At 65.9% G+C, this 56,215-nt stretch carries 51 protein-coding genes (2 of these 51 only partly in view); 27 read left to right on the top strand and 24 right to left on the bottom strand.

Annotated elements, in window-relative coordinates; translation table 11 throughout:
• The 5 genes from D0901_RS06620 to D0901_RS06600 form a co-directional block, all read right to left on the bottom strand.
• A protein-coding gene (locus D0901_RS06620) for an isoaspartyl peptidase/L-asparaginase family protein (RefSeq protein WP_129139512.1) crosses the window boundary here: on the bottom strand, positions 1–193 show its start. Its footprint begins 797 nt before the window's first position; only the first 193 of its 990 coding nucleotides appear in the window; its start codon is at positions 191–193; its stop codon lies beyond the left edge, outside the window.
• On the bottom strand, positions 190–984 hold the full coding sequence (locus D0901_RS06615; RefSeq protein ID WP_129139511.1) for an amino acid ABC transporter ATP-binding protein: 795 nt from the start codon (positions 982–984) through the stop codon (positions 190–192). Before D0901_RS06615 ends, D0901_RS06620 begins: the two co-directional genes overlap by 4 nt.
• Positions 981–2,096: an amino acid ABC transporter permease gene (locus D0901_RS06610; protein WP_129139510.1), complete on the bottom strand. Its 1,116-nt coding sequence runs from the start codon at positions 2,094–2,096 to the stop codon at positions 981–983. Before D0901_RS06610 ends, D0901_RS06615 begins: the two co-directional genes overlap by 4 nt.
• 9 nt (positions 2,097–2,105) lie before the next feature.
• Positions 2,106–3,263: an amino acid ABC transporter permease gene (locus D0901_RS06605; RefSeq protein ID WP_129139509.1), complete on the bottom strand. Its 1,158-nt coding sequence runs from the start codon at positions 3,261–3,263 to the stop codon at positions 2,106–2,108.
• Between the two features lie 121 nt (positions 3,264–3,384).
• The gene (locus D0901_RS06600; protein WP_129139508.1) at positions 3,385–4,419 is read right to left on the bottom strand and encodes an amino acid ABC transporter substrate-binding protein; all 1,035 of its coding nucleotides are present in this window, start codon (positions 4,417–4,419) and stop codon (positions 3,385–3,387) included.
• A gap of 290 nt (positions 4,420–4,709) precedes the next feature.
• Between D0901_RS06600 and D0901_RS06595 the strand changes: the two genes are divergently transcribed.
• The 4 genes from D0901_RS06595 to D0901_RS21040 all read left to right on the top strand — a co-directional run bounded on the left by D0901_RS06595 (position 4,710) and on the right by D0901_RS21040 (position 7,658).
• Positions 4,710–5,636 carry a LysR family transcriptional regulator gene (locus tag D0901_RS06595; protein ID WP_129139507.1) on the top strand — a complete coding sequence of 309 codons (927 nt, stop codon included), beginning with the start codon at positions 4,710–4,712 and terminating at the stop codon, positions 5,634–5,636.
• A 140-nt stretch (positions 5,637–5,776) separates the two neighbouring features.
• Positions 5,777–6,286: a CinA family protein gene (locus D0901_RS06590; RefSeq protein ID WP_129139506.1), complete on the top strand. Its 510-nt coding sequence runs from the start codon at positions 5,777–5,779 to the stop codon at positions 6,284–6,286.
• A 72-nt stretch (positions 6,287–6,358) separates the two neighbouring features.
• Complete coding sequence (gene nadE / locus D0901_RS06585) at positions 6,359–7,192, top strand: ammonia-dependent NAD(+) synthetase (protein ID WP_129139505.1); 834 nt, start codon at positions 6,359–6,361, stop codon at positions 7,190–7,192.
• 322 nt (positions 7,193–7,514) lie between these two features.
• Complete coding sequence (locus tag D0901_RS21040) at positions 7,515–7,658, top strand: hypothetical protein (protein WP_203234809.1); 144 nt, start codon at positions 7,515–7,517, stop codon at positions 7,656–7,658.
• A gap of 135 nt (positions 7,659–7,793) precedes the next feature.
• On the opposite strand, the gene D0901_RS06580 is transcribed toward D0901_RS21040, so the two are convergent.
• Together D0901_RS06580 and D0901_RS06575 are read right to left on the bottom strand one after the other, a co-directional pair.
• Complete coding sequence (locus tag D0901_RS06580; RefSeq protein ID WP_129139504.1) at positions 7,794–8,330, bottom strand: HPP family protein; 537 nt, start codon at positions 8,328–8,330, stop codon at positions 7,794–7,796.
• A 242-nt stretch (positions 8,331–8,572) separates the two neighbouring features.
• On the bottom strand, positions 8,573–9,460 hold the full coding sequence (locus tag D0901_RS06575) for a LysR family transcriptional regulator (RefSeq protein WP_129139503.1): 888 nt from the start codon (positions 9,458–9,460) through the stop codon (positions 8,573–8,575).
• Positions 9,461–9,560: 100 nt separating this feature from the next.
• Between D0901_RS06575 and D0901_RS06570 the strand changes: the two genes are divergently transcribed.
• The 6 genes from D0901_RS06570 to D0901_RS06545 all read left to right on the top strand — a co-directional run bounded on the left by D0901_RS06570 (position 9,561) and on the right by D0901_RS06545 (position 15,217).
• Positions 9,561–10,685 carry a muconate/chloromuconate family cycloisomerase gene (locus tag D0901_RS06570; protein WP_129139502.1) on the top strand — a complete coding sequence of 375 codons (1,125 nt, stop codon included), beginning with the start codon at positions 9,561–9,563 and terminating at the stop codon, positions 10,683–10,685.
• A gap of 27 nt (positions 10,686–10,712) precedes the next feature.
• Positions 10,713–11,003, top strand: coding sequence for a muconolactone Delta-isomerase (gene catC, locus D0901_RS06565; RefSeq protein WP_129139501.1), 291 nt, complete (start codon positions 10,713–10,715; stop codon positions 11,001–11,003).
• Positions 11,004–11,088: 85 nt separating this feature from the next.
• Positions 11,089–12,063 (top strand): catechol 1,2-dioxygenase, encoded by a 975-nt coding sequence (catA, locus tag D0901_RS06560; RefSeq protein WP_129139500.1) that lies wholly within the window; start codon positions 11,089–11,091, stop codon positions 12,061–12,063.
• Positions 12,064–12,137: 74 nt separating this feature from the next.
• Positions 12,138–13,034 (top strand): SphA family protein, encoded by an 897-nt coding sequence (locus tag D0901_RS06555; protein ID WP_129139499.1) that lies wholly within the window; start codon positions 12,138–12,140, stop codon positions 13,032–13,034.
• Positions 13,035–13,074: 40 nt separating this feature from the next.
• Positions 13,075–14,049, top strand: coding sequence for a PDR/VanB family oxidoreductase (locus tag D0901_RS06550; RefSeq protein WP_129139498.1), 975 nt, complete (start codon positions 13,075–13,077; stop codon positions 14,047–14,049).
• A gap of 73 nt (positions 14,050–14,122) precedes the next feature.
• Entirely contained in the window at positions 14,123–15,217 is a 1,095-nt protein-coding gene (locus D0901_RS06545; RefSeq protein WP_129139497.1) for an aromatic ring-hydroxylating oxygenase subunit alpha, read from the top strand.
• Between the two features lie 164 nt (positions 15,218–15,381).
• Here the strand turns inward: D0901_RS06545 and D0901_RS06540 are convergent, their stop codons facing one another.
• From D0901_RS06540 to D0901_RS06530, 3 genes are read right to left on the bottom strand one after another with little or no spacing between them, the layout of a single operon-like run.
• Positions 15,382–16,497 carry an ABC transporter permease gene (locus D0901_RS06540; protein ID WP_129139496.1) on the bottom strand — a complete coding sequence of 372 codons (1,116 nt, stop codon included), beginning with the start codon at positions 16,495–16,497 and terminating at the stop codon, positions 15,382–15,384.
• A gap of 1 nt (position 16,498) precedes the next feature.
• Positions 16,499–19,219 (bottom strand): ribosome-associated ATPase/putative transporter RbbA, encoded by a 2,721-nt coding sequence (gene rbbA / locus D0901_RS06535; RefSeq protein WP_129139495.1) that lies wholly within the window; start codon positions 19,217–19,219, stop codon positions 16,499–16,501.
• A complete protein-coding gene (locus D0901_RS06530) occupies positions 19,216–20,292 on the bottom strand; it encodes an HlyD family secretion protein (protein ID WP_129139494.1) in 1,077 nt (358 codons plus the stop codon). The genes rbbA and D0901_RS06530 overlap by 4 nt, the downstream gene beginning before the upstream one ends.
• 161 nt (positions 20,293–20,453) lie before the next feature.
• On the opposite strand from D0901_RS06530, the gene D0901_RS06525 reads away from it, so the two are divergent.
• Together D0901_RS06525 and D0901_RS06520 are read left to right on the top strand one after the other, a co-directional pair.
• Positions 20,454–20,981 (top strand): retropepsin-like aspartic protease family protein, encoded by a 528-nt coding sequence (locus D0901_RS06525; RefSeq protein ID WP_129139493.1) that lies wholly within the window; start codon positions 20,454–20,456, stop codon positions 20,979–20,981.
• 72 nt (positions 20,982–21,053) lie between these two features.
• Positions 21,054–21,602 (top strand): carboxypeptidase-like regulatory domain-containing protein, encoded by a 549-nt coding sequence (locus tag D0901_RS06520; protein WP_129139492.1) that lies wholly within the window; start codon positions 21,054–21,056, stop codon positions 21,600–21,602.
• A gap of 12 nt (positions 21,603–21,614) precedes the next feature.
• Here the strand turns inward: D0901_RS06520 and D0901_RS21035 are convergent, their stop codons facing one another.
• Together D0901_RS21035 and D0901_RS06515 are read right to left on the bottom strand one after the other, a co-directional pair.
• Positions 21,615–21,770, bottom strand: a complete 156-nt coding sequence (locus D0901_RS21035; RefSeq protein ID WP_203234808.1) for a hypothetical protein — start codon at positions 21,768–21,770, stop codon at positions 21,615–21,617.
• Between the two features lie 148 nt (positions 21,771–21,918).
• Complete coding sequence (locus tag D0901_RS06515; RefSeq protein ID WP_129139491.1) at positions 21,919–22,407, bottom strand: GNAT family N-acetyltransferase; 489 nt, start codon at positions 22,405–22,407, stop codon at positions 21,919–21,921.
• 212 nt (positions 22,408–22,619) lie between these two features.
• On the opposite strand from D0901_RS06515, the gene D0901_RS06510 reads away from it, so the two are divergent.
• From D0901_RS06510 to D0901_RS06500, 3 genes are all read left to right on the top strand, one after another.
• Positions 22,620–25,919, top strand: a complete 3,300-nt coding sequence (locus D0901_RS06510) for a CHASE domain-containing protein (protein ID WP_129139490.1) — start codon at positions 22,620–22,622, stop codon at positions 25,917–25,919.
• Complete coding sequence (locus D0901_RS06505) at positions 25,900–26,823, top strand: GGDEF domain-containing response regulator (protein WP_162500833.1); 924 nt, start codon at positions 25,900–25,902, stop codon at positions 26,821–26,823. The genes D0901_RS06510 and D0901_RS06505 overlap by 20 nt, the downstream gene beginning before the upstream one ends.
• Before the next feature lie 365 nt (positions 26,824–27,188).
• Positions 27,189–28,199: a helix-turn-helix domain-containing protein gene (locus tag D0901_RS06500; protein WP_129139488.1), complete on the top strand. Its 1,011-nt coding sequence runs from the start codon at positions 27,189–27,191 to the stop codon at positions 28,197–28,199.
• Between the two features lie 84 nt (positions 28,200–28,283).
• On the opposite strand, the gene glpK is transcribed toward D0901_RS06500, so the two are convergent.
• Positions 28,284–29,795 carry a glycerol kinase GlpK gene (glpK, locus tag D0901_RS06495; RefSeq protein WP_129139487.1) on the bottom strand — a complete coding sequence of 504 codons (1,512 nt, stop codon included), beginning with the start codon at positions 29,793–29,795 and terminating at the stop codon, positions 28,284–28,286.
• A gap of 81 nt (positions 29,796–29,876) precedes the next feature.
• Positions 29,877–30,713, bottom strand: a complete 837-nt coding sequence (locus tag D0901_RS06490; RefSeq protein WP_129139486.1) for an MIP/aquaporin family protein — start codon at positions 30,711–30,713, stop codon at positions 29,877–29,879.
• A gap of 498 nt (positions 30,714–31,211) precedes the next feature.
• On the opposite strand from D0901_RS06490, the gene D0901_RS06485 reads away from it, so the two are divergent.
• The 5 genes from D0901_RS06485 (at position 31,212) to D0901_RS06465 (ending at position 35,943) form a co-directional block, all read left to right on the top strand.
• Positions 31,212–32,156, top strand: a complete 945-nt coding sequence (locus D0901_RS06485) for a LysR family transcriptional regulator (RefSeq protein ID WP_129139485.1) — start codon at positions 31,212–31,214, stop codon at positions 32,154–32,156.
• Between the two features lie 110 nt (positions 32,157–32,266).
• Positions 32,267–33,301, top strand: a complete 1,035-nt coding sequence (locus D0901_RS06480; RefSeq protein WP_129139484.1) for a TRAP transporter substrate-binding protein — start codon at positions 32,267–32,269, stop codon at positions 33,299–33,301.
• Between the two features lie 68 nt (positions 33,302–33,369).
• A complete protein-coding gene (locus tag D0901_RS06475; RefSeq protein ID WP_129139483.1) occupies positions 33,370–33,879 on the top strand; it encodes a TRAP transporter small permease in 510 nt (169 codons plus the stop codon).
• The gene (locus D0901_RS06470; RefSeq protein WP_425256168.1) at positions 33,879–35,156 is read left to right on the top strand and encodes a TRAP transporter large permease; all 1,278 of its coding nucleotides are present in this window, start codon (positions 33,879–33,881) and stop codon (positions 35,154–35,156) included. Before D0901_RS06475 ends, D0901_RS06470 begins: the two co-directional genes overlap by 1 nt.
• 22 nt (positions 35,157–35,178) lie before the next feature.
• A complete protein-coding gene (locus D0901_RS06465; RefSeq protein WP_129139481.1) occupies positions 35,179–35,943 on the top strand; it encodes a M15 family metallopeptidase in 765 nt (254 codons plus the stop codon).
• Between the two features lie 9 nt (positions 35,944–35,952).
• On the opposite strand, the gene D0901_RS06460 is transcribed toward D0901_RS06465, so the two are convergent.
• From D0901_RS06460 to D0901_RS06440, 5 genes are all read right to left on the bottom strand, one after another.
• Positions 35,953–37,260 carry a TRAP transporter large permease gene (locus tag D0901_RS06460; protein ID WP_129139480.1) on the bottom strand — a complete coding sequence of 436 codons (1,308 nt, stop codon included), beginning with the start codon at positions 37,258–37,260 and terminating at the stop codon, positions 35,953–35,955.
• Positions 37,260–37,784, bottom strand: coding sequence for a TRAP transporter small permease (locus D0901_RS06455; protein WP_129139479.1), 525 nt, complete (start codon positions 37,782–37,784; stop codon positions 37,260–37,262). Before D0901_RS06455 ends, D0901_RS06460 begins: the two co-directional genes overlap by 1 nt.
• A gap of 60 nt (positions 37,785–37,844) precedes the next feature.
• On the bottom strand, positions 37,845–38,825 hold the full coding sequence (locus D0901_RS06450; RefSeq protein WP_129139478.1) for a TRAP transporter substrate-binding protein: 981 nt from the start codon (positions 38,823–38,825) through the stop codon (positions 37,845–37,847).
• A 65-nt stretch (positions 38,826–38,890) separates the two neighbouring features.
• The gene (locus D0901_RS06445; RefSeq protein WP_129139477.1) at positions 38,891–40,417 is read right to left on the bottom strand and encodes a class I adenylate-forming enzyme family protein; all 1,527 of its coding nucleotides are present in this window, start codon (positions 40,415–40,417) and stop codon (positions 38,891–38,893) included.
• A 57-nt stretch (positions 40,418–40,474) separates the two neighbouring features.
• Entirely contained in the window at positions 40,475–41,236 is a 762-nt protein-coding gene (locus D0901_RS06440) for an enoyl-CoA hydratase/isomerase family protein (RefSeq protein WP_129139476.1), read from the bottom strand.
• 142 nt (positions 41,237–41,378) lie between these two features.
• Between D0901_RS06440 and D0901_RS06435 the strand changes: the two genes are divergently transcribed.
• The 3 genes from D0901_RS06435 to D0901_RS06425 all read left to right on the top strand — a co-directional run bounded on the left by D0901_RS06435 (position 41,379) and on the right by D0901_RS06425 (position 44,822).
• The gene (locus D0901_RS06435; RefSeq protein ID WP_162500832.1) at positions 41,379–42,149 is read left to right on the top strand and encodes an IclR family transcriptional regulator; all 771 of its coding nucleotides are present in this window, start codon (positions 41,379–41,381) and stop codon (positions 42,147–42,149) included.
• 346 nt (positions 42,150–42,495) lie between these two features.
• Entirely contained in the window at positions 42,496–43,446 is a 951-nt protein-coding gene (gene lhpI, locus D0901_RS06430) for a bifunctional Delta(1)-pyrroline-2-carboxylate/Delta(1)-piperideine-2-carboxylate reductase (RefSeq protein WP_129139474.1), read from the top strand.
• A 92-nt stretch (positions 43,447–43,538) separates the two neighbouring features.
• On the top strand, positions 43,539–44,822 hold the full coding sequence (locus tag D0901_RS06425; RefSeq protein ID WP_129139473.1) for a D-amino acid dehydrogenase: 1,284 nt from the start codon (positions 43,539–43,541) through the stop codon (positions 44,820–44,822).
• Between the two features lie 47 nt (positions 44,823–44,869).
• On the opposite strand, the gene hglS is transcribed toward D0901_RS06425, so the two are convergent.
• The 3 genes from hglS to D0901_RS06410 all read right to left on the bottom strand — a co-directional run bounded on the left by hglS (position 44,870) and on the right by D0901_RS06410 (position 48,662).
• Positions 44,870–46,231: a 2-oxoadipate dioxygenase/decarboxylase HglS gene (gene hglS / locus D0901_RS06420; protein ID WP_129139472.1), complete on the bottom strand. Its 1,362-nt coding sequence runs from the start codon at positions 46,229–46,231 to the stop codon at positions 44,870–44,872.
• 72 nt (positions 46,232–46,303) lie between these two features.
• Complete coding sequence (locus D0901_RS06415) at positions 46,304–47,557, bottom strand: 2-aminoadipate transaminase (RefSeq protein WP_129139471.1); 1,254 nt, start codon at positions 47,555–47,557, stop codon at positions 46,304–46,306.
• Positions 47,558–47,723: 166 nt separating this feature from the next.
• Positions 47,724–48,662 carry a LysR family transcriptional regulator gene (locus tag D0901_RS06410; RefSeq protein ID WP_129139470.1) on the bottom strand — a complete coding sequence of 313 codons (939 nt, stop codon included), beginning with the start codon at positions 48,660–48,662 and terminating at the stop codon, positions 47,724–47,726.
• Positions 48,663–48,784: 122 nt separating this feature from the next.
• Here D0901_RS06410 and amaB point away from each other — a divergent pair, with 122 nt between their 5' ends.
• From amaB to amaA, 3 genes are all read left to right on the top strand, one after another.
• On the top strand, positions 48,785–50,278 hold the full coding sequence (amaB, locus tag D0901_RS06405; protein ID WP_129139469.1) for an L-piperidine-6-carboxylate dehydrogenase: 1,494 nt from the start codon (positions 48,785–48,787) through the stop codon (positions 50,276–50,278).
• Positions 50,279–50,375: 97 nt separating this feature from the next.
• Complete coding sequence (nhaC, locus tag D0901_RS06400; protein ID WP_129139468.1) at positions 50,376–51,842, top strand: Na+/H+ antiporter NhaC; 1,467 nt, start codon at positions 50,376–50,378, stop codon at positions 51,840–51,842.
• A 150-nt stretch (positions 51,843–51,992) separates the two neighbouring features.
• Complete coding sequence (gene amaA / locus D0901_RS06395; RefSeq protein WP_129139467.1) at positions 51,993–53,273, top strand: L-pipecolate oxidase; 1,281 nt, start codon at positions 51,993–51,995, stop codon at positions 53,271–53,273.
• 14 nt (positions 53,274–53,287) lie between these two features.
• Here the strand turns inward: amaA and D0901_RS06390 are convergent, their stop codons facing one another.
• The gene (locus D0901_RS06390) at positions 53,288–53,857 is read right to left on the bottom strand and encodes a hypothetical protein (RefSeq protein WP_129139466.1); all 570 of its coding nucleotides are present in this window, start codon (positions 53,855–53,857) and stop codon (positions 53,288–53,290) included.
• 209 nt (positions 53,858–54,066) lie between these two features.
• Here D0901_RS06390 and D0901_RS06385 point away from each other — a divergent pair, with 209 nt between their 5' ends.
• Complete coding sequence (locus D0901_RS06385; RefSeq protein ID WP_129139465.1) at positions 54,067–55,476, top strand: aminotransferase-like domain-containing protein; 1,410 nt, start codon at positions 54,067–54,069, stop codon at positions 55,474–55,476.
• A gap of 33 nt (positions 55,477–55,509) precedes the next feature.
• On the opposite strand, the gene gnd is transcribed toward D0901_RS06385, so the two are convergent.
• Positions 55,510–56,215 carry the 3' portion of a phosphogluconate dehydrogenase (NAD(+)-dependent, decarboxylating) gene (gnd, locus tag D0901_RS06380; protein WP_129139464.1) on the bottom strand. It continues 272 nt past the right edge of the window, so only the last 706 of its 978 coding nucleotides appear in the window; its start codon lies off the right edge, out of view — the gene reads right to left on this strand; it ends in the stop codon at positions 55,510–55,512.

Here is a 56,215-nt window from a genome sequence, read left to right as displayed (position 1 = left end):
AGTCTTCCAGCACCGCGACACTGGCTTCCACGGCGTCCAGACTGCTGCCGCCCGCTTCCAGTATTTGCTGGCCGGCGTCTAGGGCCCGTCGCAGTGTCTCGTGGATGTCGCTTTCGTCCTGCGTGGTCAACAGGCCGGGCGTCAGCACGCCGGCGCCGCCATGAATCGCCATGGCGATGGGGACATCATTCATGCGGTAGAGACTCCGTGATCGAGGATTTGCGTCAGAAACTGCCGGGTACGCGGCGAGCGCGGCGTATCGAAGAATTGTCGGGGTGGGGCTTCCTCGACGATCTCGCCACGGTCCATGAACACCACGCGGTCGGCCACGCGACGCGCAAAGCCCATTTCGTGGGTGACGCAGATCATGGTCATGCCCTCCTTGGCGAGGTCCACCATGACCTCGAGCACTTCGGCGATCATCTCGGGGTCGAGCGCCGAGGTGGGCTCGTCGAAGAGCATGACCTTGGGGCGCATGCACAGGGCGCGGGCGATGGCGATACGCTGCTGCTGGCCACCCGATAGCTGGCCCGGGTACTTGTTGGCGTGTTCGCGCATCTGCACCCGGTCGAGCAGCGCCAGGGCATGCTCGATGGCCTCGGACTGGGCAATGCCGAGGTTGGCGGTCTGGGGGAGCGTGCAGTTCTTGAGAACGCTCAGGTGCGGAAAGAGATTGAAGTGCTGAAAGCACATGCCCACGCTGCGCCGGATGCGCTGCAGGCGCTGGCGGTTGTCGTCAAGTGTCTCGCCCAGTACCTCGAGCGTGCCCTGCTGATGGACTTCGAGCTGGTTGATGCAGCGGATGAGCGTGGACTTGCCCGATCCCGAGGGGCCGCAGATGACGATGCGCTCGCCGCTTCGGACATCCAGCGAGATATCCTTGAGGGCGTGAAACTTGTCATACCACTTGTCGAGGTGCTGGATCCGCACGACGGGTGAATCCTGCGACGGCGTGGCAGAGGGAGAAGTCGATACAGGGCTCATGAGCGGCTCTTTTCCAGTTGTTTTTCCAGATGGCGCGCGTAGCGAGACAGGGCGAAGCAGATGGTGAAGAAGAACATCGCCAGGAACAGATAGACCTCGTGCTCGAGACCCAACCATTCGGGGGCGGAAGTGGTACTCATGGCAATGCCCACGATATCCAGTACCCCGACGACGACGACCAGCGTGGTCTCCTTGAACAGCCCGATGAACTGTGTCAGCAGTGGCGGGATGGTGTTGCGCAACACTTGAGGCAGGATGATCAGTCCCATGGTCTTCCAGTAGGAGAAGCCCAGCGCCTTGGCGGCTTCGTACTGACCCCGCGGTATGCCCTGCAGGCCGCCCCGAATGGTCTCGGCCATGTAGGCGGCGGTGAACATGATCAGCACGATCAGCACCCGCAGCAGGATGTCGATGGTGAAACCTTCGGGAAAGAACAGCTGGATCATCAGTGACGCCATGAACAGCAGCGTGATGACGGGTACCGAACGCACCAGCTCGATGTACAGCACGCTGAGCAGCTTGATGGCGGGTTTGCTCGAGCGGCGACCGAGCGCCAGGAGGATGCCGATCGGCAGGGCGAAGAGCATGCCGATGACGCCCAGGAAGACGGTGACCAGAATGCCCGCGAACTTCGTCGACGAGACCTCCGCCAGCCCCGCGCCTCCCTTGAGCAGCCACCACATCACGAACGGCAGGGCGACCAGGTAGCCCAGCACCCAGCGGCGGTCGATGCGCTTGAGGTAGAGCAGAGGAAAGATCGCCGCCGAGAGTGCGAAGGCGATATTGACGCGCCAGGTCTGCGTGTCCGGATAGAAACCGTAGACGAACAGCTCGATGCGTTGCGTCACGGGTAGCCAGCAGGCGCCGTCGCCGAGACAGTCGGCCTGGCTGTCGCCGCTGAAGGTCGCCGAGAGGATCAGCCAGTCCAGGGCGCGTGGTACAAACCATGCCAGCAGGGCCAGAGTGACGAGTGTCAGCAGGGACTGGAAGGGGGTCGGGAACAGGTGGCGCTTCACCCAGCGCCTGGTGCGCTGCACGCCACCCTGGCGAGGTGGCGATTGCGCCGGACGATGCGTCTGCTCGGGCGTGGAGACGGTCGAGGACGATGACATGGGAGCTCCTTAACCGTGCGTGCGCAGGCTGACGCGGTAGTTGTAGAGATTCATCAACAGCGAGGTGACCAGGCTGAAGACACAGTAGGTCGCCATGACCAGGGCGATGCACTCGATGGCCTGGCCCGTCTGGTTGAGCGTGGTACCACCCGTCGACGACACCAGCTCCATGTAGCCGACGACCACGCCCAGTGATGAATTCTTGATGATGTTGAGGTAGGTGCTGGTGACCTGAGGGATCATCGGATAGATCGCCTGGGGAACGATCAGCCGGAACATGGTGGGCATCTCGGAAAAGCCCAGGGCGTGGGCCGCCTCGTATTGTCCGCGCGGCACCGACTGGATGGAGCCGCGGACGATTTCGGCGATATAGCTGGCGCTGTAGACGGAAAGCGCCAGCCACAGTGCCATCAGCTCGGGGGTGAGGTTGACGCCGCCGCTGAAGCCGAAGCCGCGTGAAACGGGCACATCCCACTGCCAGTGGCTGCCGCTGATCAGGTAGACGATGACCGGCAAGACGACGGCGCCCGCGAGCATGGCGGGCCAGACGGGCGGCCCGAAGCCCTTCCAGGCAAGACCGGCCCGGTAACGCGCCATCAGCGCATAGCCGAGGGCGCCGCCAATGACGACACACAGCAGCCCCCAGCCGACCAGCGCGCCATCGCTGGCCCAGGCGAGCGTCAAGCCGCGGTTGCTGAGATACCCGACATCGAACAGCGAGATGGCCTGGCGTACGCCGGGCAGCGCCAGCATCAGTCCGTACCACCAGATCAGATGGACGATCAACGGGACATTGCGCAGGAATTCGACGGCGAGATAGCTGATCCGGCCCAGCAGCCAGTTCTCCGAGACCCGGCAGACACCGAGGAATACGCCGAGCAGGGTGGCCAGGGTGATGCTCAAGCCCGACACGAGCAGGGTATTGAGCAGGCCGACCAGATAAGCGCGAAAGTAGCTGTCATCCGGGGTGTAGTCGATCAGCCGAAAGCTGATCGCATAGCCGGCGCGTTCCTGCAGGAAGCCGAAGCCCGAGGCGATGCCCAGGGCATCGAGGTTGGCGCTGGCATTGACGATCAGAAGATAGAAGGCGCCGGCGACGAGGGCGAGGATGCCGCCTTGTTGCAATGCACTGAGAACGCGCGCACTTTGCAGGGGATTGTTCCACATGAGCGTTACTCGAGACGATGCCACGCGAACGCAGCGGTGCAGCGGACGATGCTGCGCGACGAGCGCCCGGCCAGGACGAGCCGGACGCTCGGGGTCTTCTAGTACCGGGGCAGCCGGCCGCTTAGCGAATGGGCGCCGGGTAGATCAGCCCGCCGTCGCTCCACAGGCGGTTGAGGCCACGATCGAATTTCAGCGGCGTCTCGGGGCCCACGTTGCGGGCGAATATTTCTGCGTAGTTGCCGACCTGCCTGATGGCCTGGTAGGCCCAGTCGTTGCTCAGTCCGAAGCGCTCGCCGATACGGCCATCGGTGCCCAGCAGGCGAGCGATGTTGGGGTTCCGGGTTTCCTCGCGCAGTGACTCGACGTTCTGCGAGGTGACTTCGAGTTCCTCGGCGTTCATCAAGGCGAAGGCGGTCCAGGTGACGATGTCTCGCCATTGGGCATCGCCCTGGGGTACGTAGGCGCCCAGTGGCTCCTTGGAGATCGTCTCGGGGAGCAGGGTATAGGCGTCGGGATCGGCGAACTGGGTCCGGCGCGAGGCAAGGCCGCTCATGTCGTTGGTAATGGCGTCGCAACGTCCCTTCTGGAAGGCGTTGTACAGTTCCGTGCTCTTCTCGATGACCACGGTGCGATAGCTGAGACCCCGTCGTCCGAAGTAGTCTTCCAGGTTTTGTTCGGAGGTGGTGCCGGGCGACAGGCAGAAGACGGCGCCATCGAGTTCTTCGATGGAATTGACGCCGAAGTCGGCATGCGTCATCACCCCCTGGCCGTCGTAGAACCAGGGCGTAGTGAAGTCTGCACCCAGATTGGCATCCCGCGAGGCTGTCCAGGTCGTGGCTCGTGACAGCACATCGATCTCGCCCGAGGCGAGCGCCGTGAAACGGTTCTTGGCCGTCGTCACCACGAATTCCACCTTCTCGGCATCGCCGAGCACGGCGGCGGCGATCCCGCGGCACAGGTCGACATCCATGCCGCTCCACCGACCCTCATCCGTCAGATAGGAAAAGCCGGCCTTGTCGCTGCTGACACCGCAGCGCAGGGCATCGCGTGCCTTGACGTCATCGAGCAGGCTGGCCTGGGCGGCACCGGCATAGGCCAGGCTCAGGCCCAACAGGCCCATGGCGGTAATCTGTCCCAGCATCTTGTTGTTCTGCATGTTATTTACCTTCCGTTCCGTGACGTTGATTCGAGTAGCCCGGGACCGACGCAGCCGTGAGAAAGAAGCTACGCCATGGCCTCTGACCAGGCCATCGACCCCTGCATCAGGTGTCTCTGGCGCCAGTCGGCGTCTGGTCAACACTACGCACACCCTACGGGTGGCTCTAGCATTGATTGATCGTGACCGCTGTACTGGCTATCGAATATTCGCATGACCTGATATTTTGTCAGTATTCTTTCCCCGTCCGCGCGGTGCTCGGGGCGCCGCGCCCGACTCAGCGAGGCGCCATGGATATCCTCTGGTACGCCGACTTCCTGGCGCTTGCCGAAACCGGCAAATTCACCGCCGCCGCACGGCTTCGTAATTGTTCGCAGTCGACACTGAGCCGGCGTATCCAGTTGCTGGAAGCCCATCTCGGCACGCAGTTGTTCGATCGCGCAGTGACCCCCATCCGTCTGACCGCCTCGGGGGATGCGTTGATACCCGCCGCCGCGGAACTGGTGCGCTTGTCGCATGAATGCGAGCAGAGCGTGAAAGTCGTCGATCGGCCACTGACCTTCGCGTCGCTGCATACGCTGGCATGCAATTTCTTCCCGCAGTGGATCTCGCGCTACTCCACGCCGGAAGCGCCCTTGTTCACGCGTATCGATACCGGCCACAAGAGCACCGAAAACTATTACATGTCGCTGATGTCGGGACGCAGCGATTTCATTCTCTTCTATCGGGACGATGAATCGCAGCGTTACTTCCAGCGCGAGGACTTCGAAGTGCTGTCACTGGGTCACGACGAACTCTATTGGGTAGGGACGCCGGCGCTGGCGCGATCGTGTCGAAGCGGCAAGGGGACGATTCCCTGGTTGACCTATTCGCGGACCGCCCAGCTGCACGAGCTGTCACGGGCCCAGGTCGAGCGTCATCCCGAGCCGTCTCGGCTAAAGCGGGTCTTCGAGGCGACCGTGTCCGAAGCCCTCAAGCCCATGGTGGCCATGGGGCAGGGCATTGCCTGCATGCCTCACAGCATGTCCGCCCCGCTGATCGACGATGGCAGACTGGTTCGTATCTACCCGCAGATGCCGGCGGATCATGTCGAGATCATCCTGGTGCGCTGGCTGGGTAATCGTAATGGCATGGCCGGGGCGTTCTGGCAGCGGCTCAAGAGCGACGGGGGCGTGCCTGACTCCCCCGGCCCCGACGAGGACGCTCCCTGGCGGTAAGACAGCCATGCCCGGTGCCCCTTACCGGCCCATCACAGGTTATGGGTCCACTGCCGATCCTGCGACTACGCTGTTCGGGAGTCCGCCGTGCCCGCTGTCGCACGGCTCATTGCCAAGCAAGGAAGCCAGGGAGGCAACCCATGGATTGGCTCGAAGAGGTCATTCAGTACCTGACCGATCAGAAATTGCAGGTCACCACCGCGGAATCCTGCACCGCGGGGCTGGTGGTGTCCGAACTCGCCAGTGTCCCGGGGAGCGGCCAGTCGATCGACTGCGGTCTGGCGGTGTATTCCCCCGAGGCCAAGAATCGCTATCTCAACGTGCCCTATGAGGCGATGTCGCGCGACGGCCTGACCAGCGAGGCCACCTCGAAGGCGATGGCCCTGGGGGCGCTCAACAACAGTGCCGCTAATCTGGCGCTGGCCAACACCGGCATCGCCGGCCCCAAGCCGGGGGACGACGGCACGCCGGTGGGCACCGTCTGCCTGGCGTGGGCATTTCGCCACGAAGGGCGAGTCTACGTCGTCAGCGAGACGCAGCGGCTTTCCGGCGAGCGTAACGAGGTCCGCCTGAGCGCGGCCCACGAGAGCCTGTCGCGTATCCCGGACCTGCATCGCCAGGTCTGTGACGGCGATATCGCGCCGCTTTGAGCCGGCAGTCGGGTGCGCCAACCCACCGGATGGTCTGGCGACCATCGCAACGTCAACGGCAAGGAGGCTTTGATGAGCAACGATCCTACCTCGCAGGACCAGCGCGCGATCGCCGCGGCGCTGGGTGTCGAAACCCGGCGTGATCCCGCCGAGCAGGTCGCGCGTCGGCTGCGCTTTCTGGAGCAGGAAATGCGGGAAAGTGGCCAGCATGCCCTGGTACTGGGGATCAGTGGGGGTATCGATTCCACCGTCGCCGGGCGCCTGTCGCAACTGGCCGTCGAGGCGGTGCGCGACGCTTTGCCCGATGCCCGGTTCTGGGCGCTGCGACTGCCCTACGGCACCCAGAAGGATGATGACGAGGCCGCCCAGGCGCTGGACTTCATCGCCCCCGACGAGGTCCTGACGGTGGATATCCAGCCGGCCAGCGATGCCATGCTCGAGTCCCTGGAGACGGGCGGGGTGACGTTTCGCGACGATGAGCAGCGCGATTTCGTGATGGGCAACATCAAGGCGCGCCAGCGGATGATCGCCCAGTACGCGGTGGCGGGGACTCACGGTGGCCTGGTGGTGGGTACCGATCAGGCCGCCGAGGCGGTGATGGGCTTCTTCACCAAGTTCGGCGATGGTGCCTGCGACCTGACGCCGTTGGCCGGGCTGACCAAGGGGCAAGTGCGCGACATCGCCAGCCACCTCGGCGCACCGCAGTGGCTGGTCGACAAGGTGCCCACGGCGGATCTCGAATCGCTGCGTCCTCAGCGCAGCGACGAGGACGCGCTGGGCGTCAGCTACGAGGCCATCGACCGTTTTCTCTCGGGAGAGACGGTCGCCGACGAGGACGCCCGTACCATCATCGCGGGTTATCGCAAGACCGAGCACAAGCGTCGTTTGCCCAAGGCCCCTGACTGAACGAGGCCTGATAGCCTGTTAGAAAGTACCGCGGGGCGCAGTGGCGCCCCGTTTTTCTTGTCCGGCGCCTTCTCGCGCCTCTCTTCGGCTTCTTCTCTCGCCATCCGCGACATCCTGCCACGGGGCTCTTCACCGCGAATTTTCCCCGCGATCGAGCCTCTTTTTGCGTCGATTCCTGCCGGCGGGGCGGTACTGCTGCGCTGGGTGGGCCGATGCGAGCGTCTTTCTCCGACTCTTCGACTAAAGGTTAATTGATTGGACTAAAGTCTAAGAGTCGGGCATAATGGTTCCATCACCTGAAACAACCAGGGAGCGACACATCATGAAGACGCAAGAAACCGCACCGGCCAAGCTGTCTCTGAGCAAGCGTATCGGCAAGGCCGCTTACCGCGTGCTGGAAGCCATGACCGAGAGCGCCTACCAGGGCTTTCTGGCCCAAGGTGGCCTGCGCTACGGCATCGACTGAATAGCAGACGTCGTGGCACCCCCGGCAGGGGAGCGCCACGATGGTAGGCCGCCTGCAGTGGCCCCGCCCTTACGAAAACGCCGCGATCTCGATCGCGGCGTTTTCGTGTCCGTGGTTCTGCGGTGAGCTGTCTACTTACCACCAGTGCTGCGGGTAACGCCGATGGCGGGCCAGGTTGTTGACGGTGACGGCCACCGCGAGCATGAACAGGCAGCCGGCGGCGACCGGCATCAGCGCATAACCCAGTCCGAGCGCGTGAAGCGGCTCGCTGCCGATCACCGCGATCAGCGCCGTGGCACCGCCCGGCGGGTGCAGGGTATGGGTCAATTGCATCACCAGGATGGCGGTCGAGACGGCCGCCGCCGCTGCCAGCCAGGTGTCGCCGAGGAAGTGCCAGCACAGCACGCCGATCAACGCCGAGAGCACGTTGCCGCCCAGCACGTTGCGCGGCTGGGCGAGGGGGCTTTCCGGCGCGGCGTAGAGCAGCACCGAGGTGGCGCCGAAGGAGCCGATCATCAGCAGCGGCTGCGTCTCCAGCAGGCGGCTGCTCAGCAGCCCCACGCCGGCCACGCCCACGAAGGCACCCAGCCAGGACCAGCAGGCGTCCTTCCAGCACGGTGTCGCGCGCTGCACCGGCGCGCCCTTCATCTTACCCAGATAGCTTCGGACCATGGTGTTTTCGTCTGGCTCTCCATTTGGCGGGCGATCATTCTGCCCAAGACGGGGCCGGAAGCGAAATGCCGTTTCGCTATGAAACTAATCGCTGACGTCGAGACGCCCGCTTCGCGACTCAGGGGGGATAGCGTCCGCTGCGGCGGTTCTTAACCAGGATCTATAGCCCAGGGCCGAGTCTTTGGCGGTGAAAGATCGCCTGATAGAGACGTGCTAGCCAGGCAAGCGATGCCTCTAAAGTATTAAACGGTTCTCTTGCGCCACACCTTGCGCAGCATCCCATTCACTTGATGCATCATCGCCGAGGGGGGCTCCTTGCGGCGACTGCACAGGATCGGCGAGGTCAGGCCGCTCTCCGCTAACGGCGCGTAGGCGATGTCATCGCGCTGCAGCCGCTGGACCTGCTCGGGCACCAGGGTGAAGCCCATTTCCGACGCAACCAGGCCGATCGCCGTCTGTAGTTCGTTGGCTTCCTGAATCACGTTGACCTTGAGGCCGCGGCGGCGGAACAGGCCCAGCACGATGTCCGCGTAGCTGGGCCGGGGCGTGGCCGGGTAGACGATCAATGGCGTGCCGGCGAGCTCGCTCAGGGTCGGCGTGGTGCCGACCAGCGGGTGGGTAGCGGGCAGCGCGGCGATGATCGGCTCGTCGAACAGCACCTCCTGCTCGACCTCCGGGTCATCGATACGCAGCCGGCCGAAGCCGATGTCGATACGTCCGGCCTTGAGGGCCTGGATCTGCTGCACGGTGGTCAGCTCGCTCAACGTCAACTCGACCTCCTCCTTTTGTCGTAGCTGACGAATCAGCAACGGCAGCTCGCTGTAGAAGATCGACGGCACGAAGCCGATGGCGAAGACCTGCCTGCCGCTGCGTGCCAGACGGCGGGTCGCGAGGACGGTGGAGTCGACTTTTTCGAGGATCTGCAGGGCGTGCTCATGGAAGAACTGGCCGGTGGGGGTGAGCGCCAGGCCGCGCGCATGCCGGCGGAACAGCGCGGTACCCAACTCCGACTCCAACTGTTTGATTTGTCGAGTCAATGGCGGTTGGGCCATATGCAACCGCTGGGCCGCGCGGGTCAGATTGAGTTCCTCCGCCACGACGCAGAAATAGCGTAGATGCCGCAGCTCCATGATACCTCCAGGGTATGGCTAGGCACTCAAACGATATTGGTTGGCTTCCCTGCCGGCAAGCAGACTGTGGTCCATCGTCCCCAGGATTGCCGAAATCACCATGACCGCACGCATCGAATCCATCGAAACTCTGCTGGTCGATCTGCCGACCATTCGCCCGCACAAGCTTTCCATGACCACCATGGCCTGCCAGACGCTGGTGATCGTGCGCATGTGGCATTCCGATGGTATCGAGGGCATCGGCGAGGGCACCACCATCGGTGGCCTGAGTTATGGCCCGGAAAGCCCGGAAAGCATCAAGCGCAACATCGACTGCTACCTGGCGCCGCTGCTGGTCGGCGAGCCCTCGAGCAACCTCAATGCCCTGCGGGCCCGCATGCACACCCAGGTGCGCGGCAACACCATCGCCAAGTCGGCGCTCGAGACCGCACTGCTCGATGCCCAGGGCAAGCGCCTGGGGCTGTCGGTGGCCGAGCTGCTGGGCGGCGCGCGGCATGACCATCTGCCGGTGCTGTGGACCCTGGCCAGCGGCGATACCCGAAAGGACATCGACGAGGCCTTCCAGCGCCTCGACGACCGGCGGCATGGCGACTTCAAACTCAAGATCGGTGCCAACGCCGTCGACGACGATGTCCGCCACGTGGCGGCGATCAAGGCGGCGCTGGGCGATCGTGCCAGCGTACGCGTCGACGTCAATCAGGCCTGGGACGAAGCCACCGCCGTGCGTGGCATCGCCGCACTGCAGGACGCCGGCATCGCCCTGATCGAGCAGCCGATCCCGGCCCGCGAACATGCCGGGCTGGCCCGACTGGCGCAACGTTTCGTGGTGCCGATGCTCGCCGACGAAGCGGTGGCCGATGCCCGCGACGGCTTCAGCCTGGCGGCCGCCGGCTTCAGTGGCGCCGTCGCCCTGAAGATCGCCAAGGCCGGTGGCCCGCGCGGCGCGCTGGAGCTGGCCGGTGTCTCGCGGGCAGCGGGCATCGGCTTGTATGGCGGCACCATGCTCGAGGGCACCATTGGCACGGCCGCCGCGCTGCACGCCTGGGCGACCCTCGGCGAACTGACCTGGGGCACCGAGATGTTCGGCCCGCTGCTGCTCACCGACGACATCGTCACCGAGCCGCTGAACTATCACGAATTCGGCGTCGACCTGCCGCGCGGGCCGGGGCTGGGCGTCGCCCTCGATGAAGACAAGCTGAGCTTCTACCGCCGCAAGGACGGCTGAAGTCGAGTCGAACCCGGAGGATCACCGATGCTGTTTCACGTCGAAATGACCGTCAAGCTCCCCCCCGACATGCCGGCCGAACGCGCCGCCGAGATCAAGGCGACCGAAAAGGCCTATTCTCAGGACCTCCAGCGCCAGGGCAAGTGGCGCCACCTGTGGCGGGTCGCCGGTAGCTACGCCAACGTCAGCGTCTTCGATGTCGAGGACAACGCCGAACTTCAGGAGATCATCAGCGGCCTGCCCCTGTTTCCCTACATGGAAATCCACGTCAAGCCGCTGTGTCGCCATCCCTCGTCCGTGCGGGACGGCGATCACTGAGCACGCCCGCGCCAGCCCGAGTGCCCTGAAAGCCAAACCAAAAAGCCAGACCCATAAGGCATTACAACAACCGAGGAGCCAGACCATGTCAGTCAAGATTTTCGATACCCCCGAGGTCCAGGATTTCCTGAACGCCGTCAGCGGTTTCGACAAGCAAGGCGGTAACACGCGTGCCAAGCAGATCCTGCACCGCCTGGTCGCCGATCTTTACAAGCTGATCGACGACTTCGACGTCACCCCCGAGGAGTACTGGTCGGCGGTGAGCGTGCTCAACGCGCTGGGCGGCCAGACCCAGTTCGGCCTGCTCTCCCCGGGGCTCGGCTTCGATCACTATCTGGACATGCGCCAGGATGCCATCGACGCCGAGGCCCGGCGGACCGGCAGTACCCCGCGGACCATCGAGGGCCCGCTCTACGTGGCCGGCGCGCCGGAGACCGAGGGCTTCGCGCGCATGGACGACGGCAGCGACAGCGCCGGCGAAGCGATGTGGCTGACCGGGCAGGTGCGTGACATCGACGGCAAGCCGATCGCCGGGGCCAAGGTCGAGATCTGGCACGCCGATTCCAAGGGCAATTACTCGTTCTTCGACCCGAGCCAGAGCGAATACAACCTGCGCCGTACCATCGTCACCGACGCCGAAGGCCGCTACACCGCGCGCAGCATCATCCCCTCCGGCTATGCGGTGCCGAACGGCAGCCCCACCGACCAGGTGCTCAAGCTGCTCGGTCGCCACGGCGAGCGTCCGGCGCACATCCACTACTTCATCTCCGCGCCGGGTCACCAGCACCTGACCACCCAGATCAACCTGGCCGGCGATCCCTATACCTTCGACGACTTCGCCTTCGCCACCCGCGAGGAACTGGTGATCCCCGCCCAGCGCATCGACGACCCCGCCGAAATCGCCCGGCGCGAGCTGGACGGGCCGTTCTCGGAGGTGGTGTTCGACATCGTGCTGGCCAGGACCGACGAGACCGCGTTGCAGAACCGTCACGCTCGCCCGCGTGCCAAGGAAGACGAGCAGGACCAGGCCAGCCAGCTGGCCGGCGCCGCCAAGGTGTGATCCCGGTGGGCCGGCGGTACCACGCCGCCCGCCGCCCCAAGACGATAACGATAAAGACAAGGAAGGAGCTCTCCATGCGATATCTCCTGTCGGCTACCGCGCTGGCCCTGGGCGGCTGCCTGCTCGCCGACTCCGCCCTGGCCGTCAACGGCCATTACGTGGCCGGTGTCGAAGGGTTGCGTGCGGCGACCGTGCCGCCCCCCGGTACCTATTACCGCGCCTACCTGGTGCATTATCGGATCGATTCGCTGACCGATGGCCGCGGCGATGACCTGCCGGGCGACAACGATGGCTCGGTCAGCGCCTTGGTCAGCCGCCTGGTGTGGATCAGCGACAAGCGCTTCCTGGGCGCCGATTACGGCGCCGAGGCCATCGTGCCGCTACAGCGAACGTCGCTGGACTTCGACGCCGTCGGCATCGATGACCGCGACAGCGGCGTCGGCGATATCTTCCTGAGCCCGCTGGTACTGGGCTGGCACGGTCACCGCTGGGATGCCGTGTTCGCCGCCGGCGAATGGTTCGACACTGCGGACTACGATGCCGGTGACCCCGCCACCACCGGCAAGGGATTTCGCACCACCATGCTGACCCTGGGCGGCACCCTCTATTTCGATGCTGCGAAGAGCTGGTCGTTCTCGGCCCTGTCGCGCTACGAGATCAACGGTGAACAGGACACCACGGGTATTACCCCGGGCGACAGCCTGACCGTGGAGTGGGGGCTCGGCAAACGCCTCGCCAGCGGTCTGGAAATCGGCCTGGTCGGCTACGATGCCTGGCAGCTCGAACGCGATGAGGATGTGCCATCCGGCGCGCCCAACGACAAGGCCGAACAGCATGCGATTGGTGCCGAGGCTGGTTATTTCTGGCCCAAGGCCGGACTGGGGCTCAATGCCGCCTACCTCAACGAGTACACCGCAAAGGATCGGCCTCAGGGCGACATGTTGCGCCTGACCCTGACCAAGGTGCTGTGACGCCAGGCCCGAAGACGGTCGAGACAAAGGAGTTGAACTCATGCAAGCCCCCCTGTTTCCCGTTCGGGTGCGCCACCGTACCCAGCTTGCCGAGGGCATCATCGGCCTGGAGCTGGTGGCTCCCGACGGCCAGGCGCTGCCAGCGTTCGGCGCCGGTGCGCACATCGATGTCGAACTGCCCAATGGGTTGATCCGGCAGTACTCGCTGATAGGCGATAGCCTGCACGCGGCCCACTACGAGATCGCCATTCTGCGCGAGCCGCAAGGGCGCGGGGGCTCCGCCTGTGCCCATGACGCCATCCAGGCAGGTGACACCCTGCGCATCGGTTCCCCACGCAACCAGTTCACGCTGGTACCGGCACGCCACACGCTGCTGTTCGCGGGCGGCATCGGTGTCACGCCGATCCTGGCGATGGCGGAACAACTGGCGCGTCAGGGCGACGCGTTCACCCTGCACTACTGCACGCGCTCGAGTGCATCGACCGCCTTCAGGGAACGCCTCGCCAATTCGGCCTTTGCCGAGCGCATACATTTCCACTTCGACGACGGGGACGCCACGCAACGACTCGACAGCGAAGCGGTGCTCGCCACTGTCGATGACGACAGCCACCTCTACGTGTGCGGCCCCGCCGGCTTCATGGAACACGTCATCGCCACCGCACGGCGCCTGGGCTGGCCCGATGACCGCATTCACCGCGAGTACTTCGCGGGCGCGGTCGAGGCTTCAGCCAATGCCGATGACGGCGAATTCGAGGTCGAACTGGCCGCGACCGGCCAGGTCGTGCGCGTGCCCCCGGAACAGACGGTGGCCGAGGCGCTAATGGCTGCCGGTATCGAGGTGGCGCTGTCCTGTGAACAAGGTATCTGCGGAAGCTGTGCCATGCGCGTCGTCGACGGTGATCCCGAGCACCGCGACATGTTCTTCAGCGATGAGGAGCACGCTGCCGGCCAGTGTTTCACGCCTTGTTGCTCGCGAGCCAGGTCGCCGCGCCTGGTTCTCGATTTCTTTCCCTGAACCGAGCAAGACCGAGCCGTCAGGCTCACTCCACAACAAGACGTTCGCCAAGCGACCCTGAGGAGGTTGACCCATGAACACGGAACGCCAGAACCACAGTCCTTATCTGATGAACACCTGGTATGTTGCGGCGTTGTCGCAAGAGGTCGATGCCGAGCAACTGTTCCACCGGACCCTGCTCGACACGCCGGTACTGATCTACCGCAAGCAGGACGGTACCCCGGTCGCGATCCACGATCGCTGCCCACACCGTTTCGCCCCACTGCACATGGGCTGGCGAGAGGGCGACGAGGTCGTCTGTCTTTACCATGCCCTGCGTTTCGATTGTGCCGGCAAATGCACGCATAATCCGCACGGCAACGGCATGATTCCCAAGGCGGCCCAGGTGCGCAGCTTTCCGCTGGCCGAGTGCGACGGCTTCCTGTGGATTTGGATGGGTGACGCGCCGGCCGACTACGAGCGGATCCCGGATCACGGCGAACTGGTCAGCGGCCACCCGGATAGCGTCGGTTACACCTACATGCCGGTCAACGGCAACTATCAACTGATCACCGACAATGTGATGGATCTCAGCCACATCGATCACGTCCATGGCGAGATCATCACCACGCGCGGTCAACTCACGCCCCTGGTCCCCAAAGTCAGTGATGACTCACATTCGGTCACGGCGCGCTGGGAATGGCAGCAGGCCCCGGCGATGCTGATCTTCAATCAGTTCCTGCCCGACCCCGAAGGCGAGGCGCGGCACTTCTTCGACATCACCTGGACGCCGCCGGGCAATATCCAGCTCTCGGTCGGCGCCACCCAGGACCCCGAGGCCAGTCTCGATCTGGACGGCTGTATCGCCCAGTACGACCTGCATACCGTCACCCCGGAGAGTGTCGACCGGACCCATTACTTCTTCGCCACGCGACGCAACCATCGCGAGGAGGACGCGGAATACAATGAACAGAAGATCAAGGCGATGCATGCCGCCTTCGAGGACGAGGACGTACCGATCATCGAGGCGGTTCACGCCGAGATGAAAACCACGGACTTCTTCAGTCTCAAACCGGTGCTGATGAGCAACGACATCGCCCCGGTGAAAGTCCGCAAGCTGCTCACCAGGCTGATCGAGGCCGAACGGCAAGCGGCCGAGAAAAGCGATACGCTGATCGCGGCGAGCTGAGCCCCTCGCCGTCCAGGGACGCTATCCTCCGGCCGGGGGATAGCGTCTTGCTACCGAAAGCCTCGGAAAAATACCCTCAAGAGGGACGGGCATGTTAATGCCCCACTCACGGAATCGGCAGCCCGGGACATGGCGACCAAGCGCCACGCCCATGAGTGGCGTAACTACTGCAGCGAGCGCCGTAGCCGCGCCAGGGCGGCGAGGAAGAAAGTCGCGCCGATACCGGCCAGGGCGAGCATTTGCGGCCAGATCACCGCCAGGCCGGCGCCGCGGAACAGCACCGCCTGGGCCAGGATCACGAAGTGGGTGGTGGGGGCGACGAGCATCACCCGCTGGACGAATTCGGGCATGCTCTCGCGGGGCGACATGCCGCCGGAGAGTATCTCCAGCGGGATCAGCACCAGAATGATCAACAGCCCCAGCTGTGGCATCGAGCGCGCCAGGGTGGCGAAGAAGATGCCCATCGAGGTGGTCGCGAACAGCAGCAAGGCGGCACCGACGATGAATAGCGCCAGCGAGCCCTGCAGGGGTATCGCCAGCCAGCCCTCGACGACCGCGATCAACGAGACCAGCGCGGCGACGAGCACCACTGCGGCCATCGAGCCGACCTTGGCGAGCATGATTTCCAGCGGCGTCACCGGCATCACCAGCAGGTGCTCCAGGGTGCCGTGTTCGCGCTCGCGGATCAGCGCGGCGCCGGTGAGGATGATCGACAGCAGGGTGATCTGGTTGACGACCTCGTTGATGGCGCCGAACCAGGCACGGGTCAGATTGGGGTTGAAGGCGTTGCGGACCACCAGCTCGACCGGCGCGGCGGCGTCTTGCCGGTAGCGCTGCACGAAGGTCCGCGTCTCGTCGTCGAGAATCTGCCGGATGTAGCCGGCGCCGGTGAAGGCCTGACTGATCTGGGTGGCATCGACGTTGAGCTGCACGGTGGGCGACTCGCCGGCCAGCAGGTCCTGCTGGAAGTCGGGCGGAATGACCAGGGTGAAGGTGTAGCGACCGTCGTCCATGCCACGGTCCATCGCGCTCAGGTCGATTCGCTCGGGCGGCAGGAAGTAGGGCAGCTGGAAGGCGTTGAGCAGGCGCTGCGAGGCCTGCGACTGGTCTTCGTCGACCACCGCCAGGGTGGCCCGGTGCGGCGCCTCGGGGACGCCGGTGGCGCTGGCGTAGATGCCCAGGGTGAAGGCGTAGACGATCAGCAGCAGCAGCGCCGGGTCGCGATAGAGACTGCGCAGTTCCTTGAGGCCGAGCTGCAGGACGTTGGCGAGGCGAGGCATGTCAGCGCTCCTGCTTGCGCAGGCCGGCCACCGCCAGGGCGAGCAGTACCGGCAGGGTGGCCGCCAGGGCGATGAAGTGCGGGGCGAGCGCCGTGAGCCCCAGCGACTTGGCGAAGACGCCGCGGCTGATGGTCAGGAAGTGGCTGGTCGGGTAGATCGCGCCGATGAGCGCCGCGCCGCCTTCCAGGGCCGCGACCGGATGCAGGAAGCCCGAGAACTGGATCGCCGGCACCAGCGTGGCGATGGCGGTGCCGAAGATCGCCGCGATCTGGCTGCGCAACAGGGTCGACAGCGCCAGCCCCATGGCCGTGGCGCAGGCGATGTAGAGCAGCGCGCCGAGCGCCAGGACCAGCAGGTTGCCCTTGAGCGTCACGCCGAAGCCCCATACCGCGATGGCCACCAGGGTGATGAAATTGAGCATGCCCAGCGCCACGTAGGGCAACTGCTTGCCGAGCAAGAATTCCAGGCGGGTGACCGGGGTGACGTAGAAATTGACGATCGAGCCCAGTTCTTTCTCGCGTACCACACCGAGCGCGGTGAGCATCGCCGGAATCAGCATCAGCAGCAGCGGAATCACCGCCGGGACCATCGCCGGCAGGCTTTCGACCTCGGGGTTGTAGCGGTAGCGCACGGCGACATCGAGCGGCGAAGCGACCGCCTGGCCGCTGTCGCGGGCGAGCTGGCGCAGGTAGTCGCCGTGAATGCCCTGCACATAGCCCTGGATGGTATCGGCGCGCATCGGCATCGAGCCGTCGATCCACACCCCGATCCGGGGAGCGTCGCCACGCTTGAGGTCGCGCCCGAAGTCGGGAGGGATCTCGACGGCCAGGCTCAATTCGCCGCTCTGCATGCGCGCCGCCAGTTCGGTGGCGCTGTGCAGGGGCGGGCGCTCGACGAAGTAGCGCGAGCCGGCGAGGTTCAGCGCATAGGCCTGGCTGGTGGTGGTCCGGTCGTGGTCGAGCACCGCGTAGCGCAGGTTCTCGACGTCCAGGCTGATGCCGTAGCCCATGATCAGCAGCAGGCTGCCGACCAGCGCCAGGGTGGCGCGAATCGGGTCGCGCTCGAGCTCCTTGGCCTCGCGCCGGGTATAGCTGAGCAGGCGGCGCACACTGAACCGGGCCTGGGGCGGCCGGGCCGACGCCGCCGGTGTGTCCGCCACCGGCGGCGTTGCCGCGGGGGCGTCGTCGTCGCTCTGGGCCTCGCGCAGCCAGGCGATGAAGGCGGCTTCCAGGCTGTCCAGGCCGCTGGCCTCGATCAGCCGCTGCGGGCTGTCGCTGGCCAGCACCCGGCCGGCATGCATCAGCGAGATACGGTCGCAGCGCAGGGCCTCGTTCATGAAGTGGGTGGCGACGAAGATCGTCACCCCCTCCTGGCGCGAGAGTTCGACCAGCAGCGCCCAGAAGTCGTCGCGGGCCACCGGGTCGACGCCCGAGGTGGGCTCGTCGAGGATCAGGATCTCGGGGCGGTGGATCACCGCCACGGCCAGCGACAGACGCTGACGAACGCCCAGCGGCAGGCTGGCGGGCAACTGGTCGACCACGCCGCCGAGTTCGAAACGCGCGAGCAGTTCGGCGATGCGCGCCTCGCGCGAGTCTTCGGGCAACTGGAACAGCCGGGCGTGCAGATCCAGGTTCTGGCGCACCGTCAGTTCGGCGTAGAGCGAGAAGCCCTGCGACATGTAGCCGACCCGGCGACGGGTATCGGTATCGTGCGGGTCCACCGCGCGGCCGAACAGTCGCGCTTCGCCGTCGCTCGCCGGCAGCAGGCCGGTGAGCATCTTCATGGTGGTGCTCTTGCCGCAGCCATTGGAACCCAGGAAGCCGAAGATCTCGCCACGCTCGATGCGAAAGTCGACGTGATCGACGGCGGTGAAGTCACCGAAGCGCCGCGTCAGCTGGTGGGCCTCGATGGCGACCTCGCCGCTGTTGGTGCGTGGTGGAATCACCAGCTCGTGGTGGCCGCGTCGCCGGGATTCCGGCAGCAGGGCGATGAAGGCGGCTTCCAGCGTCTCGCTGCGGGTACGCTCGAGCAGTTCGGCGGGGCTGCCGGTGGCCAGCACCCGGCCGGCGTCCATGGCGATCAGATGGTCGAAGCGCGCCGCCTCGTCCATGTAGGCGGTGGCGACGATCACGCTCATCGCCGGACGCTGGTCGCGGATGCGTGCGATCAGCTCCCAGAACTGCACCCGCGAGAGCGGATCGACGCCGGTGGTGGGCTCGTCGAGGATCAGCAGGTCGGGGTCGTGGATCAGCGCGCAGCACAGGCCGAGCTTCTGCTTCATGCCCCCGGAGAGCTGACCCGCCGGGCGCTCGGTGAAACGTTCGAGACCGGTACTGCGGGTCAGTTCGTCGATGCGCCGCTGGCGCTCGGCGGCGTCCTGGCCGAACAGCCGGCCGAAGAATTCGAGATTCTCGGCCACCGTCAGGGTCGCGTAGAGATTCCGGCCCAGCCCCTGGGGCATGTAGGCGATGCGCTGGCAACTGGCGCGGCGGTGGCCGGCATCGGCCATGTCGCCGTCGAGGACCGTGACCGTGCCCTGCTGGATGCGCCGGGCCCCGGCGATCAATGCCAGCAGGCTCGACTTGCCCACGCCGTCGGGGCCGATCAATCCGACCATGCCGCGCGCCGGAATGGCGAGATCCAGCGCGTCCAGTGCCGTGGTATCGCCGTAATGCAGGCTGACGCCGTGCAGACGGGCCACGCTGGGGGCGGCGTCGCTCATGGTGCGACGTTGACTCTCAGGTTCTCGGGCCACTCGATGTCGTCATCGAGCTTGAGATAGGCCATGCCCGGCAGCCCGGTCTTGACCTTGTCGATGTGGGCCCGGAGCAGCGCCGGGTCGATGCGCGCCTTGACCCGGAACATCAGCTTTTCGCGCTCGCTCTGGGTCTCCACCGTCTTGGGCGTGAACTGGGCGACGCTGGCGACGTAGCTGACCCGCGCGGGAATCACGTACTGCGGCGCGGCGTCGAGTATCAGATGGACCGCGTCGCCGAGCCCTACCCGGCCGGCCTGACGCTCGGGCAGGAAGAAGGTCATGTAGACGTCGGTGAGATCGACCAGGTTGACGACCTTGCCACCGGCGGGGAGCACCTCGCCCGGTTCGACGATGCGGTATTGCACCCGGGCGTTGCGATCCGCGGTGAGCCGGCTGTCGTCGATGTCGACCTGCAACTGCGCGACCGCGGCCCGGGCGGCTTCCACGGCGGATTCCGCCTCGGTGGTCTGGGAGTGGGCGGCGCGGATCGCTGCCTCGCTGGAACGTACCTGGGCGTTGGCCGCGGCGCGTGCCGCGAGTGCGCTCTGCCAGGCGGCGTAGTCGTCGTCGAGCTGCTGACGCGATAGGGCATTGCGCTCGACCAGCGTCCGGGTGCGCCGGTAGCGCTTCTCGGCCGCGGTCGCTTCCGCCTCGCGCTGGTGTACCACCGCCACGGCGGTGGCCTTCTCGCTGTCGCGTTGGGCGATCAGCGAGCGGGCGGTTTCCAGGGCGTTCTCGGCCTGGCGGACCTGCGCCCGGGCCTGGGCCAGCCGCGCCTCGAGTGGCTGGGTATCCATGCGGGCCAGCACCTGACCCGGCTCGACGAAGTCGCCCTCGGCGACATCGATCGCCGCGACGCGGCCGCCCAGTCGGGTCGCCACGTCGATCTCGGTGGCCTCGATGCGTCCGTTGCCGCTGGCGAAGCCATCGCCCAGGCCGTCGGGACGCAGCGCCGTCCAGGCCAGCAGGGCGACGGCGGCCACGATGGCGACGACGACCAGGCCGCGGACGAGTCGCTTGCGGAGTTCCTGGGACATGGCTGGTATCCTGACGATGACGAGAGAGAAGCGGTGCGCCCATTATCCGTTACCGGCGCGGCGATGATGTGACATACATCAACGAATGGTGGATCGTGTCGCCTGGCGGCGGTGATGGCGCGGGAGCCGGCCGGGGGAACGTGGACGATGATCGAGGCGAGATGAGCGACGACAACGACGGCGTGCGGCGCATCGGGGTGGGCATGATGGTCCTGTTCTGGGTGCTGCTGCTGGGCCTGGCGGTGATCTGGTTCCAGGGCCGCCTGACCGCGCGACACAATCCCAACGCCGGGCTCGTGCACGACGACGGCAGCGGACCGATCACCCTGACGCGCAATGCCGGCGGGCATTTCGTGGCTTCCGGCCGGATCAACGGCGAGCCGGTGACCTTTCTGCTGGACACCGGCGCCAGCCTGGTCTCGATCCCCGCCGATCTCGCCGATCGCCTGGGGCTCGAGCGTGGGGTGCGCGCCACGTTCGACACCGCCAACGGGCGCGCCGAGGGGTTCATGACCACGCTCGACCGGGTCTCGCTGGGCGGTCTCGAGGCCCGCGACGTGCGCGGCTCGATCAACCCCGGCATCGGCGGCGACACCGCCCTGCTGGGGATGAGCTTCCTGGGCCGTTTCGATATCCGCATCCGTGGCTCGCGGATGGTCCTGAGCGCGCCGTCTCGCGACGCCACATGAGGCGTCGTGACGTCACCCGACGATGGTTTCGCCCGCAAGAATCGGGCGTCACGCGGAAAAGGAGAGAACGCAATGCGCCAATGGATGGGAGTGGTACTGCTGGGGCTGCTGCTCAGCGGCTGCCAGAGCTTGCAGGGCATGCTGCCCGGGGGCGGCGAGACCTCGCGCCCGACGGTCATCGAGCGCGGTGGCGACGCCGCCGGACAGCCGGACATGGTCGAGCGCAAGGTGGCGTTTCCCGCCGAGACCTACGCCAAGCTCGACAAGCACGGCAGTGCGACGATCAAGGGGCGTCTGCGCTATACCGACTCGCGCGGGCAGACGCTGATCGGCGCCCACGAGACGGTGTCGATCGCGCCGGCGACGCAATACTCCGCCGAGGCCGCCGATGTGGCGCTGGCCGGCAAGCGCATCGAGCCCGCCGATCCGCGGGCCCGGGAATACACCCACTACGCCGAGACCGACGCCAACGGGTACTTCGTCGCTAACGGCATTCCGGCAGGCGTGTTCTACGTCGCCGGCAGCGTGCTGCTGCCCGGCGGTGAGTCGCGCAGCCCGCTGATTCTCAAGCAGGTCACGGTCGGCAAGGGGCAGACGGTCAAGGTCGACCTGAGCCGCTGAGATGCCGCGACGTCACGCGTCGCGGGGCTTGTCGTCGCTGCCCCTCGACGCCTGGCCGTTGTCGGGCGTGCGGTAGTGGCCGGGAATCGTCTCCCGCTCGCCGTTGGGCAGGTCGCGAACATGGGTGGGGACGTAGACGCGGGTGATGACGCTCTTGCGTTGAGTCATTGTCCGAGTGCTCCACTCAAGTATTCCATCGGCTCAAGCTACCGTGTCTCGGTCCGAGTGGCAAATCCCCACAGCGCCGCCGCCATCATCGATGGCGGCGGCGCTTCGCGTGGTTGCGCTTGCCGAAGCGCGCCCGAGCGACGAGCCCTCAAGGGGCCGTCAGGACCCGATTCATGAAGATCATCTCGCCGCTGTCGTCGCGCAGCAGTTCGGTGAAGCCCAGCGAGCGATACAGGCCCAGGGCGGTGTGGTTGTCGGCGTAGACGTTGAGGGTCAGCCGGCGGGCCGCGAAGGCGTCTCTGGCGCGGTCGCTCAGCGCCCGGCAAAGCACGCGCCCCAGGCCGCGGCCGCGATGGGCCGGGGCGACGGTCAGCCGGGCCAGGTGCACCACCCGATAGTCCCGCTCCAGCAACTGGCCGAAGCCGAGCAGCTCGCCTTCGCCGTCGACCAGCGCGAAGCTGTTCTCCGAAGACGCCTCCAGCGTCATCCAGGCGGTGTTGGCCGTGGTCGGGAAGGGCAGGCGCGGCCCCGCCCAGCGCCGACACGCCGTGGCGTCGGCGGGCCAGGTGAGCACGTTGTCGAGATCGTCGACCCGGGCGGGGCGCAAATGAGGCGCGGCATGGACGGCATCGGTCATGGCGATACCCAGCCTAGCAGGATCAAGGCCCCGGCGCGCCCTGCTACCCGTGGCATTGGTTGAAAGGTTGAGCCGTAAAATCACAGAAATGCCTTTGTGGAATATTGTGTATAAGCGCCTCGTGGCGCCCCGGGCCGCTTGTCCACTTCCTGACGCCGCCGGATACTCCGATTCAGTCGTCGGCGGTGGCCGTGTGCCCCAGGAAACTTGCCATGCCCTTTCCCACATTCAAACGCGGTGATCTGCCTGCCTCGATAACTGGCCTGCACTGGGTCGTCATTCTGCTTTCCTTGGCGCTCACCCTCGTTGCCTGGCAGGTCTCCGCGCGCATGGCCGAGGAGAAGGCACGGGAAGAGTTCGAGCACCAGATTGGCCAGCTCAACGAGCTGATCGTGGACCGCATGAGAAATTATGCGTTTGCCATGGTCTCGGGGGTGGGTGCCATCCATGCCAAGGAGGGTGACATGTCGCTGGAGGCCTGGCGGTCATTCAGCCAGTCTCTTGCGCTGACCGATCGGCTGCCCGGCATCAATGGTATCGGCATCATCCAGCGGGTCAGCCCCGATGATGTCGACGCCTTCGTCGAGGCGCAGCGAGCCAAGCGCCCCGACTTTCGTATCCACCCGGCGCATTCGCGCAACGATTACTGGCCCATCGTCTTCATCGAACCGGAAGCGGCGAACAAGGCGGCCGTGGGACTGGACATGGCCCACGAGTCCAATCGCTACCAGGCCGCTCGGCGTGCCATGATCACTGGAAAGACCCAGATCACCGGCCCCATCGTGCTCGTGCAGGATGCCCAGAAGACCCCGGGTTTCCTCTTCTTCCAGCCGTTCTACGACAGTGAGACGACCCCGCCGCCCGGACAACGGGACGCGCACTTCGAAGGGCTGGTCTATGCCCCGTTCATCATGTCCAGGCTGATGGAAGGCGCGCTGGCCAATGTGGCACGCATGATCCAGGTGCGAATTACCGACAACGGCAGCGTGATGTATGACGAATTCGGCGATGGCGGGGAGAACGTCGATGCGACGCCGATGTTCGCGAAAACGTATTCGCTGGACCTTTATGGGCGTCATTGGGATTTCGACGTTCAGACCAACGCCTTGTTCGAGCGTTTTCATTCGAGCAAGCAGCCCACCATCATACTGGCGGCGGGGATCGTCATAGAAGTCCTGATCATACTGGTCATCCTGCTTCTCAAGAATGCCAGGGTCCGCGCGGAAGCCGAGGTGAAAAGGAAAACGCGAGAGCTGCGGGAGAGCCTGGATTTCATAGAAACGCTGACCGACCAGTTGCCGTTGGCCATCGGCGTCTGGGACTCGGGTCTGAAATGCCAGTTCATGAACGGGTATGGCAAGAATATGCTGCGCTTTTCCCAAGAAAAGACAATCGGTCGACCGATATCTGACTTCATCGGCGAGGACGTGGTGGCCGAGCGTCGGAATTTTTATCAGCGAGCCTTGCAGGGAGAGACGATTTCCAGCAATGCCCGATTCACCGACAGGGCGGGTGAGCCACGCGAAGTCAGCCTCAAGTATTTCCCTATCGTCATGAAAGAAAAGCCGTGCTTCGTTTCCATCGCCCTGGATGTCACGGAGTTGAAGGCGCGGGAAAAGGAACTCGAGCAATTGAACGCGGAACTCGAAGTTCAGACCCGGCAAGCCGAAGCGGCGGCCTCCGCCAAGGCAGCTTTCCTGGCCAATATGAGCCACGAAATACGAACGCCGATGAATGCGATCCTGGGCATGCTGGTGCTGATGCTGGATACGAACATCGAGGAGTATCCCCGGAGCCTGGCGAGGAAGGCTCTGTCCGCGTCCGAGGGGCTACTGTCACTGCTCAACGACATCCTGGATATTTCCAAGATCGAATCCGGCCATGTCGATGTCGACTGTCGGGAATTCGAGGTGCAGGAGCTCCTGCAGCGTAGTGTCGAACTTTTCGCGATTGCCGCGGAAGAAAAGGGACTGGACCTGGTCGTCGACGTGGCACCGGCGATCCCCGGTAGCATGAAGGGCGACTTGCTGCGGATTTCGCAGGTATTGATTAATGTCATCGGTAACGCCGTCAAGTTCACGGAGGCGGGGCGTGTCGCGGTTCGTTTGAGCCGGACGTCCAGGACGGATGACACGGAATGCCTGGTCGTTGCCGTGCAGGATACCGGCATCGGTATTCGGGAAAGCGACCAGGCGTATATCTTCGAGACGTTCAGGCAGGCCGAGCGGTCGAAACGTCGCAGTCTTGGCGGTACGGGGCTGGGGCTGGCGATCAGCAAGAGGCTTTGCGAGTTGATGGGGGGCCGTCTGAGCGTCACCAGCCGGGTGGGCGCGGGCAGTACCTTCACCGTCGAGATCCCCGTGGTCTTCGGGGATGAGGCCCGGGTCATTGGCGACGAGTGCCAGGGTCGCCGCGACGGGGACGTTTCGACAGGCAGCGGAGCGTCGGCACTCGCGAGTGCCGAGGGCGATGGCGCCGTTCCCCAGTATCCGACTGTGCGGGTGCTCGTCGTCGACGACCTGTCCATCAATTGCGAAATCGTCGAAAGCTACCTCCAACGCTTCGGCGTGTCCGCCACGTCCGTCAACACGGGGGACGAGGCGCTGGCGTACCTGCAAGAGCAGCCTTGCGATCTGGTGTTCATGGACCTGCACCTCGAACGCGAGACGGGACAGGACGTCGCCCGCCGCATTCGGCGTGCCCCGCTGGCCAGACAGCCCTATGTCGTCGCCTTGTCGGCCTCCGTACTGGACCAGGACCGGGAGAGCGCGAAAGACAGCGGGATGGAGGCCTATCTGACGAAGCCCGCCTTGCCCGCCGATATCCAGCGGATGCTGGCGCGGTTTTTCTCATCCGCCAAGGTGACGGGTGCCGCGGTCTCCAGCGCACTCGAGGATCGCGAAACCGCGAATGGGTTGCCGGACTGTATATCGGCCGAGCGACATGCGGCCATGTTCGGCCAGATTCCCGAACTGTTCGCGCAATGTCTGCACAGCTATGCGGCGAGTGCGCGCGACATCGTGCAACGCCTGACGGAGAGCCTTGCCGCGGGGGACGCCCAGAGCATCAGGCGCCTGGCACACCGACTCAAGGGGGCGTCCGGCAATATCGCCCATGTCAGGCTGCAGCGCATGGCGGGCCATGCCGAAGGGACCCACGACGATGCCTTGATCGTCGACGAGGGGCGGGCGCTGGTCACTGCACTGAACGATGACTTGGCCGATATAGAAGCCTATCTGCACTCGTTGGAAGACCCGCAGCGCCCACCGGCGAGTACGGATATCGGCGAGTGTCGGGAGGCCCTGGCCCGTGTCGAGCAGCGCCTCGGCGGCAATCGCCTGGTCGATGAGGCGGATGTCGACAGTATCCTCGGCTTTTTACGATACACGAATCGCGAGGCGCTGGCCGAGCGCTTCAAGACGGCCCTGGAGCGCTTCGATTTCGAGGTGGCCAGGCAGACCCTTCAAGAGGTTCGCAGGGAGATGGAATGCCATGAACACGAGTGTCGATGACGCGAGTCGTCCGGTCGTTCTCATCGTGGAAGACGACCCCGTTGGCATTGCGAGCCTCGCCGGCATCCTGGGTGGGCAGTTCGAACTGGTGATCGCGCGCAGTGTCGAGGAGGCAAAACGGGTGATGCCGGCGAATGTCGATCTCGTTCTGCTGGATCTGTATCTCGATGATCAAAGCGGGTTGAGCGTGCTGGAGCATGTTCGAGACAGAACCGAGTTCTTGCACACGCCGGTGGTGGTCATTTCGGGCTCGGACAGCGAGGCGGATATCGAAGGCGCCTTCGAGAAAGGCGCGATCGACTATGTCGCCAAGCCGTTCAACCAGGTGATCCTCAAGTCCAAGGTCTCGACCTTTATCGACTTCAAGAAGAAAGCCGAGCTGATGGCCTCAGCCGCTTACACGGATCCGCTGACGGCGATCGCCAATCGGCGTACCTTCGACGAGCAACTGGAACTCGAGTGGCGGCGTGCGCTTCGCCACCAGGCAGCGTTGAGCGTGTTGTTGATCGATCTCGATAATTTCAAGGCGATCAATGACACTCACGGCCACCAGGCGGGCGATCAGTGTCTCGTGCTGCTGGCCGGCCTGATGAAGGCAACCCTGGCGCGTGCCGGCGATGTGGTATGTCGATTGGGCGGCGACGAGTTTGCCGCGATTCTGCCCAACACCCATATCGACCAGGCGGTGTTGGTCGCGAATCGGCTGAGAACGGCCGTGGTCGAGCGTGGCGGGGCCGACTCATCGGCCCCGGCGTTCAGCGTGTCGATTGGCTGTGCGGCCGTCGTGCCGACGGCGACGGACTCGCATCGGGAACTCGTCGAGGCGGCCGACCGGGCGCTGTATCGGGCCAAGGTGGAGGGCGGGCGCAATTGTGTCAGTCCGGGACCGCACGAGAGCGGCTGATCGCCGGTTGTCAAAAACCTTGACATGGGCTCTTGTTTTGTGGGTTAAGTGGCGCAGGGGCCGTTCAGGTCATTGGGTTAGCTGACATGGCCATAGACCCTGCTCTGCCGCAGTTGGGAATCGCGGTGTGGTCCGAGTTCTTTCGGCGAATCATGCGCTTGCAGCCATCGATCCAGGGAGTTGGTCGCCGGCTTTTTCAAGCGCCTACCTCTTGGTGGCACGAGGTCTTCTTTCACCAGGTGGGACTGTCGGTGAGCGGTTTGGGTCGCGGGTCAGGCGAGGCGTAGTCCGGTTCGCTGGCTGGGGATCCATCAAGGCGAGCTCATTACATATAATTCAAACAACATGAAGGGAGTCTCCCTGCCATGCTGGTGTCGGGTGGCGAAATCGCGGCGACCTTCAAGCGAAGGCCGACGCACGATATCGAAGAACATGCGGCTGGCTTGGCCGGCTGGCAAATGCAATACGATCAGATGTCGCCGGGACGCTTCCGGGGCAGCCTTACCCAGTTCTGGCTCGATGGCCTTCAGGTCGTCCGGGACGAATCCAATCTGGCCATGGTCAAACGCGGTTGTGTCTGGCGGGATGGACCGGATGCCACTGTCTTCAGCTTGCCGCAGCAGGCGAACGTTGACGACTTTTATCTGGGCGGCAGGGCGATCAACGGGGACTATCTACTTGTGACCCAGGGCCGCTGTCTTCCGGAGTTGAGGACCACCAGCAGCCTCGATGTCGTGAGTATCGCGGTCGATACCTCATTGGTCCGGAAGATGCTCGTCGATCAGAGTCGCGGAATGGAAATCAGCACCGATCCGCTTTGCTTCCGGTTGGCTCGCTCTTCCGCCCTGGCCGAGTTCAAGGCCCTGACCAATAGCGTCATGCGCTATAGCGTCACCAGTGACGGCTCGTCCCTGTCCCGCCCCGAGGTCAGCAAGAACATCAGTGAAATGATGTTGATGCTGTTGCTGGATCTTGCCAACAGAGAAGAGCCCGAACGGCTGCAACCGCACGCGAGACGCCGCGTCGTCGATCGTGCCTGCGATTACGTCTTGGCGTCCGGTGAGCGCCCTCCGTCGGTCGTCGAGGTCTGCAATGCAGTTGGTGCGAGTCGTCGGAAGTTGCAGTATTGCTTTCAGGAGGCGCTGGGCATCAATCCGCTGACTTATTTGCGTTCGCTTAGGTTGAATGCGGTCCATCGCGAGTTGTTGAGGTGTGGTGGCCGTGAGTCGGAAACCGTACACGACGTGGCCTGGAAGTGGGGTTTCTGGCATCTCGGTCGCTTTGCCGGTGAATATCGTCAGCTGTTCGGCGAGCTTCCTTCCGAGACGTTGCGTCGGGCCCGATCCGACAGCCTGCCAGACCCGGGTAATCCATAGGAGCCGCCCTTGTCTCTGCGCAAAGCGCAGGGACAAGGGCGGCTCCTGTGTCTTCTCATGAAGAGGACCGGCGCTCCGCGGTCGTCAGGCCTCGTCGGCGTCTTCACGCTCCCAGTCCATGGTACGCCGCACGGCCTTCTTCCAGCCCTTGTAGTGGCGCTCGCGCTGCGCGGCTTCCATCACCGGCTCGAAGGTGTGTTCCAGCCGGCCCTTGCCGACTACCTCGTCCTGGGTCCACAGGCCCACGGCGATGCCCGCCAGGTAGGCCGCCCCCAGGGCGGTGGATTCGGTGACCTCCGGGCGTTCGACGGCGACGCCGAGCATGTCGGCCTGGAACTGCATCATCACGTTGTTGGCCACCGCGCCGCCGTCGACCCGCAGGGACTTCAGGGCGATACCCGAGTCGGCCTGCATGGCGTCGATGACGTCCTTGGTCTGGTAGGCCAGGGAGTCGAGCGTGGCACGGGCGATGTGTTCCTTGCGGGTGCCGCGGGTGAGGCCGAAGATCGCCCCGCGGGCGTACATGTCCCAGTAGGGCGCGCCCAGGCCGGCGAAGGCCGGTACCACATAGACGCCGCCGGCATCCTCGACCTTGCCGGCGAAGTATTCCGAGTCCTCCGCCGAGTCGATGAGCTTGAGCTCGTCGCGCAGCCACTGCACGGCGGCGCCGGCGATGAAGATGGCACCCTCGAGGGCGTAGGACACCCGGCCGTCCAGACCCCAGGCGATGGTGGTGAGCAGGCCGGAAGCGGACGGGACCGGCGTTTCGCCGGTGTTCATCAACAGGAAGCAGCCGGTGCCGTAGGTGTTCTTGACCATGCCCTTCTCGAAGCAGGTCTGGCCGAACAGCGCCGCCTGCTGGTCGCCGGCGATGCCCGCGATGGGGATCCGTGCGCCGGCGAACATCTCGGCGTCGGTGGTGCCGTAGACCTCGCTGGAGGAGCGCACGTCCGGCAGCAGGCTGGACGGGATGCCCAGCTCGTCGAGCATTCGCTGGTCCCAATCCAGGTTGCGGATGTCGTAGAGCAGGGTTCGCGAGGCATTGCTGTAGTCGGTGATGTGGCGCTCGCCGCGGGTCAGGTTCCAGACCAGCCAGCTGTCCATGGTGCCGAACAGCAGGTCGCCGCGTTCCGCCCGTTCACGCACGCCCTCGACGTTGTCGAGGATCCAGCGGATCTTGGTGCCGGAGAAGTAGGCGTCCGCCACCAGGCCGGTGGTCTCGCGGATGTAGGTCTCCAGACCGCGGGCCTTGAGATCGTCGCACAGCGGCGCGGTGCGCCGGTCCTGCCAGACGATGGCGTTGTAGACCGGCTTGCCGGTGTGGCGGTCCCAGATCACCGTGGTCTCGCGCTGGTTGGTGATGCCGATGGCCGCCACCTGCGACGGCTTGACCCCGTAGGTCTCCAGCACTTCGCGCGCCACGCCCATCTGGCTGCCCCAGATCTCCATGGCATCGTGTTCCACCCAGCCCGGGGTCGGGTAGTACTGGTTGAACTCCTTCTGGGCGATGCCGACGATACGCGCATCGCGATCGAAGAGGATGGCGCGGCAACTGGTCGTGCCCTGATCGAAGGCCAGGATGTATTGCGTCTCCATGGGCGTGCTTCCTTGTTGTGACGATGAATGGGGGCGTGCGTCCGGCGCCTCGGCGTCGTTGGCGCCCGGTCAAGCTGTGTCTTATTGGTGGCGGGACGCCGCGTGCCGGGATCCCGCATGGCGATGCGAGCCGCGTCGCACGACGATCACGTCCAGCGCCAGGCAGACCACGACCACCGCCAGGGCGATGGCCATGGCCAGCTCACTGCCATCGACGAAGACGTGGCGATAGAACAGCCCGCCGGCCACGCCACCGATCAGTGGTCCGACGACCGGAATCCAGGCGTACTTCCAGTTCGAGTCGCCCTTGCCGGCGATCGGCAGCAGCCAGTGCGCCAGGCGGGGGCCCAGGTCCCTGGCGGGGTTGATGGCATAGCCGGTGGTGCCGCCCAGTGACAGCCCGATGGCGAGGATCAGCAGCCCGATGATGAGCGGATTGAGGCCGTCGGTGAAGGTGTTGGCGCCGATCGACAGAATGCCCAGGACCAGCACGAAGCTGCCGATGATCTCGCTCAGCAGGTTGGAGGGCCAGTGGCTAATGGCCGGATCGGTGCAGAAGACCGCCAGCTTGGCCGCCTTGTCCTCGGTGGCTTCCCAGTGGGGATAGTAGTGCAGCCAGACGATTACCGCGCCGAGGAAGGCGCCGATCATCTGCCCCAGCAGATAGATCGGCACCCTGGACCAGGGAAATTCGCCGATCACCGCCAGGCTGACGGTGACCGCGGGGTTGATGTGCGCGCCGCTGATCTGGCCCACCGCATAGATGGCCATGGCCACGCCCAGCCCCCAGCCGAAGGTGATCACGATCCAGCCGCCGGCAGCGGCCTTGGAGTGCTTGAGCAACACGCCGGCGACGACGCCACCGCCGAAGATGATCAGGATCATCGTGCCGAAAATCTCGCCCAGAAACGGGGACATGAGGGTTCTCCTGTGCGTGCTTGTCGAGGTTGGTCGATGCGGCCGGTGAGCGATACGCACATGCCGGTCGTCTCTGTGCGCCGGGTAGTGGAAGTCGTTCGATACTGATACCCGGTAAGTTCGTTTTCGGTCAGAAATCCCTATTAAATGTTCGTTTTCGATAATTGGTGGAGTCTAAAGGGCGTGAATGGAAACTGCCCTTAGACTTTCTGCTATTAATCTTTCGTTGGATTCTTCGGGCGGAGGCCGGATTGCAGGGCGGGGCGTGGCTGAGTGAGGGCATCCACGGCGGCTGCCGAGGTTCTCATCCGAACCTCTGAATAGCCGAGGGCCGAGGCGTCGACAAGGCCGGGGTGGGAAGCAAGCGGGGCGGCGTTCGGTGGCAGGAGGCTGCGGGACGCCCGGCGCCGCTGGGGCATGGGCGCCGGTGTCCCATGGGTGGATAATACGGAACCGACCGCGCCCGGCGGTCTTTCGCTCCACCTGGCCGAGTGACTCATGAGCCCCTTCAAGACCCGCGCCCTGGAATACCTCGACGCCATCGTCCACTACGGTTCGCTGCGCCGTGCCGCCGCCCAGTTGGGCGTCAATCCGTCGGCGCTCAGCCGCCAGTTGCGTGCCCTCGAGGAGGAACTGGATACCCTGCTGCTGGTACGCGCCTCGCGGGTCGCGCTGACCCCGGCCGGCGAGCTGATCCTGCGCCACTACCGCGATCAGCGCGCCGCCGAACGGGCCACCCTGTCGCGCCTGCAGGCACTGCAGAACCTGGAGCGCGGTGAAGTGCGCATCGCCGTGGGCGAGGGCTTCATCGCCGATCTGATCTCGGCCCCCTTGCAGAACTTTCTGGCCACCTACCCGGGGCTGGAGATCGAGGTACGCATGGCCGGCCTCTCCGAGGCGATGCTGCTGGTCAAGGAGGACGCCGTCGATCTGGCGCTGCTCTATGCGCCGCCCGACGATCGGCAACTGGTCTCGCACATCGACCGCTGCCAGCCGCTGGATCTGATCGTGCCCGCCGGGCATGCACTGGCCGAGGCACCGGCGCCGCTGTCGCTGGCGGCGATCGCCGATCATCCGCTGGCACTGATCGACGGCCGGACCGGCATGGGCCAGCTGGTCGACATGGCGCTCTACGCGGTGCATCTTTCCTACCGGCCGCGCATGACCACCAACTCGGTGTCGGTGCTCAAGAATTTCGTGCGCTCTGGGCTGGGCGTGACCTTCATGCCCGAGTTGACCGTCCTCGAGGAGATCCACGAGGGCAGTATCGTCGTGCGTGAGGTCGAGGCCGATGTGCTGTGTCATGCCCGGGCGCGTATCGTCAGTCAGGCCGAGCGGCCGCTGACGGTGGCCGCCCAGGCCTTCATCCATCACCTGCGGCACAGCATGCGCTTCTTCAGTGCCGATGCACCGCGGGTGCTGGATGCCCGGGCGTTGCCTTGAAGGCAACATGCGCCGACTTGAAAGGTCAACGGCGCAACGGCTAGCGTCGAGGTGTCATCGCAGCCCGACACCGGTCGTGCTGTGAATCGCACAACAACAAGGAGCCCTTCATGCGCATTCCCGTCCTGTACAACGCCCTGCTGGCCGCCGCCGCGACGAGCCTGCTCGCCACCGCGAGCCTGGCCAACGCGGCCACCACCCTCAATCTGAGCTACAACGGCCCGCCCGATGCCGACAAGAACGCCGTGCATCTGTTCGCCACCAACCTCAAGCGGCTGGTCGAGGAGAAGACCGACGGCGACATCCAGCTCAAGCTCTACCCCAACTCCATGCTCGGCGAGGAGCAGGAGCGCATGGAGCAGGTGATCAACACGCCGAGTCTGAACATCGCCTCGTTCGCCGGCCTGTCGCCGATAGTCCCGGAGATCTACGTCAGCGCCATCCCCTTCCTATTCGAGGACTACGACGCCGCCCACCAGTTCTTCGACGAGGGCGATTACTGGAACAAGGTCGAAGGCGCGCTCAAGCAGCGCACTGGCGCCGAACTGCTGGGCGTGATCGAGGAGGGCGGCTTCCTCGATTTCACCAACTCCAAGCGCCCCATCAGCAGCCCGGATGACTTCGAGGGCTTGCGCTTCCGCGCCATGGACCCCAGCCAGGTGGCGCTCTACGAGGCCTTCGGTGCGTCCGGTACGCCGATTCCCTGGACCGATACCTACATGGCGCTCAAGACCAACGTCGCCGACGGCCAGATGAACCCGCCGATGTACATCATCATGGGCAGCCTCTACGAGGTGCAGAAGTACCTGACGTTGGCCAACGTGCAGTATTCGGACCAGTTCCTGATCGCCAACGGCAGCTGGTACGACGGCCTCTCCGATGCCGATCGCCAGGCGATCGACGCGGCCGTGCAGGAGGCCAACGCGCTCAACCGCGAGGACGTCGAGAAACGCGTCGACGAGCGCATTCAGTTCCTCGCCGACAACGGCATGCAGGTGATCGAACCCAGCGACGAGGAACTCGCCGCCTTCCGCGAGAAGGGCCAGCCGGCCTACATCGACTGGCTCCGGCAGAAGGATATCGGCGACGAGTGGATCGAGACGGCGCTCGAGGATGCCGGGCAGGGCGACCTGCTCACCGACTGACCGCTCCCATTCACTCGACGAGGCACGCACTCATGGCCGCTCGTCGGCCATGAGCGCGTGACACCATCATGTTCCGAGATACCCTGCTGACGCTGCTGGGGCGGGTCACCACCGGCCTTGGCGGCCTGGCGCTGCTGATCACCCTGCTCGACATCCTCTACGGTGTCGTTACCCGCTATGTGGTCGGTCAGGCGCCGATCTGGAGCGACGAACTCGCCCGTTACTGCCTGATCGCCTCGGCGCTGCTGATCGCCGGCAATGTCTGGGTGCGCGGCGAGCACATGCGCGTGGCGCTGCTCGAACGCCGCCTCGGCGCGACCGCCCGCCGCGTGCTGCTGGCCTACCAGTGGCTGCTGACGCTGGCGCTGGCCGTGGCGATGACCTGGTGGAGCTGGCACTACGCGCTGTCGGTCGGCTACTTCACCTCCCAGGGCCTGGGCATCAGCCGTACCATCCCCATGCTGGCCATGCCGCTGGGCTTCGGCCTGCTCACGCTGCAGGTGCTGATCCATGGCCCGCGTCCGCTGCCCCAGCCCGGTGCCGACGACACGGCCAGTGCCGAGGGGGCCGCTTCATGATGGTCGCCGCGATGTTCGCCTGCCTGCTGGCCAACACCCTGCTGGGCATTCCGCTGTTCCTGACGCTGATCGTCACCGCGCTGGTGGGCTTCGTGTTCGTCGACCCGGGGATGGTCGCGCGCATGATGCCCCAGCAGTTCTTCGGCGGTCTCAACAGTTTCTCGCTGATGGCGATACCGCTGTTCATCCTCGCCGGCAACCTGATGAACGCCTGCGGCATGACCGAGCGGCTGATGCGCGTCGCGCGGCTGCTGGTCGGCCATCTGCGCGGCGGCATCGGTCACGTCAACGTGGTGGGCAGCGTGTTCATGTCCGGGGTCAACGGCTCGGCGGCCGCCGATGCCTCGGCGCTGGGCGCGCTGCTGGTGCCGGCGATGACCCGCGAGGGCTATTCCACCGCCTTCGCCGCCGGGCTGACCGCCGGCAGTTCACTGATCGGGCCGATCATCCCGCCGAGCATCTTCATGATCCTCTACAGCGCCCAGACCAACACCTCGGTGGGCCAGTTGTTCCTGGGCGGCGTGGTGCCGGGGTTGTTGCTGGCGCTGGCCTTCATGGCCATGAACGCTTTCCATGCCCGGCGCGCCGGCCTCGAGCGGCGCACTTCGCTGCCCGCGATGCGCGAGGTGTTCTCCGCGGTGCGCGGCGCGCTGCCGGCACTGGTCGCGCCCTTCATCATCGTCGCCGGCATCGTGCTGGGCTTCGTCACGCCCACCGAGTCGGGGGCGCTGACCGTGCTCTACGTGGCCCTGTGCGGTCTGGCGATGGGCGAGCTGCGTCCGGGCGCCTTCTGGCGGGCGGTGATCGAGACCACCCGGCTGGCCGCGGCGATCTTCATGATCATCGGCATCTCCTCGGTGATCAGTTGGGAGCTGGCCTACGCCCAGGCGCCGGATCGCTTCGCCGGGCTGCTCGAGCCATTCATCGACTCGCCGGTCATCGTGCTGCTGCTGCTCAGCGCGATCACCTTCGTCACCGGCATGTTCATGGAGGAGGTCTCGGCGCTGATGCTGCTCTCGCCGGTGTTCACGCCGGTCGCGCTGGCCGCCGGCATCGATCCGGTGGCGCTGGGCATCATCATCACCCTGAACATCACCATCGCCCTGATCACGCCGCCGATGGGCGCCTGCCTGTTCATTGCCGCGGCGGTCAGCCGGCTCGACATCACGGTGCTGTTCCGTACCATCTGGCCGTTCATCCTGACGGCAGTGGCGGTCCTGCTGGTGCTGATCCTTTTCCCCGGGCTGATCACCTGGCTACCCGAAACCCTGGGCTGACTGCATCTTGGAAACCAACCGCGTGAACGTGACCGATTCGACCCAACGACCCATCGCCGACATCGCCGAGCCGCAGTGGGAGGCCATCGCGGCGATTCCCATCGTCGACGAGGGCGCGCCGCTGCACCCGTTGAGTCTTGCCGCGCCGGCGCTGCGCACCCTGCCCATCTACCACACCCTGGGCGTGCCCCGGGCGGTACCCGAGTGCTGGACCCGCGAGGCGCTCTATCGCCGCCTGCTCGCGGTGGCGCGCAGCCTGCCTGAGGGCATCGGCCTGGTGGTGCTGGACGCCTGGCGGCCTTACGTCGTGCAGCGCTACCTCTACGACACCCTGCTGGGCATGGTCGAGACCCGCTACGCCGATCTCGACGCCGGCGACCGCCGGGCACTGACCCGGGCCTTCGTCTCGCCGCCCAGCGAGCGCCCGGACTGCCCCAGTCCGCACCTCACCGGCGGGGCGGTGGACGTGGCATTGTGCGATGCCGACGGACTGCTGCTGGACATGGGCTCGGCCTTCGACGAGGCGCGGGCGACCTCGCATACCGTGCATTTCGAGCACCACGCCGACGACGCCGAATCGCGCACCTGGCGCGACCGACGTCGCATCCTCTACCACGCCATGCGTGATGCCGGCTTCGCCAACCTGCCCAGCGAATGGTGGCACTACAGCTACGGCGATCAGATGTGGGCCTGGTACCGCGACGCGCCCCGGGCGCTGTTCGGCCCCACCGGCCCCGACACTCTGGAAGCGCGCTGGCAGCGCTCGCTGGGGCTGGTAGAGGCTTGAGCTCGGGGTCTAGATCGATGCCTCGTTCATGTAGCTGGGCAGCAGTGTCGCCAGTTCGGGAAAGACGATCAGCAGCAAGGCCATCAGGACCATCAGCAGGAACATGGGCAGGGCGGCCCGCGCGATGAACCCCAGATCGTGATTCGTCAGGCTCTTCATGACGAACAGGTTGAAGCCGACGGGCGGAGTGATCTGCGCCATTTCCACCATCACCAGCACGAAGATCCCGAACCACAGCAGGTCGATGCCGGCGTCCTGCAGCATCGGCGCCACCACCGCCATGGTCAGCACCACCGCGGATATGCCGTCGAGGAAGCAGCCCAGCACGATGTAGACCACCATCAGGGCGAGCAGCAGCATGATCGGGGAGAGGTTCAGCGTGCCGACCCATTCGGCGAGCCCCCGGGGCAGCCCGATGTAGCCCATGGACAGGGTCAGGAAGGAGGCGCCGGCCAGGATGAGCGCAATCATGCAGGACGTCTTGACGGTGCCGAGCAGGCTGGATACCAGTGCCTCGACGGTCAGGCTGCGCTGAATGGCGGCGAGCACGAGGGCACCGATGACCCCGAGCGCGGCGGCTTCCGTTGCGGTTGCCAGGCCACTGTACATGGAGCCGATGACCACCAGGATCAGCAAGCCGACCGGGATGAGCAGCCGCGATTCGTGGAGGCGCTGGCGCAGGGGCATCGGCGGCTCCCTGTCCAGCGTCGGCTTGCAGATCAGGTCCCAGGCGATCACGTAGCCCATGAACAGACCCGCCAGCACCAGCCCGGGAAGGATGCCGGCCATGAACAGCTTGGGAATCGACTGGTTGGTGATCACCCCGTAGACGATCATCGTCAGCGACGGCGGGATCATCAGGCCGAGCGTGGAGGCGCCGGCCAGGGTCCCCACCGTCATGAAGTCGGGGTAGCCGCGCCGCGACAGCTCCGGCATCGACATCTTGCCGACCGTGGTCAAGGTTGCGGCGGAGGAGCCGGAAACCGCCGCGAACAGGGTGCAGCCGATGATGTTGGTATGGACCAATCGCCCGGGCAGCCAGCCCAGCCAGGGACTCAACCCTTTGAAGAGACTCTCCGATAGTCGCGTTCGATAGAGGAGTTCGCCCATCCAGATGAACAGCGGTAGGGCGGTCAGGGTCCAACTGGTCGACGAACTCCATAACGTGCTGAACATCGCGCTGCCGATGGGCCGGTCCGTGAACAGCAGCATGCCGATGATACCCACGCCGATCAGCGATAGCCCGACCCAGACGCCGGTTCCCAACAATAGACACAGCACCAGCAGCAATACGCTGGCAAGTTCCAAGAAGTCCATCAGCAACTCCTGGTCGAGGCAGGCTCGGCGGGTGTCGGCGTCGGGCGGAAACAGGCCGACAGCGTCCGGCACAGGTGATCGAACAGACAAAGCGTGAACACTATGGCTCCGGCGGTCAGCAGCGCCTGGGGGATCCACAGCGGGGTCGCGTCCTGCCCCGACGAGACATCGCCGAATCGGTACGACCAGTAGGTGGCGTCCCAGGCGTGCCAGGCAACGAAACCGGCGATCGACGCGGCCACCAGCAGGCACCAGACTTCGAGCAGCGGGCGAAGACGGCCCGCCCGCTCGATCAATAATCCCACCCGGATGTGCCCGCCATCATGGAAGGTATAGGACAGCGCGAAGAAGGTGCCGGTGCCCATCAGGTAACCGGCATAACCGGTGGCGCCGGGAAACGTCGTGCCGGCCCAGCGCATGACGATCTGCGCGACGATGACACCCAGCATGGCGACGACGCTGAGCCCGGCCAGATAGCCGCAGAGACGATAGAGCCGATCGAGCCCTTTGCTCATATGACGCATGGAAGGCCTCCGACAGATGGCGAATGCAACGCCCTTTCCGTCCGGAAAAGGCGTTCGGTGTCACTGCTGTTGGCGATAGGTCTCGACGAGCTGGCGCCCCTCGTCACCGGCCTTTTCCATCCATTCCTGCTGCATTTGTCGGCCGATGCGCTGGAATTCGGCCTCGAGCGATTCGCTGGGCTGATTGATGGCGACGCCTTTTTCGCTCAGCTTCGCCTTGAGCTGTTCGGTCATTGCCTTGGCGCGTTCGATACCGCGTTGTTCGGCTTGCTTGGCGATGGCCCGGATCTCGTCCCGCGTCGCCTGATCCAGCGATTGCCAGCGTTGCTGATTGACGAAGATATGGCTGACCACTAGCCATGCCTTGGCGTCGTAGAATTCGGGCAGGTAACTCCACAATTGATGATTGTAGACCGGCTCGCCGGACGAAATGAGCGACTGGACCATGCCGGTGGCCGCTGCCTGGGAGAGCTCGGCTTCCTCGATCAGGGTCGGCGTCATGCCCATGAGTTCCGCGAAACGGGCCGTGGCGGTGTTGTAGGCGCGGAACTTGAGGCCCTGGGCGTCCTCGGGGCGGTCGATCTCGCGATCGAAGAACAGCCCCTGCGGTGGCCAGGGAATGTGGTAGAGAAGCTCGAGGTTCTGTTCGTTGAGGGTCTCGTCGAGCACGGGCTGGGAGACTTCCCAGAGCGTCTGCGACTCCTCGAAGGAGTCGGCCAGGAAGGGCACCGAGTCGATGCCGAACAGCGGGTTCTCGTTCTGATAGGCGGACAGCAACTGCACGCCGATCTGTGCCTGATCGCGCTGGACCGCACGCTTGATCTCGCTGCCGGGAAACAGCGAGCCCCCCGGATGGACGCGAATGTCGATCTTGCCGTCGGTCGCCTCGCGGACCTGATCGGCAAACCAGGAAACGTTCTCGCTGATGTAATTGTCGGCGGGTTGCGGGGAGGGCATGTCCCACACCTCGGCCTGGGCAGTCAGGCTCCAGCCCAGGCCCAGTGCCAGGGCGATACCGGTGGTCTTGAGACGCGAATTCATGGGGCGTTACCTCTTGTTGGAATAGGGGGCTGACGGGGCGTCTTGTCGTTGTAGCGTGCCGGCGTTCACTGACCCTGGCTGTCCCAGGCGTCTTGCGTATCGCGTGACAGCCGGCGTTTGATGATGCGTTGGCTGGGGGTGTGTTCGAACGCCTCGACCCGGGCGAAATAGCGGGGCCGCTGGTAACTGGCGAGACGCTTTTCCAGCCATTCGTGCAAGGCGTCGAAAGGTACCTCCTGGTCCGGTTTGGGTTTGACGAACAGCTTGATCTCCTGTTCGCCGATATCCGCCGCGACCCCGACGATCGCGCACTCCTCGATGCCGGGATGCTGCTGAACGACGCTTTCGACCTCCCAGGCGGAGACGTTCTCGCCACGACAGCGCACGCTGTCGGTCAGGCGGCCGAGGAAATGCAGATGCCCGTCGGCGTCGAGGCGACCCCGGTCTCCGGTATACAGCTTGCCGTCGCGGAGTGCTTCCGCGCTCGCCTCGGGATTGGCGAAATAGCCGTCGAAGAGCACGCCCGGGCGCTTTTCGCCGACCACGATCTGACCGGTCTCGCCCGGGGGCAATGCCCGGCCCCGTTCGTCGACGATCTCGACGTTCAGCCAGGGCAGCGCCTTGCCGACCGAGCCCGGCCGTCCCTCGGCGTTGCAGGTGGTTAGGCTCGAAGCCTCGGTCATGCCGTAGCACTCACGGATCTCGAACCCGAAGCGCTCCTGCAGGGCGTCCCAGATCTCGCTGGGACAGCCGCCGCCCCAGGCGATGCGCACCCGGTGCGTGGCCTCCGCTGCTTGCACGGGCTGTTTCAACAGAATCTGCAGGACGCCGCCCAGATAATGCACGTGCGTCGCACCGCTGAACTCGACCTGCTGCCAGAAACGGCTCGCGCTGAAGCGTTCCACCAGTGCGAGCTGCACCGGCTGGAACAACGGCAGCAGCAGCATCTGTGCCCCGCCGATGTGATAGAAGGGCTCCCACTGGAAGAAGACATCGCCGGGGCGGATGTCGCATAGCCGTTCCACGCCGTTCAGCGCATGGGTCATCATCGCGTGGGTGACTCGCACGCCCTTGGGCATGCCCGTGGTGCCGGAGGTATACATCAGGGCGTAGAGGTCGGCCATCAGCGGCGGTGGCGACGCCAGTCGCCGCGAGCCTTCCAGCAGGGGGGCTAGGTCATCATCCGCGCCACCCAGTCGCATCAGCGGGGGCAGGTCGGCACCGCAGTCGGTGACGATCGGGAGAAGTTCGCTATCGACGATCAGCAGCGCCGGGGCGCTGTGCTCGAGGATGAACTTCAGGCCCGCCCCCCGCTGGCGGGCATTGACCGGCACCCAGACGATCCCTGCCCTGGCGAGGCCGAACAGCGCCGCGATGGCATGTGGGCTGTTGCCGGTCATCATGGCGACCCGATCGCCGGGTGCCATCCCGTAGTCGTCGCGCAGGTGCGCCGCCAGGGATTCCGCCTGACGGTCGAGGTCGCCGAACGTCAGGGGGCGCCCCTCGAAGGTCCCGAAGTGGCGTTCGGGGGCGCGAGTTGCCAGGCGACTCAACTCGGCAATGAAACTGGTGTCGTTGAGGCTGAAGGTCATGAGGGTCCGGTACTCGTGAGTCGATGGAGGCTTGCTGGCGCGTCGTGGCGGTGGGGTTCAGCCCTTGCGGCGGGCCAGGAAGGCTTCCATCATCCGCGCGGGCTCGCCGGACGCGTAGGCCTCGGCCTGGATGCGTGTCCCGGCCTCGAGGCAGTCGCGGAATCCTGGTTCGGTCATCTCCTTGAAGCGCTGCCGGTCCAGACGCATGGCGACCGGGGGCTTGGCGGCCAGCATCTCGCCCAGGGCCAGGGCTTCCGGCAGCACCTGGTCGGCGGCGACGAGGCGGTTGATCAGGCCCAGCGTCGCGGCTTCGTCGGCATTCATCAGTCGTCCGGTGAGTGTCAAGTCGATGGTGCGCGCCAGGCCCAGATGCTCGCGCATGATCCACGGCCCGGTGGTGCTGGCGATCCCGGAGTCGATCTCGGGCTGGCCCATGCGCACGCCCTCGTGGGCGATACGGAAGTCGCACAGCAGGGCGACCTGGAAGGCCGAGCCCGCGGCGACCCCGTTGAGTGCCGCGATGATGGGCTTCGGACTGCTGCGCAGGGTGTCGTAGAGCCTCTCCCATTCGCCGACCCAGCTCTTGGCTCTTTCGGCGTCGAACGAACGAGTCTCGTTGAGATCCTGCCCGGCGCTGAAGGCGCGATCCCCGGCTCCCGTGAGCACGACGGCCCGAACGCCGTCGTCGGCGGCGAGCGATTCCAGGGCATCGATCAACTGACGGCGCATGTCACTGTGCCAGGCGTTGAGGACCTCGGGGCGGTTGAGCGTGACGATACCGATACGATCTTGCCGGTCGACGAGAATGTAGTCTGACATTTTTTACCTCGTTTGATTGCAATGCGATCACTAATGATCTATATATAATCAAATATAGTCGCATGGTGCGCTTTTGCAACCGTAAAATGTGCCGTGCATGCTGGCGATTGGCGCCACGGATGGAATCACGGAGGGCAACTCATTGAACGACGAAGGAAAAGAAGACCGACTCCTGGTCAAGAGCGTGGTCAAGGCGTTTCGGTTGCTCGAGGTCTTCGATGCGGAGAACCCGGCCCTGAGCGTCAAGCAGCTGGCGGCGCGCTGCAATCTGGACAGGAGCGCGACCCAGCGCTTCGTGCACACTCTGATGCAGCTCGGTTATCTGCAGCGCAATCCCGAGACGCAACTCATCGAACCCAGCGTGCGTACCCTGGATATCGCGGCGCATTTCCTGCATGCGCATCCGCTCGTCGACAAGGCGCGGCCCTACCTGCTGAACCTGAGCAAGGAAACGGAAGGCTCCGTCAGTCTGTCGGTCATGGACGGCGTGGACGTGGTGTATCTGTCACGCCTGCTGAGTCGCAACATGCTGGATACCGACATCACCATCGGCTCCCGGCTGCCGGTCTTCTGCACGGCGCCCGGCCTGGCGATGCTCTCCCGCCTGCCGGAAGCGGAGGCGCGGGAGATCCTGACGCGTTCCTCGTTGCAGGCCTACACACCCAGTACCGTCTGGGAGCCGGCGGCGATCATGGCGCGGCTATCGAGCATTCGCGAGTGCGGCTACGCGCTGTCGGTGGAGGAGTATTTCCTGTCCGATATTTCGCTGGCTGCCGCGGTGCTGGATCGGTACAACCGGCCCCGGGCGGCGGTCAGCATCTCCATGTCGCGATCGCGCAAGATGCCCGAGGCCGCCGAGGAGGAGATATCCGGGTTGTTGATCGCCACGGCGCGCCAGTTGTCGGTCCTGTAGGCCGCAGGGTCGGCTGCGACAGTGATGCCGGCCTCTGTCGACGGGCCTCGTGCCCTGGGTCGTCTCGATCCGGACTCGGGAACCCGGGATAAGAAGCGCCGGGCCCCGGGCATGCCACGGACGCCCTGATTGGCTAGTCTGAAGGGCAACGCGCTGTCGAGGCGCGTGACAACAACGAGCCAGGCAAGGAATTCCGCATGACCCTACGCAATCGTTCTGCTACCGACGCCTGTCGGCGGCTTCGGCTTTTTCAATCCTGCGGTGCGCGCCCGCGTCGAGATTCGGCTGGCCAGGCCGGAATGCAGCGCCGGAAGCATGGTGACATCCGCTCAGGAGGAGGGCCGACATGCGCATGATTACCGCGGAGGACGTGGCCGGGGCGTTGCCCTGGGTATCGCTGGTCGATCGGCTGGAGCGCTGTTTCGTCGAGGGCATCGAGTCGCCGCCGCGCCATCATCACGCCATCCCGCGCAGCGACGGCGAGGCCACCATGCTGCTGATGCCGGCCTGGGAGAAGGGCGGCTACATCGGCATGAAGATGGTCAATGTCTTCCCGCAGAATGCCGACCAAGGACTGCCGGCGATCGCCGGGGTCTATCTGCTCTGCGAGGGCGAGCATGGCCGCCCCCTGGCCTGCATCGAGGGCAGCGAGCTGACGCGGCGGCGGACCGCGGCGGCGTCGGCACTGGCCTGTCGCCGGTTGGCCCGCGCGGACGCCGAATCGTTGCTCGTCGTCGGCACCGGCAAGCTGGCGCCGATGCTGATCGAGGCCCATGCCGCGGTACGCCCCATCAAGCGCGTGCGTGTCTGGGGGCGTAATCCGGCCAAGGCCGCCGGACTGGCCGAGGAATACGCCGGGCGTTTCGACTGCGCGGCGGTCGAGGATCTGGCCTCGGCGGTGGGCGAGGCCGATATCGTCAGTTGCGCGACCCTGTCCAGCGATCCCCTGATCCATGGCGAATGGCTCAAGCCCGGGGCCCACCTCGACCTGGTCGGCGCCTTCCGGCCGACCATGCGCGAGAGCGACGCCGCCTGCCTGACGCGCGGCGAGGTCTTCGTGGATACCTACGCCGGCGCTCGGGGGGAGGCGGGGGATATCCATCAGGCGATCGAGGAGGGGGCCTTCACGTTCGAATCGATTCGCGGCGACCTCGCCGAATTGCTGCGCGGCGAGCGACCGGGGCGCGGTGACGCGCGGGCGATCACCGTGTTCAAGTCGGTCGGCGCCTCGCTCGAGGACCTGGCCGCGGCGATCGAGGTCTGGGAGCGGCTGGCCGATCAGCGGGAGGCGTCCTGACACACCCCAGGTCGGCTATCACTGGCATGAACGCGGCTGCCGGCTACGTGACTTGATCGTTGCTCGGTGGCGGCCTCGACGGAGAGTGGACCATGCATATCGGCATCATCGGTGCGGGGGTGGTGGGCGTGACGACCGCCCATGCGCTGGCCAGCCGTGGCCATCGGGTCACCGTGATCGAACGGCTCGACGCCGCCGGACTCGAAACCAGTCGGGGCAACGCCGGGCAACGCTCCTACGGTTACGTCTATCCCTGGGCCTCGCCGGCGATGATCAAGAAGGCATTGCCCTGGCTGATCAAGCCCCGCGGGCCGCTCAAGATGCGAATACCGCCGACGCCCTGGACCCTGCGTTTCCTGGCGGCGACCTGGCGCTTCGCCAATGCGCCGGGCGTCTTCGAGGCCAACAAGCGCGCGATGCTGCGCCTGGGGGCTTACAGCCGGCAATGTTTTCTCGAACTCGAGGAACACCGGGGGCTGGCTTTCGACGGCTCGCACGGTGGACTGATCGATCTGGCCAGCGACCCAGCCACCGCCGAGAGTCTCAAGGCCACCATGGGCCTGCTCGAGGAGATGGCGATCGATCATCAGTGGCTGACCCCCGAGGCACTGGCCGAGGTCGAGCCGGGGCTGGGCGGCGATGCCCCGCTGGTCGGGGCGTTACGGTTGCCCGGTGACGGCACCGGGGACTGCCAGCGTTTCACCCAAGCGCTGGCCGACGAGTGCCGGCGGCTCGACGTGACCTTCCGCTATGCCACCGAGGTCGGCGAGATCGTCCGCGCGCGTGGCGTGGTGCAGGCATTGCGACTCTCGCCCACCGGCGTGGACGCGGCGGACGGCGGCGAAGACCTCTCGGTGGACGCCCTGGTGATCGCCGCCGGTTGCGCCTCCCCGGGGCTCGCCGAGGCGGTCGGCGTCAGGTTGCCGATCTATCCGGTCAAGGGCTATTCGCTGACGGCGCCGCTCCTGGACCCCGCCCGGGCGCCGCGCTCGACGGTGATCGACGATCGCTACAAGGTCGTGGCGACCCGCCTGGGGAACCGCCTGCGTGCCACCGGCTTCGTCGAGCTGGCCGAGTTCGACCGGCGGATTCCCGAGTCGCGCCTGGCGACCATCCGGGAGGCGGTGGCCTCGCGCTTTCTCGGTGCCGCCGATCTCGAGCGGGCCGAATCCTGGACCGGCTTTCGGCCGATGACCCCCGACGGCCCGCCGGTCATCGGCCGGGCGCGACTCGACAACCTGTATTTCAACACCGGCCACGGCACCTTCGGCTGGACGCTCTCGGCCGGTAGCGCGCAATTGATCGCGCAACTGGTCGATGACGACTCCCTGGCGCTGGATGTCGCGGCGTTCCATCCACGACGGTTCGGCCAATAAGCGTTCCTTCAACCGATCGCTGATCGCGATGTCGCCGACGGCGGGCGTCAGCGCCCCAGGGCGTCCCGGGTGGCGCGCCAGGAGGTTTTCTCGCGCTCGGCATACAGCGCCAGCTCGTCGGTGACCGGGGCACCCAGTGCCGCCTCGAAGGCCTCGCGATTGGCGTTGCCGGTATAGCCCTCGTGCGTGCCATCGCCGAGGTTGGAGCGGAAGATGCCCGCCGCGCTCACCGGCAGGAAGTCCTCGTAGGTGATCGGCCGCGCGGTGATCAGACCGCGCTCGAGCAGGGCCTCGCGGTCGTCGGTATCCACCGGCGCGGCGTCCCGGCCGGCCTGAGTGGGGCGGTACTCGAAGAACGCCAGCTCCCGGCGGCGCAGTTCTGCCTCGTCATCCGGGAAGGCGGCGAAGACCTCGGCCAGTTCGCGCTGGTGCGCCGCGTTGTCGTCGAGCCCTGCCGTGCGCTGGCGCGACTCGCCGAGCAGCCGGTCGTAGAGGGCGCGGCCCTCGGCGGTCAAGGCCATGCCGCGCTGTTCGATCTCGCCGAAGCGGGCGGTATGCGAGCCCTGGCGCTCGCCGGCGAAGCGGATCGTTTCCTCCAGCGCCTTGAAACTGGTCTGGCGCAACAGGATCGGGCAAGCGCGGCGGGGCGGCCCCTCGATCACCGCCTTGGGGTTCATGCCCGCCTGGGGCATGCGCCGCTGGACCTCGTCGATGTCGAGGGTGCGTGGGGTCAGGTGGTTGATGTGCGGACCGCGAAAGCACACCACGTCGGCGATCAGGCGATGCTCCTCGTGCAGCGCCTGATAGGTGTCGAGATCGACGGTGGCGTCCTTGTGCCAGCGGAACGTCTCCAGCGCCTCGGCGACGAAACGCTCCGCCTGCGCTTCGTCCAGGCCGCCCTGCTGCTCGTGACGCGCGATCAGTTCGCGCACGCCGGGGGTGAAGATGTCGCGCTCTTCGAGGATCGCCGCGGCGCGCTCGCGCAGCGCCGGGTCGTCGATCAGTTCCAGGCGCAGCAGCGAGGTGAACAGGCGGAAGGGGTTACGGGCCAGGGCGGCGTCGTCCACCGGGCGGAAGGCCGTGGCGTGGACCGGCACGCCGGCCTCGGAGAGATCGTAATAGCCCACCGGATACATGCCCATGACCGCGAACAGGCGGCGCAGCATGGCGAGTTCGTCGGCGCTGCCGACGCGAATGGCGCCGTGGCGCTCGACACCCAGCCGGTGGAGCTCGTCGTGGGCCGCCAGACGCTCGGCGAGGGCGCTATCCCGCTCGAGCGTCTCGCGGTTCACCTGTTCGACCAGCTCGAGCAGCGTCGCGTACTGGGGCACTTCGCTCTGGTACATGGCCGACATGGCTTTCGAGAAGCGGTCGCGAATCTCGTCGCTGGGTAGGTGGGGCTGAGTCATGATCGGGCTCTCTCCGTGATGGTTGGTGTTGTACGAAAGCTGCCGTGAGACGCGAGGTCGACGCCGGAACGATCACGGCTGCAGCGTCTGCAGTGCCCGCTCCAGGCGCGTCAGTCCGTCATCGAGCCGCTCGGGCTCGATGGTCAGCGGGGGCAGCAGGCGCAGGACGTTGCGCTTGCGCCCGCAGGGCATCAGCAGCACGCCGTGCTCGCGACCGGCGGCCAGCAACGCCGCGAGATGCTCGCCGCCGGTGGCGTTGGCGGTGTCCTCGAAGACGATGCCGCGCATGCAGCCGATACCGGTCAGCCGGCCGAGCATGGGAAAGCGCCCGGCGGCCTGCCAGTCGTGATAGGCCGCGACGATCGCCCGCTCCTGCTGTTCGCCCCAGCGGGCGAGGTTCGCCTCGCTCATCAGCGTCATCACCGCCTGCGCCGCGGCGCAGGCCACCGGGTTGCCGGAATAGGTGCCGCCCAGCCCGCCCTTGGGCAGGGCATTCATGATCTCGGCCTTGCCGGCGACCGCGGCCAGCGGCAGGCCGGCGGCCATGCTCTTGCCCATCAGCAGCAGGTCGGGCTCGATCCCCAGGTGCGAAAAGGCGAAACGCCGCCCGGTGCGACCGAATCCGGACTGGATCTCGTCGACGATCAGCACGATGCCGTGAGTATCGCACAGTGTGCGCAGGCGGGCGGCGAAGTCGCCATCGAGCAGCCGGAAGCCGCCTTCGCCCTGGACCGGCTCGACGATGATCGCGGCGACCTCGTCGGCCGGCAACTCGACCTCGAAGAGTCGTTCGAGAGCGGCCAGGGCGGTGTCGGCGTCGACGCCGCCGTCGCGGCTCGGGAACGGCAGGTGGTGTACCGGGCCGGGCAGCGCGCCGAGCCGGTTCTTGTAGGGCTTGACCTTGCCGTTGAGGTTGAGCGCCGCGAGGGTCCGGCCGTGGAAGCCGTCGTCGAAGGCGATCACCGCCTGGCGGCCGGTCCGGGCGCGGGCCACCTTGAGGGCGTTCTCGGTGGCCTCGGCGCCGCTGTTGGTGAGCATGCAGGTCAGCGGATAGGACACCGGCACGAAGGCAGCGAGTGCCTCGGCGACCGCCAGGTAACCGCGGTGAGGCACGGCATTGAAGGCGCTGTGCATCAGGGTGTCGACCTGCGCCTTGACGGCCTCGACCACGGCCGGATGACCGTGTCCCAGGTTGAGCACGCCGATACCGCCGACGAAGTCGATGTAACGATGGCCGTCCTCGTCCCAGACCTCGGCATTGCGGCCGCGTTCGAGGCACAGAGGATGAACGATACCGAGCGAGTCACTGACGTGAGGGAAGGTCATGCCGGAGTCCTGTCGATTCAGCGGAGGGCGAGGGATGCATCGATCAAAGCAGACGCCGGCGTCGCGCTTCAAACGAAAAAAACTGGCCAGTGCATTCCAAAAAAGACTGAATCTCGCGGTGTGGGGCCCCGGGCCGGTACATCATCATGAAGGGCGCCTTCAGAGCTCATTCGCCGATGGAATGGGCAGGACAGGGTGGACGTGCCGAGAGTTCCGGGCCGTCGACGTGTTCGAGTATCCAGTCGATGAAGCCCCTGACCTTGCCGACGTCACCCTTGTGCTCGGGATAGGCGAGGTAATAGGCGCTGCGGCTGAGCATCGAGAATGACCAGGGGACCACCAGCTGGCCGGCGCGTAGCTCCTCCTCGGCCAGAAAGCTCGGGACCAGCGCGACGCCGCAGCCGGCGCGGGCCGCCTGCATGGCCATGTAGAAGGTATCGAAGCGCGGACCGTGATAGCTGTGCGTGGTGTAGCAGCCCTGGGCCTCGAACCAGTCGTGCCAGGCCTCGGGGCGTGTCGCGCTCTGCAGCAGGACCAGCCGGGTCAGGTCGAGCGGATCGTCGAGCCCTTCGGCGGGCACCAAGGCGGGCGCGCAGACGGCGACCACCCGTTCGTCGAGCAGCTTGATGCACTCGGCTCGGGGCCAGGCGCCGTGACCGAAGAAGAAGGCCACGTCGACGCGCTCGGCTTCGAGGTCGAAGGGCTCCACCCGGTTGCTGATATCGAGATAGACGTTGGGGTGGCGGAAGCGGAAGCCGTTGAGGCGCGGGATCAGCCAGCGCGCGCCAAAGGTGGGCAGGGTGGTGACGTGGAGGACTTCGCTCTGACCGCCGTAGGACTGCATGTAGCGGGTCGACATCTCGACCTGGGCGAGAATCTTGCGGACCTCGGTGAGGTAGAGCGAGCCCTCCGGGGTGACCTGAAGGCGCTTGCGCACACGCCGGAACAGCGGGTGCTCGAGAATCGATTCGAGTTGGGCGACCTGCTTGCTCACCGCGCTCTGGGTCAGGCTCAGTTCGTCGGCGGCGCGGGTAAAGCTCAGATGGCGGGCCGCGGCCTCGAAGCACTGCATGGCGGTGAGAGTCGGCAGGTGACGACGGCCCATGCGGCCCTCCTGATAAGAAAAAAAGGAATGATGTCGGTATAAAACGTCGTTTGAGGCAGGTCAAGTGGCGTGACGATACTGCTGGTGATTTCCCTCACCCCCGTTCAGCAGTAGGAGGAAGAATGATCGACACCATCATGCAGCGCCTCGGCGTGACCGAGTCCCTGTACCGCGGCGGCGATTACGGCGTGTACTCGCCCACCGATGGCGCCGAGATCGGTCGGGTTCACCGGGAGAGCGGCGAGCAGGTCCAGCAGCGCATCGATCGCGCCCAGACGGCCTTCGAGGCCTGGCGGCAGGTGCCCGCGCCGCGCCGTGGCGAACTGGTGCGGCTGTTCGGCGAGCAACTGCGTCGCCACAAGGAAGACCTCGGCACCCTGGTGACCCTGGAGTGCGGCAAGATTTATCAGGAAGGCCTTGGCGAAGTGCAGGAGATGATCGACATCTGCGATCTCGCCGTCGGCCAGTCCCGCCAGCTCTACGGCCTGACCATCGCCTCCGAGCGCCCCGGCCACCACATGCGCGAGAGCTGGCATCCGCTGGGGCCGATCGGCCTGATCACCGCCTTCAACTTCCCGGTCGCGCCCTGGGCCTGGAACGCCGCGCTGGCGCTGGTGTGCGGCAACAGCCTGTTGTGGAAGCCCTCCGAAAAGACCCCACTGTGTGCACTGGCCTGTCAGGCACTGCTCGAGCGGGCGATGAGCGAATTCGGCGACGAGGCGCCGGCGGATCTCAGCCAGGTGGTCATCGGCGAACGCGAGGCCGGCGAAGTCCTCACCGACGACCCGCGGGTGCCGCTGATCAGTGCCACCGGCAGCACCCGCATGGGCCGCGAGGTCGCGCCGCGGGTCGCCGCGCGCTTCGGCCGCAGCATTCTCGAGCTGGGCGGCAACAACGCCATGATCCTGGCGCCCAGCGCCGACCTGGACATGGCCGTGCGCGCCATTCTGTTCTCGGCGGTGGGCACTGCCGGCCAGCGCTGCACCACCCTGCGCCGCCTGATCGTTCACGAATCGGTGCGCAACGAGGTGGTCGAGCGGGTCAAGAAGGCCTATGCCAACGTCAGCATCGGCGATCCGATGAAGGGCAATCTGGTGGGGCCGCTGATCGACGCCCAGGCCTTCGATCAGATGCAGTCGGTGCTCGGCAAGGCCCGCGAGCAGGGCGCCCGGGTGTTCGGCGGCGAACGCCAGCTGGCCGATACCCATCCTGACGCCTATTACGTCTCCCCGGCCATCGTCGAGGTCGACGCCCAGGATGAACTGGTCAAGAACGAGACCTTCGCCCCGATCCTCTACGTGATTGGCTATCGCGACTTCGACGAGGCGCTGGCGCTGCAGAACGACGTGCCCCAGGGGCTCTCTTCGTGCGTGTTCACCACCGACGTGCGCGAGGCGGAAACCTTCGTCTCCGACATCGGCAGCGACTGCGGCATCGCCAACGTCAACATCGGGCCGAGCGGCGCCGAGATCGGCGGCGCCTTCGGTGGCGAGAAGGAGACTGGCGGCGGCCGCGAGTCCGGCTCCGACGTCTGGAAGAGCTACATGCGCCGCCAGACCAATACCGTCAACTACTCCCGCGAACTGCCGCTGGCCCAGGGCATCAAGTTCGACTGATGACACGCCGGAGCGCGTCGCGCTCCGGCGTTCCTTCCAGTACGTCTAAAACGCGATCCCCGATCCGCGCGCCAATAACAACTCCGGGAGAAGGTCGATGAGTGACAACGTTCGTGTGGGCGCCATTCCCAGCCTGCCCATGGCCCTGGCACCGCTACTGCTCACCGTGGCGCTGCTGATGACGCAGTTCTTCGTTTTCGGCGATTTCACGCCGCATATTCCGCTCGCCTTTGGCATCCTGATCTGCGCCTTCTTCGCGCGCCTGCGCGGTATCGCGTGGACGCGCATGGAGGCGTCGATGCTCAAGGTGATCAAGCTCGGCCTGCCGGCGATCCTGATCCTGCTCGCGGTGGGCATGCTGATCGGTACCTGGATTCTCTCGGGGACGGTGCCGACGCTGATCTACTACGGCATCAACCTGGTCTCGCCGGGCTGGTTCCTGGTCGCCACCTGTCTGATCAGCTCGCTGATCTCGCTCGCCGTGGGGACTTCCTGGGGCACGGTGGGTACCGTCGGCCTGGCGCTGATGGGCATCGGCCAGGGGCTGGGGATCCCGGTCTATCTGACCGCGGGGGCGCTGGTCTCGGGGGCTTTCTTCGGCGACAAGATGTCACCGCTCTCCGATACCACCAATCTCACCCCGGCGGTCTGCGAGACCGACCTGTGGACCCATATCAAGAGCATGATGGCGACCACGGTGCCGGCGATGACGCTGGCGCTGCTGGCCTATGCCTGGCTGGGTGCCGGCTACGCCGATCAACTGGTCGAAGCCGGCAGTATCGACACGCTGCGTCGGACGCTGGCCGAGCATTTCACCCTGAGCTGGGTCACGCTGATTCCGCCGGTGGTGGTGATCTCTCTGTCGATGGCCAGGCTGCCGCCGTTCCCCACCATCTTCGGCGGTGCCGCGCTCGGCGGTGTGGCCGCGATCCTGCTGCAGGGTAGCGACGTGCAGGCGGTGTTCGACGTGATGCAGAACGGTTATGTCGCGGAAACCGGCAACGAGGCGATGGATACGCTGCTCTCCAAGGGCGGGGCGATGTCGATGACCTGGGTGGTGACGCTGACGCTGTTCGCGCTCGGTTTCACCGGGATGCTCGAGGCCTACGGCACCATCGACGCGATCATGATGCACCTGGCCAAACTGATGCGCGGACGCTTCAGCATGGTGCTGACCAGTTCGGTCACCACCGCGTCGGTGGGAACCGTGGTCGGCGACGTCTATACCACCCTGGTGCTGCCGGGGCGGCTGCTGCACGGGCAGTACCAGCAGATGGGCTACCGCACCTCGGTGCTGTCGCGCACCATCGAAGACAACGGCACGCTGCTGTCGCCGCTGATCCCCTGGAACATGGGCGGGAGTTTCGTCGCCGCCACCACCGGCGTGCCCACGCTGCTCTATGCGCCGTTCGCCTTTGCCTGCTGGCTGTCGCCGCTGTTCGGCCTGCTGTGGGCGCTGCTCGGTCCCTTCGTTCCGCGTGAATCGGCGCCGGCACACGCGGCGACTGAGGCTGGCTGGACCGGCGCCGTGCCCGAGGGCGCGACGCGGGCAGGTGGCGCCTGAGCGCGCGGCGTGATCGAGACGCCATCCCACGCGATGTGATCGGCGTGACAGTGGCCGGCCGGTAGTACCCGGCATTCCTGAACCGGGCTGACGCCCTGACCGAGAGGCCCGTCCGGCACCTTGCCGGGCGGTGCCGCGAGAGGAGGTAGCATGCTAGAGCAATGCCTGTGGCACACGACGTCCCCCGAAGCGGCGCCGGCATTGCCGACGCTAGAGGACGACCATCATGCCGATGTGGTGGTGGTCGGTGGGGGCATCACCGGTCTCAGTACGGCGTTGCACCTCGCCGAGGCGGGCGTCGATGTCGCCCTGCTGGAAGCGGGCGAGATCCCCAGCGGCGGCTCGGGACGCAATGTCGGCCTGGTCAACGCCGGGCTGTGGATTCCGCCGGACGATATTCGCGAGGCGCTCGGGGAGGCCGACGGCGAGCGCGCCAACACCATCCTGGGCGGCGCGCCGGCCGAGGTGTTCGCGCTGATCGAGCGTCACGGTATCGACTGTCACGCGACGCGCACCGGGACCCTGCACCTGGCCCACAATGCCAAGGGCGAACAGGAACTGGCGCGGCGCGCCGAACAGTTCCAGCGTCGCGGTTCTCCCGTCGAGCTGCTCGAGGACGATGCTTGCCAGCAGCGTATCGGTACGCCGCGCATCCGTCGCGCGCTGCTCGATCGGCGTGCCGGCACCATCAACCCGGCGGCCTACACCCGCGGACTGGCGAGAGCCGCCGCATCGGCCGGCGCGCGGCTGTACACGCAGAGCCCCGTGACCGGGGTGACCCGTGAAGGCGACCGATGGCGGGCGACCAGCGAGCGCGGCAGCGTGCTCGCCTCGCGGCTGGTGTTCGCCACCAACGCCTATACCGAAGCGGACTGGAATCGGGTTCGCGAGCACTTCTTCCCCGGGCATTTCTTCCAGGTCGCCTCGCACCCGCTACCGGACGAACTCGCCAGCGAGATCCTGCCGGAGCGGCAGGGCGCCTGGGATACGCGCATGGTCCTGAGCAGCATGCGCCTCGATGCCGAGGGACGGTTGATCCTGGGCAGCCTGGGGCGCGGCGAGGGCCGCCCGCTGTCCTACATCCGCTGCTGGGCGGACCGTATCCAGCGCCATTACTTTCCGCAACTCGGTCGGGTCGACTGGCAGTGCACCTGGTCGGGGCGGATCGCCTTCACCCCCGATCACACCCTGCGGCTGTTCGAGCCGGCGCCGGGCATCCTGGGCGTCACCGGCTACAACGGGCGCGGGATCACCACCGGCACGGTGGTCGGCAAGGGCTTCGCACACTATCTGACCCAAGGCGACGACAGCCTGTTGCCGCTGCCCATCCGCGCCCACCGGCCGATCCCGGCCCGGCCGCTGTGGAGCACCGGCTACGAGAGCGGCTTCACTCTCTACCATGCCGGGCAGTGCCTGCGCGTGCTGATCTGACGCTCGGCGACGCCTCAGGCGTGGGCCAGTGTCTCGTCGAGCCGGCCGATCTCGTAGAGGTCGTGCAGGTACTTGTCGAGCTTGGCCAGCAGGTGGGTGACCAGGATCAGGCCATAGGTCACGCCCATCAGCACCCAGGGTTCGTTGACCCAGGCGAGCCCGGGGCTCGTGACCTCGTAGGCGATGGTGTAGACGCTCAGCCCGCCGACGAACAGCACCGCCAGGCAGCAGGCGAGGATCAGCATCAGCAAGGGGGTGCGGCAATCCCGGCGCGGCGGGCGGGTGTGCCAGAACGCCAGATGGCGAATCCGCAGCCCGTTGGCGGCGACGAGCCGCTGCTGACGGCGGCGCAGCGATTCCGTGGACAGCCGCTGCGACTCGTCGGCCAGCACCCGACGCACCCGGGTCTCGTCGCTGCCGGTGGTCGCCGCCAGCAGCCGGGACAGTGCGTCCACGTTGGGCACGTCGCCGTTGGCGTGGCGTTCGTCGTCGCCGAAGTTCTGGTCATAGTAGATGTCGTAGAGCTGATAGATCGAAAACGCGACCCCGGCGAAGATCATCAGCAGGGCGAAGGCGTCGAGCATGGCGCAGGTCTCCATTGCCGTTTCGGCCTAGGGTAAGCCAGCGGGCGGGTCTGTAACAGAATCAGCTGCGTCCGAAAAAACCGGATCAGTTGATATCGGTCAGGGTTTGCGGGGCGTCTCGCCAGAGCGCGGATTCCCGGTTCGGCCAGTCGGCGGCGTGGCCATTGTTGACGTATGCTGAGCGGTCGATATCCAACGATCCGGGAGCCATGAAACGCTACGAGCAGTTCGCCGAGGAGATTGCCGCCTTGATCCGCAGCGGGGTGCTGGCGCCGGGCGAGCGCATCCCCTCGATCAGACAGGCCAGTCGCCGTTATGGCATCAGTCCGTCGACGGTCTTCCAGGCCTACTACCGGCTCGAGCACCGGGGATTGATCGTTGCCCGGGCGCGCTCGGGCTATTTCGTGCGCGAACAGGCCCGACGGTTGTTCGCCGAGCCCGGCGTCGCCGCCCAGCGTGCCGATCCCGCCGACGTGGCGGTCAGCGAGCTGGCCTTCTCGGTGCTCGATTCCCTGCGCGATAGTGACACGGTTCCCTTCGGTTCGGCGTTTCCCGCCCCCGAGCTGTTCCCCCTGTCGCACCTGGCCGGCAGCATGACGCGCGGCCTGCGCGGGCTGTCGGCCGAGGCGATCACCACCGCCATGACCGATGGCCACGTCGACCTGCGCCGCCAGATCCTGCTGCGCTATGCCTTGAACGGCCTGTCGCCGGCGCCCGAGGAGCTCGTCGTCACCCACGGTGCCATGGAAGCGCTGAACCTGGGACTGCAATGTGTCACCCGGCCGGGGGATCTGGTGGCCGTCGAGGCGCCGGCCTTCTATGCCTGCCTGCAGGTGCTGGAGCGCCTCGGCCTGCGGGCGGTCGAGATTCCCGTCCATCCCCGCCACGGCATCGATCTCGAGGTGCTGGCCGAGCGCCTAGCGACGCTGCCCGTGCGGGCCTGCTGGCTGATGAGCCACCTGCAGAATCCGTTGGGCGCGAGCCTCGACGACTCGGCGAAGCGGGAGCTCTACGCGCTTCTGAAGCGCCATCAGGTCCCCTTGCTCGAGGACGACGCCTATGCCGAGCTGCACTTCGGCGCCCGCCCACCCAGGCCGGTGAAGGCGTTCGACGACGAGGGGCTGGTCATGCACTGCGGCTCGTTCTCGAAGTGCCTGGCGCCGGGGTACCGCATCGGCTGGATGGCGGCGGGGCGCTTTGCTGGCGCGGTCTCGCGGCTCAGGCTGATGACGACCATTTCCCCCTCGGTGCCGGCGCAGGCGGCCATCGCCGACTACCTACAGCGCGGTGGTTACGACCGCCATCTGCGCCGCTTGCGACTCGCCCTGGAGTCCCAGCAGCAGGCCATGCTGGCGGCGGCCGATCGTCATTTCCCGGCCGATACCCGCATCACCCGCCCTGCTGGCGGGTATTTCCTGTGGTGCGAGTTTCCCGAGCGGGTCGACTCCCTGGCGCTGTTTCGGCGGGCGCTGAAGGCGGGTGTCAGTCTGGCGCCGGGGCCGATCTTCTCCGCTACCCAGGGATTCGGCCACTGCATTCGGCTGAGCTACGGCCACCCCTGGACGGCGCGCAGTGAGCGGGCCATGGCGACCCTGGGCCGGCTGCTCGCGGATTTCTGAAGACGCTACTGGCGCGCAGGCCTTGCCACGATGCTACTTCGGCGGTTCGACATGGCCGCCGAAGCCGAAGCGCATGGCCGAGAGCAGACGGTTGGCGTAGGTGTTCTCCTGGCGCGAGGCGAAGCGCGCGAACAGCGCATTGGCCAGTACCGGGGCGGAGACGCCCTGCTCGACGGCGGCGTCGACGGTCCAGCGCCCCTCGCCGCTGTCGGCGACCGCGCCGGTGTAGTGATCGAGCCGCGGATCGCCGGCCAGTGCCTGGGCGGTGAGGTCGAGCAGCCACGACGAGACCACGCTGCCGCGCCGCCACACCTCGGCGACGTCCGCCAGGTTCAGATCGAAACGCTCGCCTTCCGGCAGGTCGGGCGAGGCCTTGCTCTGCATCAGCTCGAAGCCTTCGGCATAGGCCTGCATCAGGCCGTATTCGATGCCGTTGTGGACCATCTTGACGTAGTGACCGGCGCCCACCGGGCCGGCATGGATATAGCCGCGCTCGGCGCGGTCATCCGGGGCGTTGCGACCGTGGGTGCGCTCCAGGTCGCCATAGCCGGGTGCCAGGGTGTCGAACAGCGCATCGAGGTGCTCGAAGACCTCGCGCTCGGCGCCGACCATCATGCAGTAGCCGCGCTCCAGGCCCCAGACGCCGCCGGAGGTGCCCACATCGACGTAGTGGATGCCCTTGGGCGCGAGCGCCCGGGCGCGGCGGATGTCGTCCTTGTAGAAGGTATTGCCGCCGTCG

It is taken from the genome of Modicisalibacter coralii (assembly GCF_004117855.1).
Lineage (GTDB): Bacteria > Pseudomonadota > Gammaproteobacteria > Pseudomonadales > Halomonadaceae > Modicisalibacter > Modicisalibacter coralii.
Note: the sequence above shows the minus strand (reverse complement) of the source record. Positions and strands in the feature narration are given on the sequence as shown.

Coding starts and splice junctions, on each gene's coding strand:
- D0901_RS06615 (WP_129139511.1), bottom strand. CDS start 984: ATGAGCCCTGTATCGACTTCTCCCTCTGCCACGCCGTCGCAGGATTCA.
- D0901_RS06610 (WP_129139510.1), bottom strand. CDS start 2,096: ATGTCATCGTCCTCGACCGTCTCCACGCCCGAGCAGACGCATCGTCCG.
- D0901_RS06605 (WP_129139509.1), bottom strand. CDS start 3,263: ATGTGGAACAATCCCCTGCAAAGTGCGCGCGTTCTCAGTGCATTGCAA.
- D0901_RS06600 (WP_129139508.1), bottom strand. CDS start 4,419: ATGCAGAACAACAAGATGCTGGGACAGATTACCGCCATGGGCCTGTTG.
- D0901_RS06595 (WP_129139507.1), top strand. CDS start 4,710: ATGGATATCCTCTGGTACGCCGACTTCCTGGCGCTTGCCGAAACCGGC.
- D0901_RS06590 (WP_129139506.1), top strand. CDS start 5,777: ATGGATTGGCTCGAAGAGGTCATTCAGTACCTGACCGATCAGAAATTG.
- nadE (WP_129139505.1), top strand. CDS start 6,359: ATGAGCAACGATCCTACCTCGCAGGACCAGCGCGCGATCGCCGCGGCG.
- D0901_RS21040 (WP_203234809.1), top strand. CDS start 7,515: ATGAAGACGCAAGAAACCGCACCGGCCAAGCTGTCTCTGAGCAAGCGT.
- D0901_RS06580 (WP_129139504.1), bottom strand. CDS start 8,330: ATGGTCCGAAGCTATCTGGGTAAGATGAAGGGCGCGCCGGTGCAGCGC.
- D0901_RS06575 (WP_129139503.1), bottom strand. CDS start 9,460: ATGGAGCTGCGGCATCTACGCTATTTCTGCGTCGTGGCGGAGGAACTC.
- D0901_RS06570 (WP_129139502.1), top strand. CDS start 9,561: ATGACCGCACGCATCGAATCCATCGAAACTCTGCTGGTCGATCTGCCG.
- catC (WP_129139501.1), top strand. CDS start 10,713: ATGCTGTTTCACGTCGAAATGACCGTCAAGCTCCCCCCCGACATGCCG.
- catA (WP_129139500.1), top strand. CDS start 11,089: ATGTCAGTCAAGATTTTCGATACCCCCGAGGTCCAGGATTTCCTGAAC.
- D0901_RS06555 (WP_129139499.1), top strand. CDS start 12,138: ATGCGATATCTCCTGTCGGCTACCGCGCTGGCCCTGGGCGGCTGCCTG.
- D0901_RS06550 (WP_129139498.1), top strand. CDS start 13,075: ATGCAAGCCCCCCTGTTTCCCGTTCGGGTGCGCCACCGTACCCAGCTT.
- D0901_RS06545 (WP_129139497.1), top strand. CDS start 14,123: ATGAACACGGAACGCCAGAACCACAGTCCTTATCTGATGAACACCTGG.
- D0901_RS06540 (WP_129139496.1), bottom strand. CDS start 16,497: ATGCCTCGCCTCGCCAACGTCCTGCAGCTCGGCCTCAAGGAACTGCGC.
- rbbA (WP_129139495.1), bottom strand. CDS start 19,219: ATGAGCGACGCCGCCCCCAGCGTGGCCCGTCTGCACGGCGTCAGCCTG.
- D0901_RS06530 (WP_129139494.1), bottom strand. CDS start 20,292: ATGTCCCAGGAACTCCGCAAGCGACTCGTCCGCGGCCTGGTCGTCGTC.
- D0901_RS06525 (WP_129139493.1), top strand. CDS start 20,454: ATGAGCGACGACAACGACGGCGTGCGGCGCATCGGGGTGGGCATGATG.
- D0901_RS06520 (WP_129139492.1), top strand. CDS start 21,054: ATGCGCCAATGGATGGGAGTGGTACTGCTGGGGCTGCTGCTCAGCGGC.
- D0901_RS21035 (WP_203234808.1), bottom strand. CDS start 21,770: ATGACTCAACGCAAGAGCGTCATCACCCGCGTCTACGTCCCCACCCAT.
- D0901_RS06515 (WP_129139491.1), bottom strand. CDS start 22,407: ATGACCGATGCCGTCCATGCCGCGCCTCATTTGCGCCCCGCCCGGGTC.
- D0901_RS06510 (WP_129139490.1), top strand. CDS start 22,620: ATGCCCTTTCCCACATTCAAACGCGGTGATCTGCCTGCCTCGATAACT.
- D0901_RS06505 (WP_162500833.1), top strand. CDS start 25,900: ATGAACACGAGTGTCGATGACGCGAGTCGTCCGGTCGTTCTCATCGTG.
- D0901_RS06500 (WP_129139488.1), top strand. CDS start 27,189: ATGCTGGTGTCGGGTGGCGAAATCGCGGCGACCTTCAAGCGAAGGCCG.
- glpK (WP_129139487.1), bottom strand. CDS start 29,795: ATGGAGACGCAATACATCCTGGCCTTCGATCAGGGCACGACCAGTTGC.
- D0901_RS06490 (WP_129139486.1), bottom strand. CDS start 30,713: ATGTCCCCGTTTCTGGGCGAGATTTTCGGCACGATGATCCTGATCATC.
- D0901_RS06485 (WP_129139485.1), top strand. CDS start 31,212: ATGAGCCCCTTCAAGACCCGCGCCCTGGAATACCTCGACGCCATCGTC.
- D0901_RS06480 (WP_129139484.1), top strand. CDS start 32,267: ATGCGCATTCCCGTCCTGTACAACGCCCTGCTGGCCGCCGCCGCGACG.
- D0901_RS06475 (WP_129139483.1), top strand. CDS start 33,370: ATGTTCCGAGATACCCTGCTGACGCTGCTGGGGCGGGTCACCACCGGC.
- D0901_RS06470 (WP_425256168.1), top strand. CDS start 33,879: ATGGTCGCCGCGATGTTCGCCTGCCTGCTGGCCAACACCCTGCTGGGC.
- D0901_RS06460 (WP_129139480.1), bottom strand. CDS start 37,260: ATGGACTTCTTGGAACTTGCCAGCGTATTGCTGCTGGTGCTGTGTCTA.
- D0901_RS06455 (WP_129139479.1), bottom strand. CDS start 37,784: ATGCGTCATATGAGCAAAGGGCTCGATCGGCTCTATCGTCTCTGCGGC.
- D0901_RS06450 (WP_129139478.1), bottom strand. CDS start 38,825: ATGAATTCGCGTCTCAAGACCACCGGTATCGCCCTGGCACTGGGCCTG.
- D0901_RS06445 (WP_129139477.1), bottom strand. CDS start 40,417: ATGACCTTCAGCCTCAACGACACCAGTTTCATTGCCGAGTTGAGTCGC.
- D0901_RS06440 (WP_129139476.1), bottom strand. CDS start 41,236: ATGTCAGACTACATTCTCGTCGACCGGCAAGATCGTATCGGTATCGTC.
- lhpI (WP_129139474.1), top strand. CDS start 42,496: ATGCGCATGATTACCGCGGAGGACGTGGCCGGGGCGTTGCCCTGGGTA.
- D0901_RS06425 (WP_129139473.1), top strand. CDS start 43,539: ATGCATATCGGCATCATCGGTGCGGGGGTGGTGGGCGTGACGACCGCC.
- hglS (WP_129139472.1), bottom strand. CDS start 46,231: ATGACTCAGCCCCACCTACCCAGCGACGAGATTCGCGACCGCTTCTCG.
- D0901_RS06415 (WP_129139471.1), bottom strand. CDS start 47,557: ATGACCTTCCCTCACGTCAGTGACTCGCTCGGTATCGTTCATCCTCTG.
- D0901_RS06410 (WP_129139470.1), bottom strand. CDS start 48,662: ATGGGCCGTCGTCACCTGCCGACTCTCACCGCCATGCAGTGCTTCGAG.
- amaB (WP_129139469.1), top strand. CDS start 48,785: ATGATCGACACCATCATGCAGCGCCTCGGCGTGACCGAGTCCCTGTAC.
- nhaC (WP_129139468.1), top strand. CDS start 50,376: ATGAGTGACAACGTTCGTGTGGGCGCCATTCCCAGCCTGCCCATGGCC.
- amaA (WP_129139467.1), top strand. CDS start 51,993: ATGCTAGAGCAATGCCTGTGGCACACGACGTCCCCCGAAGCGGCGCCG.
- D0901_RS06390 (WP_129139466.1), bottom strand. CDS start 53,857: ATGCTCGACGCCTTCGCCCTGCTGATGATCTTCGCCGGGGTCGCGTTT.
- D0901_RS06385 (WP_129139465.1), top strand. CDS start 54,067: ATGAAACGCTACGAGCAGTTCGCCGAGGAGATTGCCGCCTTGATCCGC.